Origin of the sequence: Bradyrhizobium neotropicale (genome assembly GCF_001641695.1) — a bacterium.
GTDB classification, from domain to species: Bacteria; Pseudomonadota; Alphaproteobacteria; order Rhizobiales; family Xanthobacteraceae; genus Bradyrhizobium; species Bradyrhizobium neotropicale.
In genome coordinates this window covers 1-52,150 of the sequence record NZ_LSEF01000022.1, presented here as the reverse complement: position 1 = coordinate 52,150, position 52,150 = coordinate 1, and the positions used below count along the sequence as shown (strand labels likewise).

At 62.6% G+C, this 52,150-nt stretch carries 47 protein-coding genes, 1 tRNA gene and 3 pseudogenes; 34 read left to right on the top strand and 17 right to left on the bottom strand.

Annotated elements, in window-relative coordinates; translation table 11 throughout:
• Nucleotides 1-84 precede the first annotated feature (84 nt).
• From AXW67_RS03040 to AXW67_RS43025, 10 genes are all read left to right on the top strand, one after another.
• Complete coding sequence (locus AXW67_RS03040; RefSeq protein WP_063676234.1) at nucleotides 85-1,437, top strand: IS1182 family transposase; 1,353 nt, start codon at nucleotides 85-87, stop codon at nucleotides 1,435-1,437.
• Between the two features lie 297 nt (nucleotides 1,438-1,734).
• Nucleotides 1,735-2,601: a L,D-transpeptidase gene (locus tag AXW67_RS03035; protein ID WP_063676531.1), complete on the top strand. Its 867-nt coding sequence runs from the start codon at nucleotides 1,735-1,737 to the stop codon at nucleotides 2,599-2,601.
• A 119-nt stretch (nucleotides 2,602-2,720) separates the two neighbouring features.
• On the top strand, nucleotides 2,721-3,890 hold the full coding sequence (locus AXW67_RS03030; protein WP_063676520.1) for a cytochrome P450: 1,170 nt from the start codon (nucleotides 2,721-2,723) through the stop codon (nucleotides 3,888-3,890).
• Nucleotides 3,891-4,310: 420 nt separating this feature from the next.
• Nucleotides 4,311-5,261 (top strand): sulfonate ABC transporter substrate-binding protein, encoded by a 951-nt coding sequence (locus tag AXW67_RS03025; RefSeq protein WP_063676518.1) that lies wholly within the window; start codon nucleotides 4,311-4,313, stop codon nucleotides 5,259-5,261.
• A gap of 38 nt (nucleotides 5,262-5,299) precedes the next feature.
• A complete protein-coding gene (locus AXW67_RS03020) occupies nucleotides 5,300-6,253 on the top strand; it encodes a sulfonate ABC transporter substrate-binding protein (protein ID WP_063676516.1) in 954 nt (317 codons plus the stop codon).
• Entirely contained in the window at nucleotides 6,250-7,425 is a 1,176-nt protein-coding gene (gene ssuD / locus AXW67_RS03015) for an FMNH2-dependent alkanesulfonate monooxygenase (protein ID WP_082907736.1), read from the top strand. Before AXW67_RS03020 ends, ssuD begins: the two co-directional genes overlap by 4 nt.
• Nucleotides 7,422-8,228 (top strand): aliphatic sulfonate ABC transporter permease SsuC, encoded by an 807-nt coding sequence (gene ssuC / locus AXW67_RS03010; RefSeq protein WP_063676514.1) that lies wholly within the window; start codon nucleotides 7,422-7,424, stop codon nucleotides 8,226-8,228. Before ssuD ends, ssuC begins: the two co-directional genes overlap by 4 nt.
• A 7-nt stretch (nucleotides 8,229-8,235) precedes the next feature.
• On the top strand, nucleotides 8,236-9,072 hold the full coding sequence (locus AXW67_RS03005) for an ATP-binding cassette domain-containing protein (protein WP_063676483.1): 837 nt from the start codon (nucleotides 8,236-8,238) through the stop codon (nucleotides 9,070-9,072).
• Between the two features lie 32 nt (nucleotides 9,073-9,104).
• Entirely contained in the window at nucleotides 9,105-9,686 is a 582-nt protein-coding gene (locus AXW67_RS03000; RefSeq protein ID WP_063676481.1) for a flavin reductase family protein, read from the top strand.
• Nucleotides 9,687-9,773: 87 nt separating this feature from the next.
• Nucleotides 9,774-9,929 carry a hypothetical protein gene (locus tag AXW67_RS43025; RefSeq protein ID WP_027553325.1) on the top strand — a complete coding sequence of 52 codons (156 nt, stop codon included), beginning with the start codon at nucleotides 9,774-9,776 and terminating at the stop codon, nucleotides 9,927-9,929.
• 102 nt (nucleotides 9,930-10,031) lie between these two features.
• Here AXW67_RS43025 and AXW67_RS02995 read toward each other — a convergent pair whose 3' ends face one another.
• The 9 genes from AXW67_RS02995 to AXW67_RS02955 all read right to left on the bottom strand — a co-directional run bounded on the left by AXW67_RS02995 (nucleotide 10,032) and on the right by AXW67_RS02955 (nucleotide 19,663).
• Entirely contained in the window at nucleotides 10,032-11,180 is a 1,149-nt protein-coding gene (locus AXW67_RS02995; RefSeq protein ID WP_063676478.1) for a M20 family metallopeptidase, read from the bottom strand.
• 174 nt (nucleotides 11,181-11,354) lie between these two features.
• Nucleotides 11,355-12,740, bottom strand: coding sequence for a sigma-54-dependent transcriptional regulator FlbD (flbD, locus tag AXW67_RS02990; protein ID WP_063676476.1), 1,386 nt, complete (start codon nucleotides 12,738-12,740; stop codon nucleotides 11,355-11,357).
• Nucleotides 12,741-12,848: 108 nt separating this feature from the next.
• On the bottom strand, nucleotides 12,849-13,196 hold the full coding sequence (fliN, locus tag AXW67_RS02985; protein WP_027553331.1) for a flagellar motor switch protein FliN: 348 nt from the start codon (nucleotides 13,194-13,196) through the stop codon (nucleotides 12,849-12,851).
• 3 nt (nucleotides 13,197-13,199) lie between these two features.
• Nucleotides 13,200-13,820, bottom strand: a complete 621-nt coding sequence (locus AXW67_RS02980) for a FliH/SctL family protein (protein WP_063676474.1) — start codon at nucleotides 13,818-13,820, stop codon at nucleotides 13,200-13,202.
• The gene (gene fliG / locus AXW67_RS02975; RefSeq protein WP_063676471.1) at nucleotides 13,820-14,914 is read right to left on the bottom strand and encodes a flagellar motor switch protein FliG; all 1,095 of its coding nucleotides are present in this window, start codon (nucleotides 14,912-14,914) and stop codon (nucleotides 13,820-13,822) included. The genes AXW67_RS02980 and fliG overlap by 1 nt, the downstream gene beginning before the upstream one ends.
• An 18-nt stretch (nucleotides 14,915-14,932) precedes the next feature.
• Complete coding sequence (gene fliF, locus AXW67_RS02970; protein WP_027553334.1) at nucleotides 14,933-16,549, bottom strand: flagellar basal-body MS-ring/collar protein FliF; 1,617 nt, start codon at nucleotides 16,547-16,549, stop codon at nucleotides 14,933-14,935.
• A gap of 181 nt (nucleotides 16,550-16,730) precedes the next feature.
• Nucleotides 16,731-17,006, bottom strand: a complete 276-nt coding sequence (gene sciP, locus AXW67_RS02965; RefSeq protein WP_002714638.1) for a CtrA inhibitor SciP — start codon at nucleotides 17,004-17,006, stop codon at nucleotides 16,731-16,733.
• A 341-nt stretch (nucleotides 17,007-17,347) separates the two neighbouring features.
• Nucleotides 17,348-18,049 (bottom strand): flagellar hook assembly protein FlgD, encoded by a 702-nt coding sequence (locus AXW67_RS02960; RefSeq protein WP_063676469.1) that lies wholly within the window; start codon nucleotides 18,047-18,049, stop codon nucleotides 17,348-17,350.
• A 12-nt stretch (nucleotides 18,050-18,061) separates the two neighbouring features.
• The gene (locus AXW67_RS02955) at nucleotides 18,062-19,663 is read right to left on the bottom strand and encodes a flagellar hook-length control protein FliK (protein ID WP_063676467.1); all 1,602 of its coding nucleotides are present in this window, start codon (nucleotides 19,661-19,663) and stop codon (nucleotides 18,062-18,064) included.
• Between the two features lie 348 nt (nucleotides 19,664-20,011).
• Between AXW67_RS02955 and mnmA the strand changes: the two genes are divergently transcribed.
• The 6 genes and pseudogenes from mnmA to AXW67_RS02935 all read left to right on the top strand — a co-directional run bounded on the left by mnmA (nucleotide 20,012) and on the right by AXW67_RS02935 (nucleotide 22,599).
• On the top strand, nucleotides 20,012-21,193 hold the full coding sequence (mnmA, locus tag AXW67_RS02950; protein WP_027553337.1) for a tRNA 2-thiouridine(34) synthase MnmA: 1,182 nt from the start codon (nucleotides 20,012-20,014) through the stop codon (nucleotides 21,191-21,193).
• Between the two features lie 18 nt (nucleotides 21,194-21,211).
• Nucleotides 21,212-21,433, top strand: a pseudogene (locus AXW67_RS43715) (class I SAM-dependent methyltransferase); the annotation flags it as partial.
• Between the two features lies 1 nt (nucleotide 21,434).
• Nucleotides 21,435-21,703 (top strand): annotated as a pseudogene (locus AXW67_RS43710) (class I SAM-dependent methyltransferase); the annotation flags it as partial.
• Nucleotide 21,704: 1 nt separating this feature from the next.
• A pseudogene (locus AXW67_RS43705) lies at nucleotides 21,705-21,840 on the top strand (SAM-dependent methyltransferase); the annotation flags it as partial.
• Nucleotides 21,841-21,886: 46 nt separating this feature from the next.
• The gene (locus tag AXW67_RS02940) at nucleotides 21,887-22,252 is read left to right on the top strand and encodes a hypothetical protein (RefSeq protein WP_063676465.1); all 366 of its coding nucleotides are present in this window, start codon (nucleotides 21,887-21,889) and stop codon (nucleotides 22,250-22,252) included.
• Between the two features lie 270 nt (nucleotides 22,253-22,522).
• A tRNA-Met gene (locus tag AXW67_RS02935) sits at nucleotides 22,523-22,599 on the top strand.
• Here AXW67_RS02935 and AXW67_RS40115 read toward each other — a convergent pair.
• From AXW67_RS40115 to AXW67_RS41545, 3 genes are all read right to left on the bottom strand, one after another.
• On the bottom strand, nucleotides 22,556-24,187 hold the full coding sequence (locus tag AXW67_RS40115; protein WP_082907737.1) for a recombinase family protein: 1,632 nt from the start codon (nucleotides 24,185-24,187) through the stop codon (nucleotides 22,556-22,558). The genes AXW67_RS02935 and AXW67_RS40115 overlap by 44 nt on opposite strands.
• On the bottom strand, nucleotides 24,126-24,389 hold the full coding sequence (locus AXW67_RS41550; protein ID WP_136623894.1) for a hypothetical protein: 264 nt from the start codon (nucleotides 24,387-24,389) through the stop codon (nucleotides 24,126-24,128). The genes AXW67_RS40115 and AXW67_RS41550 overlap by 62 nt, the downstream gene beginning before the upstream one ends.
• A 281-nt stretch (nucleotides 24,390-24,670) precedes the next feature.
• Nucleotides 24,671-24,892 carry a hypothetical protein gene (locus AXW67_RS41545; protein ID WP_145927382.1) on the bottom strand — a complete coding sequence of 74 codons (222 nt, stop codon included), beginning with the start codon at nucleotides 24,890-24,892 and terminating at the stop codon, nucleotides 24,671-24,673.
• Nucleotides 24,893-25,134: 242 nt separating this feature from the next.
• Here AXW67_RS41545 and AXW67_RS02910 point away from each other — a divergent pair, with 242 nt between their 5' ends.
• The gene (locus AXW67_RS02910) at nucleotides 25,135-26,541 is read left to right on the top strand and encodes an aspartate ammonia-lyase (protein ID WP_063676456.1); all 1,407 of its coding nucleotides are present in this window, start codon (nucleotides 25,135-25,137) and stop codon (nucleotides 26,539-26,541) included.
• A gap of 517 nt (nucleotides 26,542-27,058) precedes the next feature.
• Nucleotides 27,059-28,081 (top strand): LysR family transcriptional regulator, encoded by a 1,023-nt coding sequence (locus tag AXW67_RS02905; RefSeq protein ID WP_063676454.1) that lies wholly within the window; start codon nucleotides 27,059-27,061, stop codon nucleotides 28,079-28,081.
• Nucleotides 28,082-28,390: 309 nt separating this feature from the next.
• Here the strand turns inward: AXW67_RS02905 and AXW67_RS02900 are convergent, their stop codons facing one another.
• From AXW67_RS02900 to AXW67_RS02890, 4 genes are all read right to left on the bottom strand, one after another.
• Nucleotides 28,391-29,050, bottom strand: a complete 660-nt coding sequence (locus AXW67_RS02900; RefSeq protein ID WP_063676452.1) for a hypothetical protein — start codon at nucleotides 29,048-29,050, stop codon at nucleotides 28,391-28,393.
• Nucleotides 29,051-29,479, bottom strand: a complete 429-nt coding sequence (locus AXW67_RS41540) for a helix-turn-helix domain-containing protein (protein ID WP_136623896.1) — start codon at nucleotides 29,477-29,479, stop codon at nucleotides 29,051-29,053.
• A 13-nt stretch (nucleotides 29,480-29,492) separates the two neighbouring features.
• A complete protein-coding gene (locus AXW67_RS41535; protein ID WP_145927381.1) occupies nucleotides 29,493-29,981 on the bottom strand; it encodes a hypothetical protein in 489 nt (162 codons plus the stop codon).
• A 912-nt stretch (nucleotides 29,982-30,893) separates the two neighbouring features.
• Nucleotides 30,894-31,505 (bottom strand): MarR family winged helix-turn-helix transcriptional regulator, encoded by a 612-nt coding sequence (locus tag AXW67_RS02890; protein WP_063676448.1) that lies wholly within the window; start codon nucleotides 31,503-31,505, stop codon nucleotides 30,894-30,896.
• Nucleotides 31,506-31,650: 145 nt separating this feature from the next.
• On the opposite strand from AXW67_RS02890, the gene AXW67_RS02885 reads away from it, so the two are divergent.
• The 12 genes from AXW67_RS02885 to AXW67_RS02830 all read left to right on the top strand — a co-directional run bounded on the left by AXW67_RS02885 (nucleotide 31,651) and on the right by AXW67_RS02830 (nucleotide 44,682).
• A complete protein-coding gene (locus AXW67_RS02885; protein ID WP_063676446.1) occupies nucleotides 31,651-32,169 on the top strand; it encodes a flavin reductase family protein in 519 nt (172 codons plus the stop codon).
• A 21-nt stretch (nucleotides 32,170-32,190) separates the two neighbouring features.
• Entirely contained in the window at nucleotides 32,191-33,660 is a 1,470-nt protein-coding gene (locus AXW67_RS02880; protein ID WP_063676444.1) for a 4-hydroxyphenylacetate 3-hydroxylase family protein, read from the top strand.
• 17 nt (nucleotides 33,661-33,677) lie between these two features.
• The gene (locus AXW67_RS02875) at nucleotides 33,678-34,058 is read left to right on the top strand and encodes a hypothetical protein (RefSeq protein ID WP_063676442.1); all 381 of its coding nucleotides are present in this window, start codon (nucleotides 33,678-33,680) and stop codon (nucleotides 34,056-34,058) included.
• Between the two features lie 52 nt (nucleotides 34,059-34,110).
• Nucleotides 34,111-35,499 carry an ABC transporter substrate-binding protein gene (locus AXW67_RS02870; protein ID WP_245315392.1) on the top strand — a complete coding sequence of 463 codons (1,389 nt, stop codon included), beginning with the start codon at nucleotides 34,111-34,113 and terminating at the stop codon, nucleotides 35,497-35,499.
• A gap of 46 nt (nucleotides 35,500-35,545) precedes the next feature.
• The gene (locus tag AXW67_RS02865) at nucleotides 35,546-36,445 is read left to right on the top strand and encodes a branched-chain amino acid ABC transporter permease (protein ID WP_063676440.1); all 900 of its coding nucleotides are present in this window, start codon (nucleotides 35,546-35,548) and stop codon (nucleotides 36,443-36,445) included.
• A complete protein-coding gene (locus tag AXW67_RS02860; RefSeq protein WP_063676524.1) occupies nucleotides 36,445-37,368 on the top strand; it encodes a branched-chain amino acid ABC transporter permease in 924 nt (307 codons plus the stop codon). Before AXW67_RS02865 ends, AXW67_RS02860 begins: the two co-directional genes overlap by 1 nt.
• A complete protein-coding gene (locus AXW67_RS02855) occupies nucleotides 37,365-38,111 on the top strand; it encodes an ABC transporter ATP-binding protein (protein WP_063676439.1) in 747 nt (248 codons plus the stop codon). The genes AXW67_RS02860 and AXW67_RS02855 overlap by 4 nt, the downstream gene beginning before the upstream one ends.
• Nucleotides 38,111-38,803, top strand: coding sequence for an ABC transporter ATP-binding protein (locus AXW67_RS02850; protein ID WP_063676437.1), 693 nt, complete (start codon nucleotides 38,111-38,113; stop codon nucleotides 38,801-38,803). Before AXW67_RS02855 ends, AXW67_RS02850 begins: the two co-directional genes overlap by 1 nt.
• Nucleotides 38,787-39,470 carry a DUF2848 domain-containing protein gene (locus tag AXW67_RS02845; RefSeq protein WP_063676435.1) on the top strand — a complete coding sequence of 228 codons (684 nt, stop codon included), beginning with the start codon at nucleotides 38,787-38,789 and terminating at the stop codon, nucleotides 39,468-39,470. The genes AXW67_RS02850 and AXW67_RS02845 overlap by 17 nt, the downstream gene beginning before the upstream one ends.
• Nucleotides 39,471-39,503: 33 nt before the next feature.
• The gene (locus AXW67_RS02840) at nucleotides 39,504-40,850 is read left to right on the top strand and encodes an amidase family protein (RefSeq protein WP_063676433.1); all 1,347 of its coding nucleotides are present in this window, start codon (nucleotides 39,504-39,506) and stop codon (nucleotides 40,848-40,850) included.
• Between the two features lie 191 nt (nucleotides 40,851-41,041).
• Nucleotides 41,042-43,042: a methyl-accepting chemotaxis protein gene (locus AXW67_RS02835; protein ID WP_063676431.1), complete on the top strand. Its 2,001-nt coding sequence runs from the start codon at nucleotides 41,042-41,044 to the stop codon at nucleotides 43,040-43,042.
• 152 nt (nucleotides 43,043-43,194) lie between these two features.
• A complete protein-coding gene (locus tag AXW67_RS02830) occupies nucleotides 43,195-44,682 on the top strand; it encodes a lyase family protein (protein ID WP_063676430.1) in 1,488 nt (495 codons plus the stop codon).
• 1,557 nt (nucleotides 44,683-46,239) lie between these two features.
• Here the strand turns inward: AXW67_RS02830 and AXW67_RS02825 are convergent.
• The gene (locus AXW67_RS02825; protein ID WP_063676522.1) at nucleotides 46,240-47,640 is read right to left on the bottom strand and encodes a serine hydroxymethyltransferase; all 1,401 of its coding nucleotides are present in this window, start codon (nucleotides 47,638-47,640) and stop codon (nucleotides 46,240-46,242) included.
• 1,492 nt (nucleotides 47,641-49,132) lie between these two features.
• Between AXW67_RS02825 and AXW67_RS44970 the strand changes: the two genes are divergently transcribed.
• The 4 genes from AXW67_RS44970 to tnpC all read left to right on the top strand — a co-directional run bounded on the left by AXW67_RS44970 (nucleotide 49,133) and on the right by tnpC (nucleotide 52,140).
• The gene (locus tag AXW67_RS44970) at nucleotides 49,133-49,408 is read left to right on the top strand and encodes a winged helix-turn-helix domain-containing protein (protein WP_145927380.1); all 276 of its coding nucleotides are present in this window, start codon (nucleotides 49,133-49,135) and stop codon (nucleotides 49,406-49,408) included.
• Between the two features lie 288 nt (nucleotides 49,409-49,696).
• Nucleotides 49,697-50,098, top strand: coding sequence for an IS66-like element accessory protein TnpA (gene tnpA / locus AXW67_RS02815; RefSeq protein WP_063676427.1), 402 nt, complete (start codon nucleotides 49,697-49,699; stop codon nucleotides 50,096-50,098).
• On the top strand, nucleotides 50,095-50,442 hold the full coding sequence (gene tnpB / locus AXW67_RS02810; protein WP_063676425.1) for an IS66 family insertion sequence element accessory protein TnpB: 348 nt from the start codon (nucleotides 50,095-50,097) through the stop codon (nucleotides 50,440-50,442). Before tnpA ends, tnpB begins: the two co-directional genes overlap by 4 nt.
• Nucleotides 50,443-50,487: 45 nt before the next feature.
• Nucleotides 50,488-52,140, top strand: a complete 1,653-nt coding sequence (gene tnpC / locus AXW67_RS02805; RefSeq protein WP_063676418.1) for an IS66 family transposase — start codon at nucleotides 50,488-50,490, stop codon at nucleotides 52,138-52,140.
• Nucleotides 52,141-52,150 lie beyond the last annotated feature (10 nt).

Here is a 52,150-nt window from a genome sequence, read left to right as displayed (position 1 = left end):
CTGGCCGATTCTGTTGAAAAATGCGGTTGTTGCGACTCAGAGATACCAGTGATTCAGTCTGCTTAGTTGGCAGGACTGAAGATCATGATGGGGCATCGGCAAGTCGAACAGGCTGCGTTGTTCTATGAGTTCTCGCTCGAGAAGCATATTCCCGCCGACCACCTGCTACGGTCGATGGACAGGTTCGTCGATCTTCAAGAGATCCGGCGGGGCCTGGCGCCTTTCTACAGTAGCATCGGTCGGCCTTCGATCGATCCGGAGCTCATGATCCGGATGCTCCTGATCGGTTACTGCTGCGGCATCAGATCGGAGCGGCGCCTGTGCGATGAGGTCCACCTCAATTTGGCCTACCGGTGGTTCTGCCGGCTCGGTCTGGACGGTTCGGTGCCGGATCACTCGACTTTTTCCAAGAACAGGCATGGTCGCTTCCGGGAGAGCGATCTGTTCCGTCGAGTGTTCGAGAGCGTCTTGCGCCGCTGCATCGAGGAGCGACTTGTCGGTGGTGAAGGATTTGCAGTCGATGCGAGCTTGATCAAGGCCGATGCCAATCGGCAGAAGGGGATCGAAGGCGACAAGGGCCTTCCACCGGAGGCCGCCGGCCGAGCGATCGATGAATATCTGGCCGTCCTCGACGATGCCGCTTTCGGAGCAGCGACCGAGGTCACGCCGAAGTTCGTGTCGCCCTCCGACCCAGCGGCGCGCTGGATGGGAGCGCACGGCGGCCAAGCCTTCTTCGCCTACTCGACGAATTACCTGGTCGACGTCGAGAACGCGATCATCGTCGATGTCGAGGCAACCACGGCAATCCGACAGGCGGAGGTGTTGGCCGCCAAGCGCATGATTGAGCGCTCGCTCGACCGGTTCGATCTCTATCCGAGCCGGCTCCTCGGCGACAGCGGCTATGGCTCGGCCGAGATGCTCGGATGGTTGGTCTACGAGCACGGCATCGAGCCACACGTCACAGTGTTCGACAAGTCGGTCCGCACAGACGGGATATTCTCGCGCGAGGACTTCACCTATGACCACGCAGGTGACGTGTATCGCTGTCCTGGCGGCAAAGTACTCACCACGACCGGAGCGCTGGTGAACGATGGCGCCACGATGCTTTACATGGCCAGCAAGCGCGATTGCGATCGGTGCGCACTGAAGTCCCGGTGTTGCCCCAAGCAGCCCTCACGGAGGGTGCCGCGCTCAATCTATGAGGGCGCTCGCGACATGGCCCGCCAGATCGCAAGGTCGTGGGAAGGAGGCACCTCGCGTCGGCTCCGCAAAAAGATCGAGATGCTGTTCGCGCACCTCAAGCGCATTCTCAAGCTCGACCGTCTACGTTTACGAGGTCCAAACGGTGCTCGTGATGAGTTCACCCTCGCAGCCACCGCCCAGAACCTTCGCAAGATGGCCAAGCTGATCCCGATGCAATCCCTCAAACCCGCATAACGGCCGTTGGGTCCCATCGGCTCTGGTGCCAATACATCGGGACTACTGCCGCCTTTTTCAACAGAATCGGCCCGTTTCTGACCTTCGCGCTTAGTACGCCGAGATGTCCGTTTTCCGGAGATAAAAAGCGTTGTCCACGTCGCTACCCAAATATCAAGCGGTAGTCCCATTTTCATGTTGCCGAGCAAGAGTTCGGCGTTAACCATCGCTGACGGCTCCAGCCTGGGCGACATCGCTTCGAAGTTTCTTAAATTTTGCTGGGTACCTCTTCAGGGCATAGCGACCTGGGGAAAGAGTATGGGTAAGCGGGCCAAACGTGGAAAGGCGGAGACGCTCGCACTACCAATGGCCGCGAGAGTCGCACTTGGCGTCGTGGCTGTCGCCGCAGCGGGGTACGGTTCGCTGGATCACCCGGCGAGCGTGCAACCGGCACGGAAGCCGTCCGCACCCCAGGCCCAGGCGTCGTCAACGCCGGTTTACGTGGCAACTCCAGTTCGTGCAGCAGCACCGGCTCCTGCTCCGGCTGCGATCCCAGCCCCCGCGCCTCTGGTCGAACCACCAAAAGCCGCTGACGGTCCTGGAGCACTTGTCCGGCAGGTGGTTGACTATGCCAGCCACCAGGCGCCGGGCACCGTGATCATCGATACCAAGAACACATTCCTCTATTTGGTCCTGAACGACACGCAAGCGATGCGCTACGGCATCGGTGTCGGCCGCGAAGGTTTCACTTGGTCCGGTGAACAGACTGTGGCCCGCAAGACAGAATGGCCGGATTGGCGTCCGCCTGCAGAGATGGTTGTGCGTCAGCCTTATCTGCCGCGGTTCATGGCGGGCGGTCCGACCAACCCGCTCGGCGCCCGGGCGATGTATCTGGGCGAGACCGAATATAGAATTCACGGCACCAACAAGCCCGATACGATCGGGAAGCGGGTTTCGTCCGGCTGTATCCGGCTGACCAATGAGGACGTCGTGGACCTCTACGACCGGGTGAAGGTCGGGGCGAAGGTGATCGTGCTTCCGGCAACCGTTGCTCGTCGACCATCCCAGGGAGCGCCGTCCGACGCCGCTTTCCGGTCGCCGGACCCGACGTCGCCGGCGAACCGGCTCTCGGCAGCGAACGCGCAGATGCTGTCATCCGGACCGAGGATCGCCGAGGTCAAGTAACTCGGTGCTCCGTGCCTGGTCTGCGTCCCAATTCCGTCCGTCCCTATCGCTAGGGACAGACGCCGGCAGCAGAGTTCGCTAGTCTGGCGTGGAGCAAACGAGAACCCAGGGGAGCCGTCTTGAGCACCGCGCCGCGCATCGACATCGACCCGCCCTCGTTCTGGGCCGATCCCTATCCGATGCTCGCAAAAATGCGGAAGGAAGCGCCGATCGCCTTCGTGCCGCAGCTCGGCTCGACGCTTCTGGCGAGCCGCGACGATATCTCGATCTCCGAGAAGCAGATCGACGTGTTCTCCTCGCACCAGCCGCAGGGACTCATGAACAAGCTCATGGGCCACAATATGATGCGCAAGGACGGCGAGGCGCACCAGGTCGAACGGCGGGCGGCGTTTCCGACGGTGTCGCCGAGGACGGTGAAGGCGCACTGGACAGCGCAGTTCCAGGCCCATGCCGACCGCATCATCGACACGATCGAACCGAGCGCGCGGATCGATTTCATGCGTGACTTCGCGCTGCCCTTCTCGGGCGAATGCCTGAAGTCGATCACCGGTCTCACCAATATCGACTTCGGCGAGATGGATGCCTGGTCGCAAGCCATGATCGACGGCATCGCCAATTACGCGGGCGATCCTGCGGTCGAGGCGCGCTGCCATGCTGCGACTGCCGGCATCGATGCTGCCATCGACGACATGCTGCCGGTGATGCGCAAGAACCCCGACCAGAGCCTGCTTGGCGTCCTCCTCGCCTCCGGCATGCCGATGGAGAGCGTGCGTGCCAACGTCAAGCTCGCGATCTCGGGCGGCCAGAACGAGCCGCGCAAGGCCATTGCGGGCACGTTGTGGGCGCTTCTGACCCATCCCGAGCAGCTCGATCTCGTGCGCAAGGGCGAGGTGTCCTGGCTCCAGGCGTTCGAGGAATATGCGCGCTGGATCTCGCCGATCGGCATGTCGCCGCGGCGGATCGCAAAGCCATGGACCATCCGCGACGTCTCGTTCGAGCTCGATGAGCGCGTGTTCCTGATGTTCGGCTCGGCCAACCGCGACGAGAAGCATTTTGAGCGCGCCGACCAGTTCGACGTGCGACGCGATGTGAGCAAGAGCGTCGCCTTCGGCGCCGGCCCGCATTTCTGCGCCGGCGCCTGGGCCTCGCGCGCCATGATCGCCGAGGTCGCGCTGCCGACCGTGTTCGCGCGCGCCGGCCGGATCGAGATCGTCGACGACGAGCCGGTGCGGATCGGCGGCTGGGCTTTTCGCGGGCTGCTCAATCTGCCGGTGAGATGGCTGAGCTAGGTCCGGAAAGGGTCCTACCCATTCCACGCGCGGCCATGATGGCATCGTGCCCCTGTTTTGCCCGACGGGTCAAGCCGATTCGGAAAATAAGCAGGCCTTCGCGGTGGCCAGCGGCTACTTTGCATGGGGTTGTTTTCGATATTTTTGTCGTCGGGTGACGAGAGCCTCGGGCTGAGCCGGGCTCATCCTGATTTTCGGTGGGCTCATCACGCACTGTTGCGACGCGCGCGACCGTCACATTTGTGTGCAGAAAAAATCTCCCTGCATTCGCCTGACCGTTTGAAAGATTAATCATGCGCGTCGCACGCGCGACAGTGCGCGCATCGCTATTTTTCCAGGCGTCTCGACACCTCCGGCAGGCCGCACCATCATCCCTGCAACGGGAATGAATGGACGGTCGCATGCGGCCGGGAGCTTGGAATGCAACGTCGGGACTTCTTGAGACTCTCTGCCGGCGCGGCCGCGCTGACGGCGCTGTCGCCGCGCGGCTTCGCGCAAAGCGCCGTGAAGGAAATTCGTATCGGCTATCAGAAGAACGGCGTGCTGGTCATCACGCGCCAGCAGGCTGCGCTGGAAAAACATTTCGCCCCGCAGGGCATCGAGGTGAAATGGGTCGAATTCTCCTCGGGCCCGCCGATGATGGAGGCGATGAATGTCGGCAGCGTCGATTATGGCGCGGTCGGCGATTCTCCGCCGGTGTTCGCCCAGGCTGCGGGCGCCGCGATCGTCTACGCCGCGGGCCAGCCCATCACCAACGGCCAGGGCATTCTGGTCCCGAAGGATTCGTCGATCCGCTCGATCACTGAGCTGAAAGGCAAGCGCATCGGCTTCACCAAGGGCTCCAGCGCCCACAACATCGTTGTGCAGACGCTGGAGAAGGCCGGCCTCACCTATGCCGACATCGCTCCGGTTTATCTGACGCCGCCGGATGCAGGCCCTGCATTTGCCAATGGCAGCATCGAGGCCTGGGCGATCTGGGATCCCTATTTCGCGATCGGCGAGACCAAGCAGAACGGCCGCATCCTGATCAACGCGCGCGAGGTCACCAAGACGAATTCCTTCTACATCGCCAACCGCGATTTCGCGAAGAACCACGGGCCGATCCTGCAGCAGATCGTCGACGTGACCACTGCGACCGCAACATGGGCCGAACAGCACCGCGACGAGGTCGCAAAATCGCTGGCTGCGGTGACTGGCATTCCCCTGGATATCCAGACCATCGCGGCCAATCGCTCGGCCTTCGCGGTCGGTCCCGTCACCGACGACATCGTCGCGACGCAGCAGGGCGTCGCCGACCGCTTCTACAAGCTCGGCCTGATCCCGAAGCCGATCGTCATCCGCGACATCGTCTGGCGCAGCACGGCGACCTGATCGTGCCGACCAGCCTTCCCACTCATAGGGGTTTGAACATGAGGCGCATCATCCAGCGTCTGATCGCGGCCATCGTGCTGTCGATCGGCATCGTCGCGGCCGCGGTCGGGACGTCCTACGGCCAGGACAAGGTCGTCCGCATCGGCTACCAGAAATACGGCAAGCTGGTGCTGCTGAAGAGCAAGGGTACCCTGGAGCCGAAGCTCGCGGCCGACGGCTACAAGGTGGTGTGGACCGAATTCCCGTCAGGACCGCCGCTGCTCGAAGCGCTCAATGTCGGCGCGATCGATTTCGGTAACACCGGCGAAGCGCCGCCGATCTTCGCGCAGGCCGCCGGAGCGCCGATCCAGTATGTCGCCTACGAGCCGCCGGCGCCGAAGGGCGAGGCGATCCTGGTGCCGAAGGACAGTCCGCTGAAATCGGTGGCCGACCTCAAGGGCAAGAAGGTCGCGCTCAACAAGGGCTCCAACGTTCACTATCTCCTGGTTAAGGCGCTGGAGAAGGCCGGCGTCAAATATTCGGAGATCGAGCCGGTGTTCCTGGCGCCGGCCGATGCGCGCGCCGCCTTCGAGCGCGGCGCGGTCGATGCCTGGGTGATCTGGGATCCCTTCCAGGCGGCGGCGGAGGCCGCCACCGGCGCGCGCACGCTCGCCGATGGCAGCAATATCGTCTCGAACTACCAGTTCTATTTCTCCTCGAAGAAGTTTCTCGAGGCCAACCCGAAGATCGTCGACGCCGTGCTCGCCGAGTTGAGCGCGGTCGACGATTGGGCCAAGGGCGACATCCATGCGGTCGCCGAGCAGCTCGCGCCGTCGATCGGATTGTCGGTGCCCGTGGTCGAGGTGGCGCTCAGGCGTCAGGCCTACGGCATCAAGCCGATCACCGATGCGGTGATCGCCGATCAGCAGCAGGTTGCCGACGCGTTCCTCGCGCTCAACCTGATTCCGAAAGCAATCAAGATTTCCGACGTGGCGCGGAGGCCGGGAACATGAGCAAGGTCATGAGCAAGCAAGCGAACGCCAACATCCTCTGGTTCCTGCCGACCCACGGCGACGGCCGCTATCTCGGCACCGCCACCGGCGGCCGCGAGGTCAACTTCAACTATCTGCGCCAGATCGCGCAGGCCGCCGACCAGCTCGGCTATTTCGGCGTGCTGCTGCCGACCGGGCGAAGCTGCGAGGATTCCTGGATCGTCGCCTCCAGCGTCGCGCCCTTCACCGAGCGCCTGCGCTATCTCGTGGCGGTGAGGCCCGGCCTGCAATCGCCGAGCGTCGCAGCGCGTATGACGGCGACGCTCGATCGCATCACGAACGGCCGGCTCCTCATCAACGTCGTCACCGGCGGCGATCCCGTCGAGAACAAGGGCGACGGCATCTTCCTCGGCCATGACGAGCGCTACGAGGTCACCCGCGAGTTCCTGAACGTCTACAGCGACCTGCTCGCGGGCAAGACGGTAAATGTCGAAGGCAAGCACATCCGCATCGAGGACGGTAAGCTGCTGTTCCACCCCATGCAGTCGCCGCGGCCGCCGCTCTATTTCGGTGGCTCATCGGATGCCGGCATCGACGTCGCCGTCGATACCGTCGACAAGTATCTCACCTGGGGCGAGCCACCGGCGCAGGTTGCCGGGAAGATCGCGAAGGTGAGGGCGGTCGCAGCCGCGCGAGGCCGCAAGCTGTCCTTTGGTATCCGTCTTCACGTCATCGTTCGCGAGACTAATGAAGCGGCGTGGCGAGCCGCCAACGAGCTGATCAAGCATGTCAGCGACGAGACCATCGCGGCCGCACAGAAGAACTTTGCCCGCATGGACTCGGTCGGCCAGCAGCGCATGGCGCAGCTGCACGGCGGCAAGCGCGACAAGCTCGAGATCAGTCCCAACCTCTGGGCCGGTGTCGGTCTCGTGCGCGGCGGCGCCGGAACGGCCCTGGTCGGTGACGCCCAGACGGTCGCGGCGCGCATCCGGGAGTATCAGGACATCGGCATCGATACCTTCATCATGTCGGGCTACCCGCATCTCGAAGAAGCCTACCGTTTCGCCGAGCTGGTCTTCCCGCAGCTCTCGCTAGCGCATGGCAGCAACGTGACGCGGCTTCCCAACAACGGTCCGTTCGGCGAGACCGTCGGCAACGATTACCGCCCGCACCAACAGGCATCGCAATCATGAGCCTTATCGACAGCATCTCCCTTCCGCGCAGCGTCCGCCTGCCGCGCGTCGACGGCCTGATCCAGTGGATCGTGCCGCTCGCCATCATCGCGATCTGGCAGCTCGCGAGCGTTACCGGCTTCGTGCCGACGCGGGTGCTGCCGGCGCCGAGCGACGTGGTGCTCGCGGGGTGGAAGCTACTGCTTTCCGGCGAGCTCGTCCGCAACATCTGGGTCTCGTTCTGGCGCGCCTCGATCGGCTTCCTGATCGGCGGCAGCATCGGCTTCGCCTTCGGCCTTGCCAATGGCCTGTCGCAGCTCTCGGCAAAGCTCACCGACACCACGCTGCAGATGGTGCGCAACGTGCCGCATCTGGCGCTGATCCCGCTCGTCATCCTCTGGTTCGGCATCGACGAGAGCGCGAAGCTCTTTCTCGTGGCGCTCGGGGTGTTCTTCCCGATCTACCTCAATACGCTGCACGGCATCCGCACCGTCGATCCCCAGCTCATCGAGATGGGCCGCATTTACGGCATGACCGACGGCGAATTGTTCCGCCGGGTGATTTTCCCGGGCGCGCTGCCCTCGATCTTCGTCGGCATTCGCTTCGCGCTCGGCATCATGTGGCTGACGCTGATCGTCGCCGAGACCATCGCGGCCTCCTCGGGCCTCGGCTATATGGCGATGCAGGCGCGCGAGTTCATGCTGATCGATGTCGTCGTGCTCTCGATCCTCATCTACGCCCTGCTCGGCAAGCTCGCCGACAGCGCCTCCCGCGTGCTGGAGCGCCTGACGCTCGCATGGCACCCTGCCTTTCAGAAACGTTGAGAGTGACATGGAAACAGCTCTTCGCACTTCCCTTCCCGAAACCGAGCTCGCAAGCCGCGCCAATTTCGCGCCGCATGCCCGCGTTGTGCGCGAGGAGCGCCCGGTTCACACCAGCGGCCCGCCGCTCAGCATTCGGGGTCTGCGCAAGTCGTTCGGCGACAATGAAGTGCTGCGCGGCATCGACCTGCACATTCCCGCCGGCCAGTTCGTCGCAGTCGTGGGAAAGAGCGGCTGCGGCAAGAGCACGCTGCTGCGCCTCATCGCGGGCCTGGAAAGGATCGACGCCGGCAGCATCAGCTTCGGCGGCGAGATCCAGCCCGAGGACATTCGTGTGATGTTCCAGGAGCCGCGGCTGTTGCCCTGGGCGCGCGTGCTCGCCAATGTCGAGGTCGGCCTTGGCCGCGATCGCGCCTCCGGTGACGCGCACGCGCGTGCCGAGAAGGCGCTTGCCGAGGTCGGGCTTGCCGACAAGCGCGAGCAATGGCCCTCGGTGCTCTCGGGCGGACAGAAGCAGCGCGTGGCGCTGGCGAGGGCGCTGGTCTCGCGTCCGCGCGTGCTCGCTTTCGACGAGCCGCTCGGCGCGCTCGATGCGCTCACCCGCATCTCGATGCAGCGGCTTTTGGAGCGCGTCTGGCGCGATCAGGGCTTTACAGCGATCCTGGTCACCCACGACGTCGCCGAGGCGGTCGCCCTGGCGGACCGGGTGCTGGTGATCGAAGAGGGCCGCATTGCCCATGATGTCGTGGTTAACGCAGCCCGGCCGCGCCAGCGCGGCTCGGCCGAGCTTGCGGGCCTCGAAGGCTCGATCCTGAGCCACCTTTTGTCGGCGGACGATCGTACCTAAATGTAGGGAGACCCCGCTTCGGGGAGCATGCCATGAATGTAGTGCCCCGCGATCTCATGACCGAAACTGTCGTCTCGTCCGCCGATTTCCGCGGCGCCATGCGCCACCTCACCGGCGGCGTCAGCGTCATCACCGCCGGACGGGGCAAGGACATCACCGGCATGACGGTGACCTCGGTGACCTCGCTCACCGTCGATCCGCCGACGCTGCTCGTCAGCATCAATCGCGACGCCTCCTCGTTCCCGCTGATCCGGCGGCACGGCGCCTTCGGCGTCAACATCCTCAATGCCGACCAGCTCGACATCGCCGAGCGCTTTGCCGGCAAGGGTGGGCTGAAGGGGGCCGATCGTTTCGCCAGCGCCCAATGGGTGACGGGCGTCTCGGGCGTTCCGCTACTCGCCGACGCGCTGTCGGCCTTCGATTGCGAGGTCGAGGAGATTCTCGAACGGCACTCGCACGGCATCGTCATCGGGCGGGTGCGGCAGATCAGGAGCTCGACCCGCAGCGCCGCGCTGGCCTATTGGCACGGTCAATATGTGGCGGTCGATCAGGACGAAGACGCGGCAAAGCTCGCGGACGTCAGTGTTCCCTCGCGCAGCCGGCGCGGCATTTGATCGCCGGAGCAAGGCTGGCCTTTTCCCCGTCATCGCTCTAGAAGCGCTCCCTTGGGCCTTCCCGCCCGGAGGCATTGGAGCAAAACGATGAAGCGCGTGGCGACCTGGGCCTTCTACGCCGTCGGCGCGCTGGCGATCGCCTATCTCGCGCTCTACGCCTATGCAACCTTCCGCGGCGAGCCCATCATTCCCGGCGACCCCATCCACATCTTCCGCAAGCCGGACGCGCCGAACTATTCGTGAGATCTCGTAGGGTGGGCAAAGGCGCATTTGCGCCGTGCCCACCATCTCTCGGAGATTGCCATAGCTGTGGTGGGCACGCTTCGCTTTGCCCACCCTACGGGACTATCCCCGCAATATCGCCAGCGCGAGCGCCTGCGCGCGCGGGACGATGCTGTCGAGCTCGAGATATTCCTCGGGCGTGTGCGCAAGCCCGCCCACCGGTCCGAGGCCGCAGATGGTCGGCGTGCCGACCGCCGCCGTGAAGCCGGAATCGGCGCAGCCGCCAGAGAACTCGCCCTGCAGCGTGGTGAGGCCGACGTCTCTTGCCGCTGCCTGGTAGCCCTCGAACAGCGCCTTCGAGTTCTCGCTCTGCACGGCCGGCAGGAATTCGCCCCTGATCGTCAGCACGGCGCTCGTGCCGGGCACGTAGGGCGTCGCCATGATCCGCTCGATCTCGGCCATCACGCTGGCGCGATCCGCCGGGTTGATGTAGCGCAGGTCGATCTGGCCTTCCGCGTAAGGCGCCGTTGTGTTGACGGACTGGCCACCTGAGACCAGCCCGACATTGAGCGTGATACCCTTGGTGAGATCGGTCAGCGCGTGGATCTGCACGATCTTGTGCGCGAGCTCGCCGATCGCGCTGACGCCGGCGGCGAAATTGGCGCCGGAATGCGCGGCTTTGCCGGTGATGCCGAAATGCATGAAGATTCCGCCCTTACGGCTGGTCACGATGTTGCCGGTCGGGCGGCCCGGCTCGGAATTGTAGACCGCGCGCGCGGCGCGGCCCTCGCGCTCGATCACCGGGCGCGACGAGGGCGAGGCGATCTCCTCGTCCGAGGTGATCAGCACTTTGATCGGATGCGGATTGCCGCCGAATTTCTGGAAGGCTGCGGCGACGAACACGTTCATGACGAGGCCGCACTTCATGTCGGCGACGCCGGGCCCGTAGGCGCGCTTGTCCCGAATCGTGAATGGGCGCCGCCCGGCCTCGCCCTTGGAGAAGACCGTGTCGCGATGGCCCATCAACAGCACCGGCTTCTCGTTGCTGCCGGGCTTGGCGACCTCTGCATGGATCGCATCGCCAAACGTACCGTGGGCTTCCCGCCAGGCGGAAATGCCGTGCTCGGAAAAATGCCGCTCGAACCGCGCGCCGACCGCATCGACGCCTTCCTTGTCGTAGGATCCGGAATCGATATTCACGACCTCGCTGAGCAGATCGATCATCGCCTGCCGCTGCGACGCCAGCCATTCCGTGATTTGCGTTTCAGACATTGTCACCTCGCGTGGTTCTCGCTAGCGCTTATAGGGGTTTCCACGCGTGCGACCTAGTCGAAGAACGCGGCCCCGCCATGATGACGGAGCTCGTGTGTCGCCGGCCCCAAAAGAAATTGCCCGGGACTTCATCCCGGGCATTCACGGCTTTCGAATGTTGCGACTGGTCGCCGCCTACGCCCCCATCGCGGGCATGCGCGGATATTCGCCGGAGGTACCGGCGGGCGGGATCGGGATGCCGCCGTCGGCGTATTCGTTGAGCTTGTTGCGCAGCGTGCGGATGGAGATGCCGAGAATGTTGGCGGCGTGGGTGCGGTTGCCGAGGCAGTGCTTCAGCGTCTCCAGGATCAGGTCGCGCTCGACGTCGGCGACGGTGCGTCCCACCAGCGCCCGCGTCACCTGCTCGGCGGCCATGGTGGCATGCGCCACGGCCGGTGCGGTCCTGGCGACGTCGAGACGGTCGCCGTCCGGGGTGATGATAGCCTCGGGCCCGATCTCGTCGCCCTGCGCCATCAGCACCGCGCGGTGCATGGTGTTTTCGAGCTCGCGGACGTTGCCCTGCCAGCGGTTGGTGGAGAGCACGCGGCGCGCTTCCGCCGAGATCGGGCGCAGCGGCACGCCGTTGGCGTCGGCATACTTCTTCACGAAATGCTGGGCGAGCTCCAGAATGTCGGCGGGGCGCTCGCGCAGCGGCGGGATCTTCAGGTTCACGACGTTGAGGCGGAACAGGAGGTCCTCGCGGAAGGTGCCTTCGCGCACGGCTTCCGCCAGGTTGCGGTTCGAGGTCGCGATGATGCGGATGTCGACCGGCACCGGCCGGGTGCCGCCGACGCGGTCGATCACGCGCTCCTGGATGGCGCGCAGCAGCTTCGATTGCAGGCGCACGTCCATCTCGGAGATTTCGTCGAGCAGCAGCGTGCCGCCGGTCGCTTCCTCGAACTTGCCGATGCGGCGCGCGACAGCGCCGGTGAAGGCGCCCTTCTCGTGGCCGAACAGCTCGGACTCCAGCAGATGCTCGGGGATCGCGGCGCAGTTGATCGAGATGAACGGGCGCTTGGCGCGCGCCGAGCGCGCATGGACGTAGCGGGCCAGCACTTCCTTGCCGGTGCCGGATTCGCCGGTGATCATCACCGAGGCGTCCGAGCCGGCGATCTGCTGCGCCAGCTTGATCACCTTCGCCATGGCGTCGTCGCGATAGACCAGCTCCCGTGAATCGTTGGCGACGGCGGCGAGCACCGCGGCGATCAGCTCGGGCTCCGGCGGCAGCGGGATGTATTCCTTGGCGCCGGCATGGATCGCGGCGACCGCGGCGCGGGCATCGTTGGTGATGCCGCAGGCGACGATCGGGGCGTGGATGTGCTCTGCTTCCAGCCGCATCACGAGGTCGCGGATGTCGAGGGCGACATCGACCAGCAGGAGGTCGGCGCCCTTGCCGCCGCGCAGGACCCGCATCGCCTGCTCGTGATCCTCGGCGTGGGTCACGGTGGCGCCGTTCTCCATCGCGATCTTGGTGGCGGTGGTGAGCTGGCCCTTCAGTGTGCCAACGATGAGAAGCCGCATGTCAGTCTCCTGTCCGTCTGGTCGCGCTGCCGCGCGCTATTCCCTGGGATTGCGCCATGATCCGGAAAAGTGCGAAGCGGTTTTCCGACAAGATCATGCTCAGAATAATCAGCTGCGTTCGGTCTTGATGATTTCGGTCATGGTCACGCCGAGCTTGTCCTCGACCAGCACCACCTCGCCGCGCGCGACGAGCTTGTTGTTGACGTAGATGTCGATGGCCTCGCCGACGCGGCGGTCGAGCTCGAGCACGGTGCCGGGTCCGAGCTTCAGGAGCTCGCCGACATCCATCTTGGAGCGGCCGAGCACGGCCGAGACCTGCACCGGCACGTCGAACACGGCCTCGAGGTCGGCGGCGACGCGGGCCGCATATTCGTCCTCGTTGTAACCGACATCGGTGCCGGCGGGCGGCATCGGGCCGTTGAGGTCGGGCAGCGGGACCTGTGCGTCGTCGCTCATGATTTAGCTCCCCCTGCGGGACGCGATGTAGCGTCCGACCAGTTCGTCGACCTTCGCCGCGATGGCGCCGCGCTCCAGCACGACGCCGCCGTCAGCCCATTCGATCCGGCAGTCGCCGGTCGCAATTTCGGGCTCGGCCAGGATCACCAGCCGCCCCTCGAAGCCGCTCTGCTTGGCGAGCCGCTCGATCTTCTCGCGCGCGTTGTCGTAGAGCGCATCGTTGATGCGGACGACCAGATGCGGCGTCGCGACCAGATGCGAGAAACAATCCTTGACCAGCGCGATGATCTCGCCGAGCGGTTCGGCAGCGACCAGCTCGGCGCACAGCTTGCGCGCCACGGCGATCGCGACGTCCACCGCCTCGGTCTCCATCTTGGCCTCGATGTTGCCGATGCCTCCGGCGATGCCCCTGACCGCGATGTTGATCTCCTCCATGGCAAGGGCGACGCGGCGGTCGCTCTCCGCCTTGGCCTCGCGCTGGCCGGCGGCGAATCCGTCCTGATAGGCGCGCGCCTCGGCTTCCGCGACCTTTTGCGCGATCTCTGCGGCCGACGCGCCCTTCTCCCGCGTCCGCTCGGGCGCGGCGAAGTCGGTGTCGAACAGGAATTTTGCGGGTGCCGCCATCAGTACACCAGCTCGTCGTCGGCGCGGTTCTTGGTCAGCATGATCTCGCCCTTGGCGGCGAGATCCTTGGCGAGGTTGACCAGCAGCGCCTGCGCCTCGTCGACGTCGCGCAGGCGGACCGGGCCCATCGCCGCCATGTCGTCCTGGAGCATCTTGGCCGCGCGGGAGGACATGTTGCCGAAGAAGAAGTTGCGGACGTCCTCGTTGGCGCTCTTGAGCGCGACGCCGAGCTTGTCCTTGTCGACGTTGCGCATCAGGGTCTGGGCCGAGCCGGAATCGAGCTTGACGAGGTCGTCGAAGGTGAACATCAGCGCCTTGATGCGCTCGGCCGATTCCCGGTTCTCCTCTTCCAGCGAGGTGATGAAGCGGGTTTCGGTCTGGCGGTCGAAATTGTTGAAGATTTCGGCCATCACCTCGTGGGCGTCGCGGCGGCGGGTCTGCGACAGGTTGGACATGAATTCGGTGCGCAGCGTCTTCTCGACGCTCTCGATCACTTCTTTCTGCACCGCCTCCATCTTCAGCATGCGACCGACGACGTCGAGCGCGAGCTCCTCGGGAAGGATGCCGAGCACGCGTGCGGCGTGCTCCGGTTTCAGCTTCGACAGCACGACCGCGATGGTCTGCGGATATTCGTTCTTCAGGTAGTTGGCGAGAACCTCTTCCTGCACGTTGGAGAGCTTCTCCCACATGTTGCGGCCCGCGGGGCCGCGGATCTCGTCCATGATGCCGTTGACGCGCTCCGGCGGCAGGTATTGCTGCAGCAGCCGCTCGGTGGCGTCGAAATTACCCATCAACGCGCCCGAGGCCGACATGCGCGAGACGAATTCGAGCAGCATGTCCTCGACCGTATCGACCTCGACGGTGCCGAGCGTCGACATTTCCAGCGAGAGCTGCCGCACCTCCTCGTCGTCGAGCAGCGACCAGATCTTGCCGCCATACTGCTCGCCCAGCGCCAGCATGAGGATCGCGGCGCGCCGCGGTCCGGACAGCTGCTCGGTCTTGCCGCTGGCCGCGCGGCTGCCGGCGCGGGCACCCAGCGTCGAGATCACGCTGGTGATGTCGTTGGAGTTGGCGTTTTGCAGGGAGGCGGCCATGTCAGATCTCGTATCGAATCATTTCGCGGGTTCGGTCAGCCATTGGCGGATGATGGCCACGGTTTCATTTGGATTACGCTCGGCGAGCTCGCCGACGCGATGAACGGACTGGGCGTGGACCTGGCCCTGGATGGTGGCGACGTCGATCGCGCTCGCGGTGGCGCTGCCGCCCGGCAGCAGCGGCTGACCGCTCGCGGCCGGCGCGGCGTCGTCGGCAGGGCCGGCAAGCACGCCGCTGATGGCGGCGGCGACTTCGTCGGAGGCCAGGATGCGTTTGACCAGCGGGCGGATCACCATGAACATCACGACGAGGCCGAGCAGCATCATCACGCCGAGCTCGACGAAGTACATCACGTCGTCCTTGGTGAACTGCAGCATGCCGAGGAAGCCGCTGGGTTCGCCGATCGGGGCGGTGGAGGGAGCGTCGGCAAAGCGCAGGTTGACGACCTCGACCTGGTCGCCGCGCTTCTGGTCGAAGCCGATCGCCGAGCGCACCAGGGTGGCGATCCGGTCGAGCTGCTCCTTGGTGCGGTCCTGATAGGCCAGCTCGCCCTTCTCGTTCTTGGAGTAGATGCCGTCGACGAGAACCGCGACCGAGATGCGGTTGACCCGGCCGGCCTCGGTCACCTCGGTCTTGGTGGTGCGGGAGATCTCGTAATTGTTGGTCTCTTCGGTCTTCTTGCTCTGGTCCTTCGCCGCCACGCCGCTGTTCTGCTGGTTGCCCGGCAGCTCGTTGTTGACGGTGACCTGGCCGTTGTTGTCGGCGGTGAGGCTGGATTCCTCGCGGGTCTGGCTCGAGCGCAGCACGCGCCCTTCCGGATCGAACTTGTCCGAGGTCTGGGTGATCTTGTTGAAGTCGAAATCGGCGGAGAGCTGCACGCGGGCGCGGCCCGAGCCGACCACGGAGGACACGATGTCCTCGACCTGCTTGCGCATCCGCTTCTCGAAGGCGGCGCGGCGTTCGTCGCCGACGGCCTGATCCGCGTCGGTCGCGGCGCCGTCGGCCAGCAGCTGGCCGGATTCGTCGACGATCGATACCCGCTGCGGTTTCAGCCCGTTCACCGCGGAGGCGACGAGATGGCGGATGGCGCGGATCTGCTGCGCCTCGAGCGCGCCGCGCACCCGCAGCACGATCGAGGCGGACGGCTCCGGCGCTTCGCGCGAGAACAGCGGCCGCTCGGGCAGCACGAGATGGACGCGGGCGGCCTGGATGCGGTCGATGGCGCGGATGGTGCGGGCGAGCTCGCCTTCCAGCGCGCGCAGATGATTGATGTTCTGGACGAAGCTGGTGGTGCCGAGCGCGTCGGACTTGTCGAACACCTCGTAGCCGACTCCGCCACCCTTGGGGAGGCCGCCCTCGGCGAGCTTCATCCGCAGCCGCGTGACCTTGTCCTTCGGCACCATGATGATGGTGCCTTCATTGCGCAGCTCGAACTGGATGCCCTGGCGTTCCAGATCCTTGATGATGCTCGAGGAATCCTCGACGCTGAGGTCGGTGAACAGGGTCGTCATCTGCGGCGTGGTGACCCGCATGATGACGAACGCGAAAAAGCCGATGAGCGCGGCGGTGACCGCGATCATCGCCCCGAACCGGGCGGCGCCGATACCTTTCAGGAAGTCAACCAGACCTTGCAAGCAACCGCCCCAACAGATTCGACCCGCATTCCCGAGCGGTCGACTGGGCAATTATTGCCTAGGTGATGGTTTCGATATGGTTAACGAAGGTTAAGAGGTCGGACAAAAGTGGCGACATGAAAAAAATCGGCCTCGCGGGGCGAGACCGATTTTTGTCAAAAGCCGCAGATTTCCGGATCGCTTACTGGCGATATTGCTGGATGCGGGTGGTGCGAAGACCCGCCAGACCATGCTGGTCGATGGAAAACTGCCAGGAGAGGAATTCGTCGACCGTCAGGGTATAACGGCTGCAGGCCTCCTCGAGGGACAGAAGTCCGCCACGCACAGCGGCGACGACTTCAGCCTTGCGGCGGATGACCCAGCGTTTGGTGCCGGGTGCAGGCAGATCCGCGATCGTCAGCGGACTGCCGTCCGGCCCGATGACGTATTTTACCCTCGGGCGATGGGGTTCTGTCATGGCGTACTCACAAACTCTCAACCACTGAACTCACGCCAGTAACCCTACGCCCGGCGGCTTAAAAATCCGCTAAGCCTAAGGCTTCAATACAATTCTCGTTGAAACTGACGGGAACACGGCCGGCCCGGCGGGCGGGACGCGTGGTCCGGGCCGGCCGAGCGGGGCAGAAGGTAAATACTTTACTAACGAACGAAGCCTGCGCGAGACGCCGCAAGGCCCTCAACTGTCGTCCCGTGCGCGCGTTTGCGCGAACCCGGGAGCCATAAGCCATAACCACAGGGAGTGGTTCTTGCAAAGACTCGGGGTAACTGCCCCGCGCCACGACCAGTGGCGGCGTCGCCTTAGTTGCTGCTGCCGACGATGCTCTTGACCTGGCTGACCGTGTAGCTGTTGCCGTCGATCGTCAGCAGCGGTGGCGACTGGGTCAGGTCGACGGATGACACCGTGCCTTGGACCTGCGCGGCGATGCCGACATTGTTGTTCGCGACGTCCTTGCCCGTTGCCGTGATCGTGTACTTGCCGTCGGGCCACTGCGTGCCGTCATTGCCCTGACCATTCCATGTGAACGGAATGTCGCTGCCGGCGCCGGCGGTGTATTTGCCGGTGAAGACGGTCTGGCCGCTGGCGTTGGCGATCGAGATGTTGACGGTCGCGCTGGTCGGCACGTTGAGGTGCCAGGTTGCGGACGAACTCTTCATCGTCGCGGTCGTGCCGTCGACCACTGCGGTCTTGCCGACGAAGCCGAGCGCCTGGGTCGCCTGCGTGGTCTGCTGCAGGCTGACGAGCTGAGCGAGCGAGTCGTTGGTCTTGAGCTGCTGCTCGACGCCGGCGAACTGCACGAGCTGCTGGGTGAACTGGTTGGTGTCGAGCGGACTGAGCGGGTTCTGGTTCTGCAGCTGCGTGGTGAGCAGCGTCAGGAAGGTCTGGAAGTTGCCGGCCAGCGTCGATCCAGTCGTCGAGCTCAGGCTCGAATTCGACGAGGATTTCGGGATGTCGGTCGTCCCGGAGACGACCGAGGGCGCGGTGGCATTCGTGGTGGTCATGTCGAATACTCCTCACACTCTGATATCGACGCCGCTGCTCGAACCGAGCATGCGGCCGTAGCTGCGTCCCACGGGCGCAGCCGGCGCTGCGTCCTCGTCGCTGATGATCAGACGGCGGAGATTGCCGCCATTGTCGTTGTTCTGGCCGGAATTCTGCCCTGACGAATTCTGGTCGCGCAGGCTGAACGACAGGCCGTTGCTGCCGGTCTTGAGGCCCGCATCGTCGAGCGCGCGCTGCAATTGCGGCGCGTCCTGTTTCAGCATCGACAGCGTCTCCGGCTTCTCGACGGTGAGATGCGTGGTGACCTGGCCGTTGCGGTCGACATTGATGCGCACGTCGATGCGGCCGAGCTCGGCCGGATCGAGACTGATGTCGAAGCGCGTCTTGCCGGCGCGCGCGGCGGCGGCGATCTCGATCGGCACGCCGCTGATCGGCACGGCGGTGCTGGTCGCCGCAGTCGCGGTGAGCGTCGCGGTGGAGGCGGTTGCCGTCGAGGTCGTCGTGGTCAGCGGCGCCTGCACGGCGGAGGTGGCCTGCGCGCTGGTGTCGGCCGTGGTGACGGCGGCCTGTGCGCTCGCGTGGGCGTGAGTCGCCGGCGTGCCTGGCGTCGCATCAATCGTGCGATCGGAGGCGCCAGCTTTCGCATCGGTCGCGCCGCCATCGGCCTGCGGCTTGGCGGCTTGCGGGTGCGCGGCCGCGTTGGGGCTGGTGGTGGTCGCGGGATTCTGCCCGGTGCTGCTGCCGGTCTTGCCCGCGTCCTGGCCGATATTGGAGACGTCGGTCTGTCCTTGCGCGGTTGCGACGGCTTTGAACGAGGTCTTTGGCGTGCCCTGGTCGACGGCGGCGATCAGCGCGCCGTTGCTCTTGGCATCGGTCGCCGCTGCATCGGTCGCGCCGGTCGCCGCATCCGCAAGCGTCGTCGAGGTGTCCGAGCTGACGGTCGCACCCGCCGTCTTGGCGCTCTTGTCGGCGGGCGTTGCCGTATCGGCCTTGCCGCCGGCGATCTGCGCGGCGGTCGAGGCGCTGGCCGCGATGCCGGCGGCGGCGATCGTCAGCGGTGAAGAGGAATTGCTGGCGGCCTGATTTGCCGCGGCGTTCGGATCGGTCGGCACAACGGGGGCGGCGACGACGATCGCATTCGGATCGGGGATGGCGGTTTGCGTCGGGTCCGGCTGTGCGGCGGTCGCGGCATCGACGGCCGCGGCGGTATCGTCGCTCTTGTCGCCCTTGCTCCCCTCGGACTTGCCGGAGGCTTTGGTGGTGTCCGTCTTGTCCTTGGGCTTGTCGTTCGCCTTGGCCGCGGCGGAGGTACCGTCGCTCGCCGGCGGCGATGAATCGCCGGTGTCGCTCGCCTTGCTCTGCGAGGACTGGTCGGCGGAGGAGGTGTCGCGCGGGCCCTTGTCGGAGGCGGACGACGCCGAGTCGGACCGGCGCGGCGCGGTGTCCTGTGTCGATGGCGGCGCATTGTTGCTGATCGCCTGCGTGTTGCTGTCGACCAGCGCGCCGAAGGAGTCGTTCGAAGATGCGCTCTGTGAGCTCTGCGACCGGGCAGGCTTTTGCGGCGCACTCGGCACAGGCACGCTGGCAGCTACATCTGACGTCACACCAACCACAGGCGACCCCTTGCAAACATCTTCGGGCAAGGAGGGAGCAAGGAGCGGGCCAGCCCCGCGTCGTGAAGCTTTGTCCATATAAATCAATGCCTTGACGGAATTGCACCGATGCCATCATCCACCGCGCGACCCGCCATTTCTGCCTCCCCCAGGCAAGAATTGCCCCAAGCGGGTGGGTGCGTGATTGCTTCACCGGAATGCGGCCTATATTAAAGGGTAGCTCTCAGCCGCTTTCGACCGGGCAAGCCGTCCCCGGGGGAACCAGAGTTCCCCGGGACCGCGGGTGTCCCGGCCAAAGCCAACGGAACCTCGCGGAACGCCAGCCGCCGCACTTGCATTCAACAGGCCATGCTCAACAGTCTGGATCTCGAAGGCCGTCCGCAGGACACCAGGGTCGTCGTCGCCATGTCGGGCGGCGTCGATTCCTCGACCACGGCCGCGCTGTTGAAGGCGGAAGGCTACGACGTCGTCGGCATCACGCTGCAGCTCTACGACCATGGCGCGGCGACCCATCGCAAGGGCGCCTGCTGCGCCGGCCAGGATATTCACGACGCCCGCGACGTCGCCGCCAAGCTTGGCATTCCCCATTACGTGCTCGATTACGAGGACCGCTTTCGCGAGTCCGTCATCGACAATTTCGCCGATAGCTACGCGCTCGGCGAGACCCCGGTCCCGTGCATCGAGTGCAACCGCTCGGTCAAATTCCGCGATCTCCTGAAGACCGCGCGTGAGCTCGGCGCGACTGCGCTCGCCACCGGGCATTACGTCGCCTCGCGTCGCCTCGCCGACGGCTCCCGCGCGCTGACCTGCGCGGCCGATCCGGAGCGCGACCAGAGCTATTTCCTGTTCGCGACCACGCGCGAGCAGCTTGATTACTTGCGCTTTCCGCTCGGCAACATGGCCAAGGCGGAGACACGCGAACTCGCGCGCCGCTTTGGGCTGGCGGTTGCCGACAAGCACGACAGCCAGGACATCTGCTTCGTGCCGACCGGCCGCTACACCGACATCATCACCCGCCTGCGGCCGAACGCGATGGATCCCGGCGACATCGTCGATCTCGACGGCCGCGTGCTCGGCCAGCATCACGGCATCGCCAATTTCACCGTCGGCCAGCGCCGCGGCCTCGGCATCGCCTCCGGCGCTCCGCTGTTCGTGGTGCGGCTCGATGCAGCCAACCGCCGCGTCGTGGTCGGCCCGCGCGATGCGCTGAAGATGCACCGCATCGTGCTGCGCGACGTCAACTGGATCGGCGACGGCGATATCGACCGCGCCATCGGTGGCGGCCTCGAGATGTTCGTGCGCGTGCGCTCGACCCGCAGCCCGCAGCCGGCCTGGCTGCGCGGCGGCAACGGTCATTACGAGGTCGAGCTGGTTGCCGGCGAAGAGGGCGTATCGCCCGGTCAGGCCTGCGTTTTCTATGACGCGCCTTCGGGGCAGGCGCGCGTGCTCGGCGGCGGCTTCATTCAAAGCGCCGCCGCGAAGGTCGCGACAAGCACAGCGAGGCCGCTGGTGGAAGCGGTGCGCGGCTAAATCTTCAGGGCAGGGGGCATGGCAGCAGACATCTCGCGGGCCGGGGTCGAGAAGGCCTATGGCCGCTGGGCGCCGGTCTACGATCTCGTGTTCGGCAAGGTGTTCGACGCGGGACGGCAGTCGACCATCGCGGAGGCCGACCGGATCGGCGGCCGTATCCTCGACGTCGGCGTCGGCACCGGCCTGTCACTGTCCGACTACTCGCGCGCGACAAGAATCTGCGGCGTCGACATTTCCGAGNCGAGCCGATGCTGCGCAAGGCGCAGGCGCGCGTGCGCGCGCTCCAGCTCTCCAATGTCGAAGTGCTCTCGGTGATGGACGCCAAGAACCTCGCGTTCCCCGACGGCCTCTTTGACGCGGTGGTCGCGCAATATGTCATCACCGCCGTGCCCGATCCCGAAGGCACGCTCGACGAGTTCGTGCGCGTCTTGAAGCACGGCGGCGAGCTGATCCTCGTCAACCACATCGGCGCCGAGAGCGGCCCGCGAAAGCTGTTCGAGCTCGCCTTTGNGCTCGGCTGGCGCCCGGAATTCCCGTGGGACCGCCTCGTCAATTGGGCGGCAAGGCATGGCGGCGTCACCCTCACCGAGCGCCGGCCGATGCCGCCGATGGGGCACTTTTCGTTGATCCGCTACCGGAAAACGTGATCTTGCGAGCCGGGAACACCGGTCGTCGCTCGCGCGTTTCCGTTCCATGCGCACGACATCGAACCTCATCTTCGCAGGTCTGTTGATCGCCGCCTCAGGCGCGGCGATCGCACAGGCACCGCCCTCACCGACGACGCCGCCGCAGCAGACCGCGCCGCCGTCGCCGCAGCGCGCGAGCGACTGCATGCCTTCGGACCGACTGCAAAGCCCGGCCAAGCCCGACGACACCACCACAACCGGCCAGGCGCGGGAACCGCTCGGCGACAGGCTGGCCAAATCCGATGGCGTGATCTGCCCGCCCTCCGGCGTCGATCCCGAGATGCACGCCCCCGCACCCGAGAGCGGCGGCAACACCCCCGTCATCCCGCCTCCCGGCAGCCCCGGTGGCGACCCCAACGTGAGGCCGAAATAGGGCCGTTCCGACGCAGGAATCTCGTCATGCCCGGGCTTGTCCCGGGCATCTACGCTGTTGGACCCGCGAAATAACGGCGCGGATGGCGGCACAAGCCCGGCCAAGACGGACTCAGTGCCGAAAAGGCCAGTTTTCCCGCGGACTTGTCCCGCCGACGCCTTGGCGAAGGCGGAAGCTTAGCGAAGCCGGATTGCTTGACAGCCCGCAATCCCCTTCCTTATATGCCGCGCGTTCGCGAGATCGGCCGTTTCGGCCCCGCGAGCGACTAGTGGCGGGGTAGCTCAGCTGGTTAGAGCACGGGAATCATAATCCTGGGGTCGGGGGTTCGAGTCCCTCCCCCGCTACCACGTGTGACCCACTACTATGGTGGGCCTGCGGAAACAGTTGGCCGCCCACCAGAGCAGCTAGTTTTCCTTTCACTTCGACCTCGAAGCCTTCTCCAGGTCCTTTTGGGTGGACGGTGACGCTGTGCACGAGTGCCCGGAAATCGTCGATCAGAGAACCCCGGTCGTCCTCTGCGCCGACGTGGCTGGCAATCGTCTCGGCAAGCGTATTCACGGTTTGGACGTAGCGGTCCAAGGTCGCCGGATGGAGCGCGACGGGGACGGGCGCTTCCTCGAGTGCGGCCAGTTCAGCCTCGACGCATAACCGCTCTTCCATCAGCTCCGCGATCCGCTGCTTGGCATCATTCTCTGAAATCACGTACTTGATCACGAGATTGATGTTGCGCTGCCGCTCGCCCTCGATTCGGTCTCGTTTAGCCTCCAGTCGTGCGCGCACAGCGATCGCGTCACCGGCAAGCCGCTCTCGTTCCCTGTTGTATTTGCGCACATAGATTTCGATCAGGCGCGGATCCTTCAACTCCTTCGCCATGCCACTGAGCACAAGCCTTTCGACGTCACGCAGGTAGATAATCCTGCGATTTGAACAGCTGCCGCTCTCGCGAACCGCTGAACAGCGAATTCTGGTTTTTCCGGTCTTGTCACGGTCGTGCACCGACATCCCGGATCCGCAACAACCGCAGCGAAGGAGGCCGGAAAGAAGATGCGCCGCTCGTCGCTTCACATGGCTGGCCAAATGGCTCTTCTCGGCCTTCAGAGCATGAGCCTGCTCCCAGACAGACTGTTCGACGATACGTAGTTGAGGTGCCTCGATGCTTTGCCACTCATCACGAGGGTTCGGGCGAGACAGTCGTTTGCCGGTGTCGGGATCCTTCACCATGCGGACCTTGTTCCAGACGATCCGGCCGGCATAGAGCTCGTTGAAGATAAGCCCAGCAGCGCGTTTGGCGTTGCCATTGATCGTCGACCCATTCCATCGCCGCCCCCGCGGTGGGGGAACGTCTTCTCGGTTGAGATCGAGTGCGATTTCCCGGGGCGATCGTCCAGCGGCATATGCAGCGAAGATGCGTCGAATGATCGCAGCTTCGGTTTCGACGACTTCGAGTTCGCCGGGTTTGCCGGGCACCGCTCGATATCCGTAGGCGCGTCCGCCAGCATGTCGACCGTCGCGTATTACGCCCGCCATACCGCGACGGACCTTCTTGGCTCCATCTTCACGCTGCATTTGTCCAACGAGGCCGCGAATCCCAATCAAGATCGAGTCCGCGACGCCGTCATGGACGGCTTGGATTTCAATCCCCTGGAAAGATAACCTTTTGTGGATGCCGGCCAGGTCTTCCATGTCACGAGAAAGACGATCCAACGCTTCCACAATGACAACGGTGAAACGTTGTTGGCGCGCCGCATCCATAAGCTGCATCAAGCCATCGCGGCCGAATACAGAGGCCCCAGAACGAGCCTTATCCTCGAAAGTCGCAACGACGTTGAGTTGATGACGGGCCGCATAGGTCCTACACAGAGCAATCTGATCTTCAGTCGACTTTTCGTTTTGAAGCTCGGTCGAGAACCGAGCATAAACTGCTGCGGGCTTCATCTTGACCACCACCGCTGATGCATTTCTCGCTGGCGGCGTCAATATGAGTTTTCATCAGCCGCTCGGTCTCGAAGAGATGATCGCGCCTCGCATCGGCGATTGCAAGGGCTTCAACAAATTTGACAAAGGCAGGATCTATTTCACGTGGGTCTGCACGCCGAGGTGCATGATGAAAAACTTCCATCGTCTTCGCACGCTTCATAACAGAAAGATGCTGCATGCAGTGTAAGAGGGGAAAATCGATTTCATATCGATCGCAGAATTGGATATGATTGAAAGCAGAACGGATAGACTCGAGAGCGGAGAAATCTGGAGCGGGTTGTTGCTCTCGCAGAGATCAGTTCAGGAATCCATTGCGTTGCTGTGCAGAAAGACCCCGCAACTAGACCATTATGATCACCGGTAGTTTCGTTGTGTTTCTGGTGCAAAACTGGTGCGGTCCGTGGTCATTTGTCGAAGCCGTAGGCGGGCGACACGCGCGCATCAGCGCCGGGTGGCCAGCTCTGCTTGAGTCTGAGCGCGATGTGCTTCGCCGGGCTCATGACCTAGCTGATGTCCTCTGAGGCGGTGTGACCTTAATGTCCGCTTGGCGCGACCGGGTGCAACCTGAATGACGCGGACGTCGATGGTCTGCTCAAGCAGGCTCGGCGAGATCCTGGCGTTACTGTCCTTGCCGCCTTTGCCTTCATCGACGCGGATGATCATTCGTTCGCCTCGCGACAGGGCGAGACCTATCCGCTCCATGATCTCATCTGTGCGGTTCGCCGCATGCTGATCAGCCGGCTCACGGGATGTGCCGCAGGCTTCAAGATAAGCGTCGCTAATACTGTACTTGAATTTCGCTAATTGCTTGATGAATCCATTAATTTCTCCCTTTCGATCTGCTTACTCTGACGGCGCGAATTGAGTTCGCGCAGATCACCCAATAGCAAATCGAAAGCTGCGTCATGAGTCAGATGCGGATCGAGAAAGACAGCCTCGGCCAACGAGAGTTGCCTGCGGACGTGCTCTACGGCATCAATACTGTTCGGGCTTTGGAGAACTTTCCGCTCACTGGCCGCACGATCGCGACGCTTCCCGGATTTGTCGCAGCCATGGCGATGGTCAAGGAAGCAGCGGCGCGGGCCAATCGGGAAATCGGCGCGCTCTCGACGGACCGGGCGGAAGCCATCATCAAGGCTTGCCGGGAAATCCATGCCGGAAAGCACGATGCTCACCTTGTCGTCGACGTCCTCGAAGGGTCGGGTGGCACCTCATGCAACATGAACGTCAACGAGGTGGTCGCAAATTTGGCTGCGAGGCTGGCCGGCAAGCCGGCCGGTGACTACGCGTTCGTCCATCCGAACGAGCACGTCAATCTCGGTCAATCGACCAATGACGTGGTTCCGACGGCCATGAAGCTTGCTGTCTTCCGTGTGCTCGAGGGTGCCTCCCTTGCCTTGATGGGATTGGCCGACGGCTTCTCCGAAAAGAAGAAGGAGCATGCCGAAACACTGAGGCTTGGTCGGACCTGTTTGCAAGACGCTGTGCCAATGCTGCTCGGCCAGACCTTCGGGGGATATCAGGCTGTCATACAACGCCACGCGAAACATTTGGAGGATCTGTGCCGCCGATTGCTGACCGTCCCGCTCGGCGGCACTGCGGTTGGCACGGGACTGAATTCGAGGCCGGGCTACAAACAGGCGGTCTTCCGCCACCTGTCGGTTCTGGTCGGCCACGAGGTGAAACCGACCGCCGATGCGTTCGACGGAATGCAGAACCTCGACACGTGCGCCCGACTGTCAGCCGAGCTGCGAAATTCCGCAAATTCTCTCTGGAAGATCGCCAATGACCTCATTGTGCTCTCGTCGGGTCCAGGCGGCGGCGGTATCGGAGAAATCGCGTTGCCGGCCGTTCAGGTAGGGTCCTCGATCATGCCTGGCAAGGTCAATCCCGTTATCCCCATGGCTGTTTGCCAGGCAGCATTTGCCATCTGCGGGAACGATGCTGCGATCGCAATGGCCTGTCAGCAAGGATTGTTGGAGATCAATCATTACGAACTGCTGATTGCCGATCGCCTGATTGATTCGATCACACTCCTCCAGCGTTCGGCGACGATCTTCCTCGAACGCTGCGTGCGCTCGCTGACTGCAAATGAGGAGCGATCCTGGCAAAATCTGCTGGCGTCGAGCGCACTGGCGACCGCACTGGTGCCCGAGCTCGGGTATGCGCCCGTCGCCAGCACCGTGCGCGCCGCCCTCGATGAGCATCGACCCTTTCTCGATGTCGCCGTCGAACGCGGGCTGCTGCGTCGGGAAGACGTAAGTTCGGCCATGCGCCGCGCTGCCGTTGAACCGCCAGGCGCGTCGGGGTGATGCAAATTCTTTGTAAGAGACAAATCAAAAAATTCTGGAGGAAGCAATGAGTGAGGTCCAAGTGGGAATGGGGATCAGGTTTGAAGATGTTCCCCTGCGACGGTTCCATCTTCGCGCCGGATTTAGCGCCTGTGGCGGACAGTTTGCCGATGGTTTTGAACTCGGCATCATCGGTATCGCTGTTGCGATCGCGGCGACTCCGCTGCAAGTCGGGCTGGCCGTGCTGCAAGCCGCATTGGATCGGCGACGAGCACGTTCCTGCTGCCCATCATCGTCCAGGCTTACGGAATACAGGTTGCCCTCGGAGCCTGGGTAGTCGTCACCCTCCTCGGAGGCGTGATTTGTCAGCTATATGCTCCTGAGACCGGAAAGCTGTCCCTTGGCTCCATCGGCGACGACGAGCCCATGGCACGCGCCTTGCGCTCAAGGTACAGTGAACCGGCCACGCTCGACATCAACGAGCACGCAACGCGGTCGACCTGAAGTCGGCCCGTTTTGCGGATTCGGAGTAGGACCGATGCAAGCCAAGACACGGCATTTCGAGGGGGGCTCGTATTTCGGAGTGAACCTGAGAGACCTTCAGGTCTTTCATGTCCTTGCCGAGGCACGAAGCATGATTGTGGCCGCCGAGCGGATCGGCGTCACGCAATCGGCCGTATCGCAATCGGTTGCGCGGCTCGAAAGCTGGCTCAAGACCGAACTTGTGGATCGCTCGAGCCGCCCCATCCGGATTACCCATTCGGGTGATTTGCTGCGACAAGGCGTGTCCGAAATCCTGGAGAGCGTTCAGCGAACGGTCGAGGAGGTGCGGCTAGGGTCGAAAGGCAATATTCCGATCGTGCGGTTTGGGCTCGTTGACTCCTTCGCAACAACGGCGGGACCGGAGATCGTCAAAGGTCTTAGCGAACGGGTCGACCAGCTTCTCATTTGGTCTGGAATTTCGCCGGTACTCGCGAGCCAATTGCTCGACCGCTCTTTGGACATCATCGTCGCGAGCGATCCGATGGCAGAGCATCCGGAACTGGCCCGCCAGATCTTGTTCCGCGAGGCCCTGGTCGCAGCCGTTCCTCGTCATGCGGCTGGTCGTTTCCGTGAGATCTCGATCGAAGCCATGTGCGCCGAGTTGCCATTCGTACGCTTCACCAAACGGTCACAGCTAGGCAGGATGGTTGAATACTATCTCAGCCAACGCAGGCTGGCTCCACGGAAGAATCTCGAGTTCGACGCCAGCGAGGCCGTCCTGCGCATGGTCTCGAGCGGCATCGGTTGGACCATTACAACGCCGCTCTGTTTACTTCAGTCGCACTTGAAGGCGCTCGATATCGAAGTGCTTCCTCTGCCGCCGCTGTGTTTCCGCCGGATATGCGTTATCTATCGTCCAGGTGAATTGGTGCAGATCACGCAAAAGATCATCGAGCTTTGCCGCGATTGCGTGGAAACCTCGATACTCCCGAGCCTCAAACAACTCGCCCCCTGGCCGGACGTTGTGTCCAACGAGGTGCAGGCAGACGTTTCTCCATCCGCGGTGCGGCCTTCCTAGCAAAAGTCCAACACCAAAATGATCTGCGTCTGTTACTTCGGACGGAGCCTTCCGAGGGTGATGCGGACTAAACAGCCCTCGCCCGACAGGACAAGCTTTCGCGCACGTCGGAGACTTGCGAAACAAATCGACGGTGGATGGGCCGTTCGATGTCAGCGGCGCGAAAGCGCGATAGGGCTGACCATAGTCAGATCGAGTGTGGAGAGGCAATTCGAGGACCGTTGAGCAGCGAGCGGCAAAACGGGGCAGTTCTGGTGCGGTACCCAACCATCAGTAAAACGAAGACTTCGGCGCCCTGAAGGCATCTGTTCAACTCGTCCCAAAAATCTTCTCAAGCTGATTGAGAACGCGCATGTGGTCAGCCGTGCGAAGCGGCGCAGAGGAAAAGTATTGGTTGGTGCTGTAAGGCTCTCCAGCTCGCCGTTCGAATACAAACTCTGGGGGGCGCGGCACGGGCGTTGCGGCCGAATCATAGTGCAACTTGATCCCGCTCATTTGATAGAGCCCGACCGGCTGCCCATAACTCTTCAAAGACTGGCCTATAAGGGCGGCTACAGAGTCGATCTTCTGAAGGTGTTTCTCAAGATCTACGTTAGTCACGACCTCGAGCTGACTGATGAACGCCTTCACGCCGCTTTCCTTGATGGGAATGGCGTGCTCAGTCTTCGCCCATTCGAGAACTTCGCCCATAAATTCATCGCACGCACTGTTGTCAGCTAGCGCCTCGCACAGCATCCCATTCTCGTAGACCTGTAGCTTAGATATGACTAAACCTTTGTAGTATCCTTGCAGAAAGGTCACGCCCTTTGTGAAGTCCAACTCCGCTATGGTGGTCGGGACTTGGACGAACCCGTATTTGTCCTGCAAGCCTCTAATCAACGGGATGGGCGATCGTCGCACCGCTACCGGCTCCGCCGGTTCCGCAAAAAAGCGAATAGCTTGACTTACTAGAACCGCTTTGATCTGCATCTATTTCACACCGATAAGCTGCGAGCGATAACTCTGCGGTGCTTCAGGAGTGGCGCTTTTTTGCGTGCCTCCTAGCGCAGAAGGCGCTGATGTGTTCGAGGACGGGGCCGTGGATGCGATTTGCATGAGAGGGTTGTTGGTGCTCGCCGGCCCGCCAACAGCCGACGATGACGTTTGCCCGGCTACTCGGTGATTTCTCTTGGATTCTGACGGATCGAATATCTTCAGTTCGATGTCGTGGTCTAAGCCCCAAACCATGTCGGCAATGGTTTCGACGGTCATATTGGTCCGACCGGTAAGACGATGGTGCACGGCGGACCGATTGACGCCGAGCTTGTTAGCAAGGCTCGATTGATTGAGCTCGCCCGCTTCATGTTTTTTGGCATAAGCGTCCCGTAGCTGTCCTTCGATCATTCCGGAAAGCTTCAAGAAAATCTGCCGTCTAGGGCTTGGCTGGCGGCGGGAAGATGGCAAGGATATCTCCTAACAACACAGAATCTTCGAGCTTGTGCGTTTTGATGAAGGTCAGCACGTCTTCGCGCTTGGAGTCGTTCAGCGTTGAAATTCTCTTTGTGTCGGTTTCAAGCGCAAAGCCCACCGCCACAAACGCGCGCGCTCGCGGACACCATCCATAAATTCTCGCGCCGGGAACATGGATTTTCCAGACACCTTTTTTGTTGGGCAGCATGCGACGAAGGTCGCCTGCATTCGGTCGCTCAGAGCATCTGAAATCGCACAAGCCTTGCTCGATATGCTCTGCAATCGTCCTTCCACCTATTGTTAGCTTGTCATCATGAAGCGCATCCGTGGAGTCGAACGCGTCCCAGAATTTCGGCGCAACCCATAGTTGATTTACCGTCTGCCTAGGTTCCCAAGCGGGTAAATCATAGAGTTCCGCTATCGTTCCCAGAACATCGTCTATTGTTGCCATATAAGTCAACAACTCTAAACTTCAAATGAAGGCGACCATCAAACTTCTAAAGGTTGTGATGAAATAGCAGCACTACGTCTGGGAGGAAAGCGTCGCGGACCTCGTAGCGAGGACCGCTTTCGGCTGGTCTCGACCCGGCCGCGGGTCGCCGCCGCGCCTTTTCCGCCTACGCCGAGAGCTAAATGGCGCCAATCTTCACGCAGAGCGCATGGGCGACCATGAATATCGGAAGGGCGATGAGGAACCATACGAGGCTGTCTGCATCGCGCTCCGGCGCAAACTCGCGGTTTGCGTCTGTCTCGCGAGCGTAAGGGACTGCTGAGAAAGCTTGGCTAGGACGGGTACGCCTGGCTGCGCGCCGTAATAGCTGTTTGACGGTTGCTTCGCGCTTTAGCGTGATCTCAGCGCGTTCTTCTCGGTCAGGCATCCTACCGCTTCACCTTTAACCCGATCTCGACTAGCCGGCGAATGGCCTCCGGGCGGCCGGGCAGGTCGTTCTCTTGGCGGCGCCAGTCGTCAATCTGCTTTGCCAGGTCGTTCTGAATACGGACCCCCACGAGATCGCCAGTTTCGGTGGCGCGTGTCTTTCGTGCTTTCGTGTTAACATGAGTTGCTTTTATCATGTTTCCATGATAACACGGGAACAGGCCGAGGGAAAGATTGTAGCTTCCGCCTCGGCCCTGACCCAAGTCATACAGGACCGAAATCCAATGACCCAAGCTGATCGCGTGTATAGCACGCCACCCACAAGCTCGTTCGCAATTCCCGGCGACTGCGGCGCTGTTGAATTGTCCTCGCGGTCTCTGATTCCAGCCAGCCAGTCTGCCGCATGCCAGCCGGTCGGCGAGGACAACTGCTGGCTCAGAAGGTGACATCAGCGACAAGGCGAAAACGGCAGCCGTCCTCCTGGCGTTATCGGGTGTTGCGAAGCGTCGTGCGGCGCTTCTTACGGGATTCCGGCAAATTCGCTGCGGAGGCCTGCTGATCTTCCTGAAACTTGAGTGTCGCTCGAACATGTTCGGCGAGCTTCAATGCGCTGTCGGCATTGGATGCGAGGCGAGACAGAAGCTGGGATAACAGTTTAAACTCCTCGCGCGTCAGCATCCCAAACAATGCGTCGTTGACCGGTCGTTGCAGGGCGGCAAGACGGATCAATAGACTCACCCCGTGCTGGGTGAGGGTAAGTTGCACCCGCCGTCCGTCTTCCGGATGGGGGCTCTTCTCGAGGAGGCCGTCGGAAACCAGCTTGTTGATCTCGTTGGTGACGAAGGCACCGCTCAAGTACAGTCGTTCGGCGACCTGGTTCACTCCCATCGGTTCTTCCGCGGTTGAATTCTTGATCGCGATCAGGATCAGATACTGGGTCGGCGATAGGCCGACAAAGCCCGCGAATGTTTCACGGGCGGCTTCCAGGCTGCGGCCGAAGGCGAAATAGTCGTACAGGAGACCTCGAAGCGTACGGTCTCCCTCTTTATCGAGTAGCTCGGGTTTCGACGCCGTCGAGAGCGCATCGGTCACGGTCATTCTCCCCGCAAAATCATAGTCTTGCCAGCTTGCTTAAAAAGCACGCATGGGCGCGCCCAGCAAGTGGGCTTGACATCTCCAAATAGCTTTGTCAAAAAGCTAGCTGAGAATTATAAATCAGGACCGGGCGACGAGGCGGGTGTCCATGGAGGATCGTGCATTTAGGCGTGCGCTCGGAGAATTCGCCACCGGTGTTGCGGTGGTGACCGCGCGCGGCAAGGGCGAAGAGCTTATCGGCGTGACCATGAGTTCGTTCAACTCGGTCTCGCTCGACCCGCCGCTGGTCCTGTTCAGCGTCGACCGCAAGGCACGTAGCCTGCCCGCGATGCTCGAAGCCAGGGGCTTCGCCGTCAACATCCTGGCGCGCGACCAGGAGCAGATCTCCAACCAGTTCGCGCGCGCTCTCTCCAACAAGTGGGATCAGGTCAAGACGTCAGTCGGTCACGCCGAGGCACCGCTGATATCGGGGGCTTTGGCCCATTTCGAATGCGCGCCGTTCGGAAACTACGATGGCGGCGATCATGTGATCTTTGTGGTCCGCGTCGTCCGTCACGCTGCGCGTAGCGAGCCGGCCCCGCCATTGATCTTCTTTCGCGGTCGTTACCGCGACCTCGTCGACGAAACCGAGCGCGAGCCGACCTGGCCGCTTCCCATTCACTACTAGCTTCGAACCGGAGAAACCGCGATGCGTAGCGCAAAGGAATATTTGTCAGGCCTGAAGGACGGCCGGACCATCTACATCAACGGCGCCTCGGTGGGCGATGTTACGACCCACCATGCCTTCCGCAATCTCGCCGGCTCCATGGCGGGCTTGTTCGACTTTGCGAGCGCGCCGGAGAACGCGGATCTGATGACGTTCGATACGGGCGCCGGCCGCGCCAACCGCATCTGGCAGCTTCCGGCCTCCTATGCCGAGCTCGTGACGCGGCGAAAGGCGCTCGAGGCATGGGCGTCGCTGCATGCCGGATTCATGGGCCGCGCCCCGGATCACGTGGCATCCTGCATTTCCGGACTCTACATGGGGCTCGACGTCTTCAAGGACTATGATCCGGCCCGCGCCGGCGCGCTCGAGAGCTACTACCGCTACGCCCGCGACAAGGACCTTTATCTCACCTACGTCATCATCAATCCGCAGGCCGATCGTTCGAAGGGGGCGGCCGAGCAGGCGGATCCGTTCCTCACCGCCGGTGTCGTCGACCGCGATGCCGAAGGCATCACGATCCGCGGCGCCAAGATGCTCGCCACCGGCGGTGTGGTGGCCGACGAGGTCTTCGTCACGACCATCCAGCCGATGCGCCCGGGCGAAGAGCGCTATGCGATGTCCTTCGCGATCCCGATGAAGACGAAGGGTCTCAAGATGCTGTCGCGAAAGTCCTACGAGGACGCCGCCGGCGCGGTGTTCGACAATCCCTTGTCGAGCCGTTTCGACGAGAACGACTCGGTTCTCTACTTCGACGACGTGAAAGTGCCTTGGGATCGCGTCTTCATCGAGGGCAACGTCGAGATGTGCCAGAAGCAGTTTCACGCCACGCCCTGCCACGTCTATCAGAACTACCAGGCGATGGTTCGTCTCAGCGTGAAGCTCAAGTTCCTGACTGGCCTTGCGCATCGGACCGCCGAAATGAACGGCGTTACTCAATTCCCGCAGGTTCGCGAGATGCTCGGTCAGCTCGCAGCAGAGACCGGCATGGTCGATGCGCTGGTGGCGGCGATGGAGGCGAAGGGCACGCAGGTCGGCCCCTATTTCATCCCGGACCGGCACACGCTCTATTCCGCGCAGGTGCTGACGCAGCAGCTCTATGCCCACGTCATCAATACGCTGCGCGAACTCGCCGGCGGCGGCATGATCATGCTGCCTTCGTCGGTCGCCGACTTCGGCAACCCCGAGATCGCAGCGTTCATCGGCAAGACCCAGCAGTCTCCGAAGGCCAATTCGCATGACCGAGTGAAGTTCTACAAGCTCGCCTGGGATGCCGTCGGCTCCGAGTTCGGGTCTCGCCACCAGCAATACGAGATGTTCTACGCCGGTGCGACCTTCGTCACCAAGGGCCATTCCTATCGCACCTATGACTGGGCCGGCGCGGACCGCCTTGTCCAGACCATGCTCGATTCCTACGACCTCAACGGCGTCTCGACCGCCAGCAAAGCCGCCTGAACCAAGGGAGACAAAGCATGCCTGTCAACAAGAAGCACGACGAATTCTACACGCTCGACATGGCCAGCGGCTGGGAAGTGCCGGCGGGCTATCCGGCCGGCATCCAGCAGAAAATCATCGCGGGAGGACTGGACGAGGAGAACCGGCGCGGGACGCGGACCCGGCTGCTCCGCTTCGCGCCCGGCGTCCACACGACCGCGCCATTTTCGCACGAGTATTGGGAAGAGGTCTATCTCGTCTCAGGTGACCTCATCGTCGGCAACGATGCGAACGGCGAGGGTGGCAAGAGCTTTCCGCCGAATACCTATGCCTGCCGGCCGCCGCACGCACCGCACGGGCCTTTCAAGTCCGTGAAGGGCTGCCTGCTTCTGGAGATGCACTATTTCGATCCGGTGTGACGCCGGATCGTTGCTCCACAACTTCATTTGACTGCCTAGGGGAAGAGAAATCATGGCGTTCAAAGGTATTTCCATCGTCGTTGCGCGTTGCCTGTCGTCACTCGAACTGCTCTTCGGACTCCATCGCGGGTTGTCGCAGGCCAATCTCCGATTGGTGGCCGACGGTCTCGCCGGCGCTCTCGCCATCGGTGTCGCGGCCGCCACTCCCGCCGCTGCACAGGAAAAGCCGGGCTCGTTGGGGCTGGGCATCTTCACGTTTACGTCCGGTCCCGCCGCAGCCTACGGCATGCCCGGCAAGAATGCCGCGGACCTCATCATCGAGGAAATCAACGCAAAGGGCGGCATTGAAGGCGTGCCGGTCAGGGCGACTTACGTCGACGAAGCACAGGGTGCACAAGGCGTGATCGCGGAATATCGCCGGTTGGCGGCAGACGCGCAGAACCAGGTGATGGTCGCCGCCTTGTCCAGCGCGAATTGCCTCGCGCTCGCACCGCTCGCCGAGCAGCTCGAAGTGCCAACCGTGGGCTGGAACTGCGATACCCATCAGTTGCTGATCGACGGCAAGAGAAAATACGTCTTCCGTCCCAACGGCAACACGGTGCCCGAATTCATCGCCTATGCGATCTACCTGCTGGATCGCAAGCCGGATGTGAAAACGGTTGCGATCATCAATCCGGACTATGCATTCGGTCACGACGCTGCGAAAATCTTCACCGCGGCGCTCAAGGCCCTGAAACCGGACGTCGAGATCGTCGCTGAACTCTATCCGAAGCTCGGCTCGCCCAACTACCAGACTGAGATCTCGCGCCTCGCCACCGCGCGGCCGGATGTCGTATTCTCCAATCTCTGGGGCGCCGACCTCGAGAACTTCGTTCGTCAGGCCGCGCCGCGTGGAATCTTTACCTCCAGCCAGGTGATCCTCGCGCTGGGCGAGACGGTGCTCCAGCGTGTGCCGCTTCCCGACGGCGTCATCGTCGGGGTTCTGGGCGACGGCTGGTGGATGTCGCCGGACGCCAAGGCCAATCCAGAAACGGCGAAGTTTGCCGAAAGATACAAGGCGCGCTTCGGCGAGTACCCGGTGTTCCCGTCCATCAAGATGGCCAACACGCTGATCTACGTGAAAGCCGCCTACAAGGCCGCGATGCAGAAGAACGGCGGAAAATGGCCGACGCGCGCCGAGCTCGCGGATGCCATGAAGGGCAGCAAGGTCGCGACCCTGACCGGCACCGCACAGACGCGCGCCGACAATGACGGCCTTGTCGACCAGATCGTCGGCGTCACGGTGAAAACATCGGGGCAGCAGTTTCCCGTGATCGGCGACATGGTTCGCTACAAGGGCGAAAGCCTGATGCCGCAGGCCGGTCAGGATCCGTTCGCCTGGATTTCGACGCTCAAGCCCGAGTTCGCGAAGAGCCTGCCGAAGCCGGGAAGCTACAAATAGGCCGGGGTAACGTTCACCTGATTCCAATCACGCAGGGCCCAGGCCGATGTTGAATGCAATCATCCCCTTGCTGCTGGACAGTCTGGCCAGCGCCGCGTTGATCTTCTTCGCGGCGGTGGGCCTGACGCTGGTCTTCAGCGTGCTGCGCGTCCTCAACGTCGCGCATGGCAGCCTCTATTCGATCGGCGGTTATGTCGCCGCATCGATCTGCCTGTTCATTGCGAGCCGGCAGCTCAACCCGTATCTGTCGTTCGCGGCGCTGCTGTTCAGCGCCGTCTTCGTTGCGGCGATATTCGGCCCGCTGATCGAGCGCAGCCTGGTTCGCTGGACCTACGGCAAGTCGGAACCTGTCCAGATCCTGGTCACGTTCGGGCTATTCCTCATCCTGGAGGACCTGCAGCGCATGATCTTCGGCGTGCAGTCCTTCTACGAAGACGCGCCGATGCGGTTGCTCGGCACGTTGACCATCGGCGGTGTGGTCTATCTCAACTACCAGATCCTGCTGATCGGAATGGCGCTTCTGGTCGTCATCGGCCTGCGGCTCCTGATCAACCACACGCGGCTCGGGCGCCTGATCACGGCGGTGGTGACCGACCGTGAGATGGCGCAGTCGATCGGCATCGACACCAACCGGATCTTCATCCTGGCGTTCTCGCTCGGCGTGTTCTTGGCGGCCCTGGGAGGCGCGCTGGCGACGCCGACGTCGGGCATCGCGCCGGGGCTCGGCGCCGACACGATGGTGCTCGCCTTTGCGGTGGCGGCGATCGGCGGGCTCGGACAGATCGAGGGCGCCGCGGTGGCCTCGCTGATCGTCGGTGTGGCGCGCGTGCTCGCGATCTATCTGGTGCCCTCGCTGGATGCCGTTGCGCCATATGCGGCAATGCTTGTCGTGCTTCTGATCCGCCCCTACGGCCTGTTCGGGTCGATGACCGCGCGGAGGATATGATGCGAACGATCTTCGCCACTTTGGCGGTACTCATACTTGCCGTGCTGCCTGTCGCCGCCCCCTGGCTGCAATTCGTGCTGACGCTTGCGATCGCCAAGGGATTTGCGGCGCTCGGCGTTGCCGTGCTGCTCCGCGCCGGTCTGATCTCGATCGGTCATGCGATGTTCTTTGCCGCGAGTGCCTACGGGGTCGCGTTCCTGGCGCGCGCCGGCATCCATGATTTTGGCCTGCTCCTGATCCTTTCTGTGTTGGCCGGGGCACTCGTCGGCGCCGTCGCCGGATCGTTTCTCGTCCGCTATCGGGCGATCTTCTTCGCGATGTTGAATCTTGCGGTTTCCATGGTGTTCTACGCGCTGTGTGCGAAGCTCTACAGCGTCACCGGCGGCACCGACGGCATGCCTGTTCCGGTTCCGGCGGTCTTCGGTATCGTGTTCGCCGAGCCGGTATTCAAGAACGTCCTGTTCTATCTTAGCCTCGGACTGATGGTGCTCGTCGGTGTCTCCGTTCAGCGCTACCTGAACAGCCCGCTCGGTCATGCGCTCTCGGCTGTCCACACCAACGAGATCCGGCTCGAATATCTCGGCATTCCGGTCTGGGCGGTTCTGCTGATCGCGTACGTCATCTCGGCGGCCCTCGCGGGGCTTGGCGGCGCGATCGCCGGTTTTGCGATCGGCCGCGTGGTTCCCGATTTCGCGTTCTGGACCGCATCCGGCCACCTCGTGCTCATCGCCGTGCTCGGCGGCATCGGTGGCGTGCCGGGCGCGTTCATCGGTGCCTTGTTCCTGGAATTGCTGCACAGCGCAGCGGTGACCGTCACGGACTCCTGGAATCTGATCGTGGGCATAACGCTGATCGTCGTCATCATGTTCATGCCGCAGGGAGTCTATGGATTGTTCGCGCGCAGGGAGGTGTCGAGCCTATGACGCGTCCCATCCTGGAAGCCAAGGGTCTCCACGTCGCATTCAACGGGGTCAAGGCTGCCGACGACGTCAGTATCGCGATCCATGACGGCGAATTCCTTGCGATCATCGGTCCGAACGGATCAGGTAAGACGACGCTGCTCAACATCTGCACAGGTTACATTCGTCCGAGATCGGGCAGGGTGCTGCTCGACGGTCACGACATCACCCGCCTGTCGCCGCGCGCGATCGCGCGCCGAGGTGTCGCGCGCGCGTTCCAGATCCCGCAGCTCTTCTCCACCCAGCGCGTGATCGACAACATGATGTTGGCGCTGGCGGCAACCGATGGTCTGTGGAGCGCGGTCCGGCCGCTCGAATCGCCGGCGCGGCGCGACGAGGCAAAGGCCTTGCTCGATCTGGTCGGGCTCGCCGGTGATGCCGATCGGATCAGCAGCACGCTGCCGGAAGGTCATCGCAAGCTGCTGGATATCGCGGTGGCATTGGCGCTCAAGCCGCGGCTCCTGCTATTGGACGAGCCGACGAGTGGCGTCAGTGCCCTCGAACGCTTCCCGCTGATGGAGGCGCTGATGAGCGCGCTGCGCCAGCGTGGCATCACGGCGCTGTTCGTCGAGCACGATATGGACGTTGTCGCCCGTTATGCGAGCCGTGTGCTGGTGTGGAATGCCGGTAATATCATGGCCCAGGGGCGGCCCGATGAGGTGTTCAGCAACGCGCAAGTTCGCCAACGTGTCGTGGGAGTAGCCTGATGCTCAGTCTCGACAAGGTCAGCGTCTCGATCGAGGGCGCCCGCGTACTGCGCGGGGTCAGTTGCGAGATCATTGCGCGAAAGACGACGGTGTTGATCGGCCGCAACGGCGCCGGCAAGACCACGACGCTTCGTGCGATCATGGGTCTCATCGCGCATGACGAAGGCACGATCCGCCTCGATGCCGACGATCTCGGCAGCAGGCCCGCCTACACCCGCGCGCGGGCCGGCATCGGCTACGCGCCGGAGGACCGTCGGCTGATTCCGGAGTTGAGCGTCGAGGAGAACATCCGTCTTCCGGCGCTGGCTCTGAAGCTCGACCGTGCCGAAATCGCGCACAGGCTCGACGAGATCTATCAGCTATTGCCCGAGTTGCACGTGATGCGCTCCAGGCCCGCCGGCGGCCTTTCCGGAGGGCAGGGCAAGATGGTCGCGCTGGGCCGTGCGCTGACGGTGGCGCGCAAGGTCCTGCTGCTCGACGAACCCTTCCAGGGCCTGGCGCCGGCCCTCGCGCTGGACTATGCGCGCACGCTCGGCGAGTTGCGCAAGCACCGGCCAGAGCTCGCCATGCTGATTACCGAGTCTTCGCCGACGCTGCTCGACCGGATCGCCGACAGGACGCTTCAGATCGAGCGCGGTGAAGTCCTGGCCACATCGACCAAGGAGAGGGAATTTCATGTTGCTGCAATTTGACCGCCTCGCAAATGACCGGACAGACCGCGTCGGCGTCGAGATCCACTCTCTCATCATCGCAGGTTGGGCGGGCAGGGATGCCGCCGCCATCGAGCACCATATCGAGGAACTCGCCGCGCTCGGCATTTCACGTCCCTCGACGACGCCGCTCTACTACCGCGTCGCGGCCCAAACACTGACCCAGGAAAACCGCTTGACCGTGCTCGGCCCGGACAGTTCTGGTGAAGTCGAGCCGGTCATCATCGCCATGGCTGACGGGCTCTGGGTGGGCATCGGGTCAGACCATACTGACCGCAAGGCGGAAGCGTCGGGCATCGCTCTTTCGAAGCAGCTCTGCGGCAAGCCGGTCGGCTCGCAGCTCTGGTATTATGGCAGTGTCGAAGATCATTGGGATGAACTGGTTCTTCGCTCGTGGGCGACGATCGATGGCACGCGGGTTCTCTACCAGGAGAGCCCAGTGTCCTCGCTGCGGACGCCGCGGGATCTCATCCGGCGCCACACCGGCTCAAGCACGCTGCCGGCCGGCACGTTGATGTTTTGCGGCACGCCCGGTGCGATCGGCGGCATTCGGCCGGGGACGCGCTTTGAAATGGAGCTGAGTGATCCCGTGCTCGGCCGCAAGCTGACGCACAGCTACGACGTCGACGTGCTGCCAGTCGTTTCCTGATCCCGCCTCGCAAAAACGGTGTCCGTGACAGCAATGAACGGTCGACCCAGCCAATCTGCCGTTGCACGCCTTGAGACCGCGCTGGCACGGATCCGGTCGCCGGAAGCGGAGAACGTCTTCACGGCGGTATTCGCGGACAGCGCCCGGTGGGAGGCCGAGGCCGCAGATCGACGCGCCGCTGCAGGTAGTCCTCGCGGCGCGCTCGATGGCCGCATCGTTTCCGTGAAGGCGCTGTTCGACGTCGCGGGCACGGTCACGAGTTCCGGATCTGCGGTCCTGCGCCGCCTGCCGCCGGCCGTTGAAGATGCTGAAGTCGTGAAACGGTTGCGGGCCGCGGGCGCCGTCGTCATCGGCAAGACACAGATGACCGAGTTTGCCTTTTCTGCGCTCGGCACGAATCCGCATGATGGCACGCCGGGCAATCCACGAGACCGCCAGCGCGCCCCAGGTGGCTCATCATCGGGCGCCGTGGTGTCGGTGATCGACGGCATGTCGGACATCGCCATAGGCAGCGATACCGGCGGCTCCCTTCGAATCCCGGCCGCCCTGTCCGGCGCAGTCGGCTTCAAGCCAACCAGCGGATTCGTGCCGACCGCCGGCGCGTTCTCGCTGTCATCGAGCCTCGATACGATCGGTCCGATTGCCTTGAACGTTGCCGACTGCTTCATGGCCGATCAGGTGCTTTCGGGGGAGGCCGCGCCGTCGCGGCTGCGGAGTGCCTCTCCCGGCACGCTCCGCCTCATCGTTGCCCGCGGGCGCTTGTTCGATCGCTGCGAGCCCGAGGTGCTCAGTGCGTTCGAGACTGCCATGGAGCGGCTTCGGTCGGCTGGCTTGCAGATCGAGGACGGTTCGATCGAAGCTGCTCTCGATCGTGTCGCGGGGATCGACCGGATCGGCACGTTTCCCTCCATCGAGGTCGGCGCGACGCTGCGTGGTCTTGGGCTCTCGAGCCTGGATGGGGTCGATCCGAAAACCCGCGTTCGCATCGAAGCCGGCGCCGCTATCCTCGGCACCGACTATGTGCGCATGGTGCGTCTCCGGAAAGCGGCGATCCAATCCTTTGAACAGTCCTTTGGCAACAACGAGGTTTTCGTCCTGCCGACGACGCCGATCCGTGCGCCGCTTCTGTCGTCGGTCGAGGAGGACGCGACATTTCATGAGTTCAACGGGCTCGTGCTGCGCAATCCTCGCGTCGCCAACATGCTGGACTGCCCTTCTGTTTCGCTGCCGCTGCCGGCTGATGGTCTTCCCAAGGGGCTGATGCTTGTCGGCCGCAGAAATTCGGACAGGCGCTTGCTGGAGATTGCTGCATGCATCGAAGCAGTGCTGCGGCCGCGACCGTCGGGCTCGCCACTTGCTGTCGAAATCGCGTCGCCGTGAGCGCTTCGAAATGAGAAACGAGGCGCTTTGGATCGTGCTCCCTGCCATCGGGGTCATCATGTTCATGGGCACGTTGGTGTTGATGATCGGAAGGTAAGACGCGCTTGCGTCTACCTTCCAAGTCTGGGGCGCTGTTTCGATCTACGCCGATATTCGAAAGCCGGATCAATCAAACCGAGGGGCACGGGAAGATGGAACCTCCGATCGAACAGACCTTGATCGTGGACGCGGGACGGCGAGGGAGGAAAAGACGAAGCCGGTTCGTCTACAAAATCATGATCGCAGCGTCGCTGCTCACGGTCGCGGGGCTCGGTGCGCTTGCGTTTCTGAGCGCGTCGGTGGCCGAGAAGATGCTGGATCAAGATGCGCGATCCGAGAGCAGGCTGATAGGTCAAGGCGCGGCGGACAGGATCACGGCCTGGTTGGAAGCGCGCCGCTTTTTGCTTGAGGCTCTGGCGGATGAGATCGAGCTCACCGGAGTGGCGGGATCGGAGGCAGATCTCCGTCTGCTTCTCCGGTCGAAGACGCTCACGGACACGTTCTATCCCGTTCACTTCGGTCGACCCGATGGGATCCACATCAGAGAACCAAACCTGCAGATGGCTGCGGGCTATGATCCACGAACGCGTGGCTGGTACCAGGCGGCTGCCGCAGAAAAGCAAACCATCGTCACCAAGCCATTCGTGAGCGCGGCAGCAGACGGCGGCTTGAGCATCACCATCGCCCGCGCGATCCATGGCCGTGACGGTCTCGCTGGCGTGGCCGGTGGCAATGTTGAACTCACCGCGATCCGTGATTTTCTGAAGGGGTTGCCTCTCGAGGGAAAGGGATATGCCTTTCTGGTCGACTCCGAGGGCACGGTGCTGGTGCATCCCGAGCAGGAAAAAGTGCTCAAGCCGCTGGCTAGCGGATTCGATCTCCGCACTGCCGACGGAACGATCCGAGAGACTTCGGGGGCGGGCCAAGCCGGTCTCGTCGGCTTCTTCCCGATAAGCAGCGTTCCGTCTGCGAAGTGGTTCGTGGGCATTTCGCTTGATCGAACCAAGGTTTTGGAACCGATCTTCGCGTTTCGACGGATGCTCATTCTTGTCGTCGCGATTACCGTGCTGATGCTGGTTCTCTGCCTGGGTCTCCTTATTTCTCGCATGGTCGCGAAGCCGATCGCGGCGATAACCAACTCGATGCGGGAATTGGCAAAGGGCAATCTCAACGTCGAAGTGCCGGCTGAGGGGCGCTCCGACGAGATCGGCGAGATGGCTGAAGCTTTGGTCATATTCAAGCGGGGCATGGTCGAGAACGGCCGGCTCGCGGCGGAACAGGACAAATTGAAAGCTCGCGTCGAGCACGAGAAGGCATTGGCCATGGCTCAACTCGCGGACGCCTTCGAGGCTACAGTCGGAAGCGTGATCAATTCCGTTTCGGTGGAGGCCGGACAGATCGAAGCGCGTGCCCAGGAAATGGCTGCGGCAGCGAGCAAGACGGAAAGTCTAACGGGCGCCGTCACTGACGTGACCAAGGAAACGGCGGTCAATGTTCAATCGGTGGCCGCGGCGACCGAAGAGCTGTCCAGCGCCATCGGCGAGATCAGTCGGCAAGTGCATTTGTCCTCCAGCACCGCCGAACAAGCAGTATCGGTGGCAAACAGCGCGAACGAAAAAGTATCCGGCCTTTTATCGGCGGTGGCACGTATCGGTGCCGTCGTCGACTTGATCAGTTCGATTGCGCACCAGATGCTCGCTTTGAATGCGACGATCGAGTCGGCGCGTGCCGGAGAGCTTGGAAAGGGGTTCGCCGTCGTGGCAACCGAGGTCAAGGCGCTTGCCGGACAGACCGCCAAGGCCACGGAGGAGATTGCTGCGCACGTACACGACATTCAGTCCGTGACCGATGAGGCGGCCCAAGAACTCAGGAAAGTTTCGGAGATCATCGCCGCCATCAACAGCTATTCGGCCATGATTGCATCGGCCGTGGAGGAACAAGGTGCAGCCACCCAGGAAATCAGTCGCAACATTCAGCAGGCGGCTGCGGGCACGAACAGCGTTTCCTCCAATATCGCTGTCGTGAATGAGGCTGCCATAGGGGGCGATGCCGTCGCCAACGACGTGCTGCACGCGGCCCGTCAATTGGCCACACAAGCCAGTCTCCTCGGCCGTGAAGTCCGACGTTTCCTGGGGAACGTTCGCGCAAGCTGACATCCGGCCAACCTCGACATGCCGCTGTTGACAAGAACGTGGTGCAGCGAAGCCTCTGACTGGAATCCTGGAAGCGTCCATGGAATAACGACAAGACGGTCAAGCCGTCTGCGCGGACCGTCATGACAGCCGAAACTTTTGGAGAAAAATTCATGAATTGGCGTCATTTCGGGCGAGCCATTGCGGCCGTAATCCTGTTCAAGGTCTCGGCGGCCTATGCCCAACCAGTCCATGATGGCTTCTACTGGATCGGCGAGATGAACAAGGCCTCGGCGGTCATCGTCGTTGACACCAGGATTGTGGAACGGGATCTGGGTCGCAAGATTGCCGCAGCCGTCGCGAAGGTGATCCGCGATGGCGAGCAGCCAGGAGCATCCCGCCCTGATGACTACCTGCGCGTCGAACCCATGCTGATAGCGGCCGGAGGGACCGACGTCACGCGGCTGCACTCGGGCCGCAGTCGTCAAGACATGTATTCCACGTGGCAACGGCTGGTGCTGCGCGAAACATATCTTGAGAGTGCGGCGAGCCTGAACGACTACCGCGCAGCGCTGCTGAACCTTGCCCGGACCGCGCCAGACGCCATCATGCCGGCCTTCACAATGGGTGTACAGGCGCAGCCGATTACGCTCGGCCACTACGTCTCGGGCTATTTGGGAGCGCTCGAACGGCAGGCCCAGCGTGTCAAAGAAGGCTATGCACGTCTCAATCTCTCGCCGCTCGGAGCTGCCGCGGTCGGCACATCGAGTTTCCCCATCGATCGCAAGCAGCTCGCCACTCTCCTTGGCTTTGACGGTCCGATCGTGAACTCGTTCGATGCGAATCATGTCTCGCCATTCGACCTCGACGTCGAGGTCGCGGGACTGGCAACCGCCTCCGCGATAACCAGCGGCGCGCTGCTGGCGGACCTCCTGGACCAATATCGGCAGATCCGGCCGTGGTTCCTGCTGGCGGCCAGTGAGACGACCCCGAGCAGCATCATGCCGCAAAAGCGGAATCCATTCCCGATGTTGCTCGCCCGCGAGCAAGCCACTCGGACTTTGGGTCTGGCTCAAAGTGCGGTCATGCTGGCGCACAATATTGGGCCGGGCGTTATCGAATATCGCGGCGATGCTGCGAACAATGCTCTGCGGGAGGCCACCCAGCTACAGGCTGCCATGGCGAAGCTGGTTCGAACCCTGCGCTTCGATGCCTCCCGCGCGCTCGAGGAGGTGAATGGCGACTATGCCACCACGACCGAGCTGGCCGACGTGTTGCAGCGAGAGGCCAACGTCCCGTTCCGCGTCGGCCACCATTTCGCGTCCGAGCTCGTGAATTTCGGACGTGGTCACGGCCTTCGGGCGTCCGAATTGCCTTACGAAGACGCAAAGAGAATCTTTGCGCAATCGACCAAGGGCCTACTTGGTGAAGAGGCTGCCTTTCCGTTATCCGAAGCTCGTTTCCGAGAAATCTTGACGCCCGAGAACATGGTTCGCTCCAGCCGCGGCCTCGGCGGCCCTCAATCAGCAGAAGTCGCCCGTATGCTCGCCGCCCAAGAAGCACAACTCGTGGCGGACAAGGATTGGCTCGATGGTCGACGATCCGCCCTTGCAAAGGCATCCACAGAGCTGGATGCGGCATTCAATCGCCTCAAGGACTGACAGTTCCAGCCGCGCGTAGCCCATGGCATCAGTCCGCCTTAGGTTACTTTGCGCCAGTCCGTCGTCGCTTGCGCTGCGCTCTAGCTACGCCGGACACGCTTTACCCTTCGGTCTCCCGCGTGGCGGCGCCACGCGAAGCCCAAAGGGCGAAGAGTGGTGGGCCTTCTTGGATACGTATCGAACTTTATGCGTCGCACCGACGCCCGAAGTGCGTGAAATCTTTGAGCAGTTTAGAAGCGGCAATGCGATTTCGGATAAGCGGCAAACCAGGGCCAGGCCAGAAGCGTTGCATTTGGAAGCGCAATAGCGCCATGACCGGCGCTTTGCCTTGCGGTTTGATATGCGAGCTCGTGCAGGTGCTTCCGTGGGGCTGCGATGGTGCTGAACTCCTCGTGGAGGACAGCCTGCCTCTCTGGAAATATGATGGCCTCACGGCTACCGTCCCGGATGACGACGACCTTTGAAATGCGGAGATTGGCCCGACAATCGCACCCGTGTGACACAGGCTGTTGAGGCGGGGAAGCGAGCGTACACCTTCCGAAAGCCAATCGAAGGAGCGCGAGGTCTTGCGACACGATGCCGAGGACGATGCGAAAAGGCGGGAGTGGGGCCATGGTGGGCGTTTCATGGAGGGACGATGCCGCTCCTGGCGGGCGCGTCCGCCATGCGGACCGGGTTCTATGAGCTGCGCTCACCGAGTCCCCCCAAAGAAGCTGGGGCCTCGGCCCGTCTGGTCACGATCCCGTCGCGCAAGGGCTAAGGTGCTCCTCGCCGGGGGCACTCGCAGGAGGGGCTCGCCTTCGGCGATCGCTATTACTGCCCATCCTGACGGGTGCCCTTTTAACCGGTCGCGTTGCTGCACTCGTCCCGCATGCCCCTTCGGGTCGCTATGCTCACGCGGCCCGGTGCCATTCCAGGTGGGCGATGCGCCGTCGCGCACGCCGGATCGGGGCCTGTGGCCCCTAGGCCGTCAAGGCCAAGCCCCTCATCAAAGATGAGGGGCGGAAACCGGCGGCGGTGTAGTCGCTGCGCTCCGGCCCGCACCAACCCGCTCGTTTTCCGGCCTGTGACGGCCAACCCCCGCTCATTGGCGCTGGCCTAGTTCCGGTTGCATGCGCAACCGGAAAAGAAAGGACAACCCATGAAAACGGATGTCGATCAGCAGATCGCTTAGTGATCGTAACTGCGTAGCAAGACGCACTCTCACTTTGATTACCGCGCCGTACTGCGCTCAAGAGTGACGTGGGCCCCTGGCGTCAGCCATGGAAGAGCATGCCGATGGACGTACCTCGCGGCCCCTGCGCGGCAACAGCGTTCCCTATCAGGGCTTCAATGGGTTTTTGTTGTTGTGGTCTGCCGATATCGATCACGGCTACAGGCGTCTATCTGGGTAACGTGTATCGAGGCGCAGAAACTTGAAGCGCATGTTTGCAAAGGCGAGGGTGGTAAGCCTGTCATCTAGGTCAAGAGACCAGCGACGAGCCGAACGCGCCATTCCCTAGTGAAGGCGACACTGTCGTCAGTGTCGAGCAGATTCAAGACTTGCCAGCGCATCGCTCATGCCGAAACGTTCTCTGAGGCCAGGCCAGCTTCCGAACCTGCCCAGTCTCGCGTCCGGGAGGCGAAAACGTGGCCGGGCAGCGGAAATCTTTGGCAGAGCCCGAGAACCTCGCTCCCGATCCTGCGCCGCATTTCGATGGTGAGCTCCGAAGAGGACGACATAGCGTTGATAGCCGTCTCAATGAGCTGGGCGCAGTGAGCCATCTCGTTTGGCCCTAAACCGCGCTGTGCCAGCACGTTCGTCCCAAATCTGATGCCACTTGCGATCTTCGGTGGATTGCTGTCGCCCGGAATTGTGTTCCTGTTGGAGATGATGCCGCAGGATTCGAGGGCTCTTTCTACCGCAATGCCAGTCAGTCCGGTTGGTCGCAGGTCGAGCAGGACCATATGCGTGTCGGTACCGCCGGTCACCACCGAATATCCGCGTCGAGTCAGCTCTGATGCTAGCGCCTGGGCGTTCTCGACGGTGCGTGCGATGAGAGCGCGGAAATTCGCTGAGGCTGCGATATCCAGGGCGCGCGCCTTCGCCGCGATAGCGGCGAAATTCGGTGTTCCCTGGCATAGTGGAAACACCGCGCGTTGCAGCAACTGAGCGAGCGGCTCTTGCCCCGATGTCACCAGGTTTGCGGCGTCCCTACCAGCGAGAATTAGGCCGCCGCGTGGGCCGTTCAACTGCTTGTAGGTGCTGGTGGTCGTGACATGGGCGTAGTCGATCGGACTGGGGTGTTGTTTGGCCACGATCAGGCCCGCGATATGGGATACGTCGGCGAGCAACAGTGCGCCTACGGTATCGGCTATAGCGCGGAACCGCGCGAAGTCGATGCGTCTCGGATAGGCGCTGGCTCCGCAGACAATCAGCTTGGGACGATGTCTCTGTGCAAGCTGGCGGACCTGTTCGTAATCGATTAGCCCTTGGGCATTTAGCCCGTAGGCGATTGCCGTGAAATATTGACCAGTTATCGAGGCATTCGCTCCGTGCGAGAGGTGTCCACCGGCGCGGATATCCAGGCCGAGAATCTTATCGCCAGGCGACAGTAGCGACGCCATGACGGCAAGATTGGCTGAAGTTCCTGAGTGCGGCTGAACGTTTGCATATTGCGCGCCAAAGAGAGTCTTTGCCCGCGCGATGGCAAGACGCTCGATGTGATCGACAGTTTCGGAGCCGCCATGAAAGCGGCAGTCTGGGTACCCCTCGCTGGTGATATTCTCGAGCACCGAGCCTGTGCAGGCCATCACCGAAGGGTCCATCAGGCCTGCCGCGGCCACCAGCACCAAACTGTTATTTTGCCGGAAATATTCGTGGCGCAGCAAATTCGCCAATTCGCTGTCCTCAGAACGCAGTGTTGTGCTACAGCGCCTGTAGAAGTCGTCGAGGTCCTCAAGTGCTTCAGCACTCATCATTCGCTCCAACCTGGGTGGTTCGTCGGCAGTGTCTTTTGGGACGCACTCTTCTCATTCTCTAGTAGCGCGGTGGTCCAGTGTGTTGTCAGAATTGATTAACAGCCGTGACGGTTTTTCAGTTCTTATGGAGTGATCGGCCCAGATCACTTTGAGCTTCGGGCTTACGATACGCAATGACGCGTGTTCTCGTTAGAGCGATCACCAAGGGCAACCTCTTTTTCGGGGCGCCTAGAATTGCGAACCGGCGCGCTTGGCGATCGCGCTAGACAGTCCGTCGTGCGTACTTTCATGGAGAGTTCGCTGTTGGAGCAGATCTGAGCGTGCAGTACTTCAGTAGGTGAGGAAACAGCGCGCGGTTCCGAGACATTGATGAAAACAGTTTATGATTGGTCTTGCAGGCCGAGTCCTAGCCAATGTCCGGCGTCTTCCGTCTGCAATAGGTGACATCCTTCTGTCATCTTGATCAATTGCTAGGGCTGGTAGTTGACCGAGGTTCGATCGTCACTGCAATTCAAGGGGCCATCTCTGCCCCCAACAACCGCAACGCTATGATGCGGTCCGAACCTACCTTCAACACCGTCACCCATCATGGGTGTCGCTGGTTGCCCGTTGCGCAGCGTCTACTGCGGCGCGACCTTGTCGACGGCCACATAGGGTTCCCGCGGTGCGTTAATTGACCAGGCTCTCGGTCGACATCGACGGTATGACCGAGCCGTTTTTGTAGGTCGTTTGAAGCCTACCAGTCTTGGTAGTGTCAGAAGCAGACGTAGTCTGGTTTGTTTGATCGCATACTGGGCAGTGGGCTCTTTGAGAGGGCCGCTTTCTAGCCTACCCAACTCGATGCGCAAGGTCAGTGCTCCTCGAACGCGCCGCACCGAATCGATGCACAAGTCGAGCAGCCATGGCGCGCTTGGTCGTTCATCGAGGACGACCGCATGTTTGCTCGACACCCCGACGCCCGCTGGCGGCCCGTGGGTACTCGACCGCGCATTCAGCTACTTGCTGGATGTCTGTGATGAGTGCTCTGATCTCACATTTGACGTGGTTCGCACGGCGCGGCGGAGCCGCTGCACAGATTTGATGCAACGTTGGGCTTTGAATACGAGGTACGCAAGGCATGCAACCCAAATACGCGAATGCGGCACCCTTTCGCCTAATCAGCTAGCGGGGCCGACCTGCACCTTTGCAACAAGGGGTGGCCTCCGCTTGATAAACAAGCGATCTATTGGGCGAAAGATGTTTGGGCGTCGGATAGTCAAACAAACCAGTGAGAGCGCACTAAGTGGTCGACCGGAATGATGAGGGCTCCATACCTGTTCAGCAAAATGCCGCTCGACCGGCTTCTGCAGCCCCAAGGTCGCAGGAACGGCACGTTGACGTTCAAGTACAGAGCTGCGAATCCAATAAGCGCCCTCCTGAAAGCAAGGAAGACTCAGCTTCCCCGGACATAGCCAAGCCTCACTACAAGTTAGTGTTCCGCGACCTCGTCATGGATATTCGCGCACAACGCGTCACTCTGTGCGGTCAACCAATCAAGGTGAGACCGTTAGAATTCCGCCTGCTGCAACATTTCCTCGAGCACCCGGAGCAAGTGTTCTCTAGGGCCGAACTCCTGTCGACCATTTGGGGCCAGAACGTTCATGTCACCTCACGGACCGTTGACCTCCATATCGGCCGCCTACGCAAGGCCCTCAACGGATGCGGCCGGCGCAACTATATCCGCACGGTGCACTCCCGAGGTTACTCCCTCGATGCGCAGGAGTAACCGCCGACCGCCAGCTTCCGCTCATCCTCTGTCCTGGCGCAAATCCGATTGCCTGTTGCATCGGATGCTGGCGGCACTCTCGTAGCCCAAGGGAGTTAATAGTGTCGGCTTGCACGATATGGTTTCGCGAGTCCCGCTATAGCTCGACAATCTGGGTGGGGAGCGCTTCCACCCAAATTGCCGAGCGGCAGCCCGCTGGCCCGACTTGTTCTACTTTTCATAGATAGACCGTACTCGTCCGAGGACGGCCGTCTTGCGAGTTTATCCGGTCTGTAGCTGACTGTCGGTATGGATATTCTTACTGATAGTCGCCAAGTGCGTCGCCTTGAAATTGTGGAGACTGGTCGGCGTCGGCGCTGGTCGGCTGCCGAGAAGCTGCGGATTGTCGAGGAAAGTTTTTCGGGTCCGCGGCTGGTGTCGGCGACAGCACGGCATCATGGGCTTTCGAAACAGCTTCTGTTTTCGTGGCGCAAGGCCCATCGCGAAGGACAGCTTGGCGGCTGTCAGGTAGGTGGATTTGTGCCGGCCCGGATTGTGTCGGAGGTCCAGTCGACGACGGAGCGTGCGGCACCGGCGGCGACAGGCACTCTGGAAGTCGTGACCGCGAATGGCCGACGTGTGATCGTGGATCGCAACGTCGATGTCGCGGTCTTGCTACGGATCATGCGAGCGCTGGAGACACTACGGTGATCCCGATCCCGACGGGCGTGCGAGTGTGGCTGGCGACAGGCCATACCGACATGCGGTGTGGCTTTCCGAGCCTGGCTCTGCGCGTGCAGGAAGTGCTCAAGCGCGACGCCATGGGCGGCGGTCTTTTCTGCTTCAGGGGCAAACGCGGCGATCTTTTGAAGGTCATTTGGCACGATGGCCAGGGAGCATGCCTGTTTACCAAAAGACTCGAGAGAGGAAGGTTTATCTGGCCATCGGTTGCCGGTGAATCGGTAACGATCTCTCCGGCGCAGTTGAGCTATCTGTTGTCCGGGATCGATTGGCGCAACCCTCAAGAAACCCAGCGTCCGACGCGGGTCGGATAGCGTTTTACAGTTTGAATCTGCTGCTTGATCTGATTCAATGGCTTCATGATATCGAAGCCGGACGATCTTCCATCGGACCTTGTCAGTGCCCTGGCGGCGCTGCAGGCCGAGCGTGAGGCGCGGCTGCAAGCCGAGGCGGTTGCTGCCAGTGCGCGGGCGGAGCTGTCGGACAACGAGGCGCTGATCGCGCATCTGGAGCTGCGGATCGAGAAGCTCAAACGCGAACTGTACGGGCAGCGCTCCGAGCGCACGGCACGGCTGCTCGAGCAGCTGGAGTTGGAGCTCGAAGAACTCGTCACCACGGCGAGCGAGGATGAGCTTGCCGCGCAGGCCGCAGCGGCGAAGACGCAGAACGTCCGCCCCTTCATGCGCAAGCGGCCGGTGCGCAAACCATGGCCGGACGACATCGAACGCGAGCGCGTGGTCATTGAGGCTCCAACGACCTGTGCCTGCTGCGGTGGATCGCGGCTGGCGAAGATCGGTGAGGATGTGACCAAGACGTTGGAGGAGATCCCGCGCCGCTTCAAGCTGATCGAGACGGTACGCGAGAAGTTCACCTGCCGCGATTGCGAGAAGATCAGCCAGCCGCCCGCGCCGTTCCATGCCACGCCGCGCGGCTTCATCGGCCCACAATTGCTGGCGACGATCCTGTTCGACAAGTTCGGCATGCATATCCCGCTCAACCGCCAGAGTGCGCGCTTCAAGTGCGAGGGGATCGACCTGCCGTTGTCGACGCTGGCCGACCAGGTCGGCCACGGGACCTTCGCCGTCATGCCGCTCTTCCACTTGATCGAACGCCATGTGCTCGCTGCCGAGCGCCTTCATGGCGATGACACCACCATCCGTATCCTGGCGAAGGGCAAGTGCACGACCGGGCGGATCTGGACTTATGTGCGAGATGACCGGCCCTTCGCCGGGCCTGCGCCGCCGGCGGCGGTCTATTACGCCTCGAGCGACCGACGAGGCGAGCATCCCCAGAAGCATCTGGCCGCCTTCGCCGGTATCCTGCAAGCCGATTGCTACAGCGGCTTCGAGCCGCTGTTCGACCCGCGGAAGAAGGCGCTGCCGATTACGCCGGCGTTTTGCTTTGCCCATGCGCGGCGGGGCTTCTTCGAGCTGGCTGACATCGAGAAAAATGCTCGAGAAGGTAAGAAGGGCAAACCGGTCTCTCCGATCGCGCTGGAGGCTGTCAGACGACTCGATGCGTTGTTCGAGATCGAGCGCGCCATCAACGGCAGCGGCGCCGACGAGCGGCGCGCCATGCGCCAGGAAAAGAGCAATCCGCTTCTCGAGGACATGCACGCCTGGTTGCTGCGTGAGCGCGAAACCCTCTCGCGCTCCTCCGAGGTCCTGAAGCCGATCAACTACATGCTCCGGCGCTGGGACGACTTCGCCCGCTTCCTCGACGATGGCAGGATCTGCTTGACCAACAATTGTGCCGAGCGCGCATTGAGAGGCATCGCCTTGGGAAGGCGCAACTGGACCTTCGCCGGCAGCCAGCGTGGCGCTGACCGTGCCGCCATCATGCTGACGATGATCACGACCTGTCGCCTCAACGAAGTCGATCCCAAGGCCTGGCTCGCCGACGTCCTCGCCCGTATCGCCGATCTTCCCGCATCGCGTCTGCACGAACTGCTGCCCTGGGAATGGAAGCTCCTGCGCCAAGCCGACAAGCCCGCCGATCAGCAGGCCGCCTGACCTTCACGCA

Coding starts and splice junctions, on each gene's coding strand:
- AXW67_RS02900 (WP_063676452.1), bottom strand. CDS start 29,050: ATGCAGATCAAAGCGGTTCTAGTAAGTCAAGCTATTCGCTTTTTTGCG.
- AXW67_RS02980 (WP_063676474.1), bottom strand. CDS start 13,820: ATGGCGGCACCCGCAAAATTCCTGTTCGACACCGACTTCGCCGCGCCC.
- AXW67_RS03040 (WP_063676234.1), top strand. CDS start 85: ATGATGGGGCATCGGCAAGTCGAACAGGCTGCGTTGTTCTATGAGTTC.
- AXW67_RS03025 (WP_063676518.1), top strand. CDS start 4,311: ATGCAACGTCGGGACTTCTTGAGACTCTCTGCCGGCGCGGCCGCGCTG.
- flbD (WP_063676476.1), bottom strand. CDS start 12,740: ATGCGGCTTCTCATCGTTGGCACACTGAAGGGCCAGCTCACCACCGCC.
- AXW67_RS02835 (WP_063676431.1), top strand. CDS start 41,042: ATGGAACCTCCGATCGAACAGACCTTGATCGTGGACGCGGGACGGCGA.
- AXW67_RS40115 (WP_082907737.1), bottom strand. CDS start 24,187: ATGAAGCCCGCAGCAGTTTATGCTCGGTTCTCGACCGAGCTTCAAAAC.
- AXW67_RS02890 (WP_063676448.1), bottom strand. CDS start 31,505: ATGACCGTGACCGATGCGCTCTCGACGGCGTCGAAACCCGAGCTACTC.
- AXW67_RS02910 (WP_063676456.1), top strand. CDS start 25,135: ATGAGTCAGATGCGGATCGAGAAAGACAGCCTCGGCCAACGAGAGTTG.
- AXW67_RS03035 (WP_063676531.1), top strand. CDS start 1,735: ATGGGTAAGCGGGCCAAACGTGGAAAGGCGGAGACGCTCGCACTACCA.
- AXW67_RS02855 (WP_063676439.1), top strand. CDS start 37,365: ATGACGCGTCCCATCCTGGAAGCCAAGGGTCTCCACGTCGCATTCAAC.
- AXW67_RS02825 (WP_063676522.1), bottom strand. CDS start 47,640: ATGAGTGCTGAAGCACTTGAGGACCTCGACGACTTCTACAGGCGCTGT.
- AXW67_RS02905 (WP_063676454.1), top strand. CDS start 27,059: ATGCAAGCCAAGACACGGCATTTCGAGGGGGGCTCGTATTTCGGAGTG.
- AXW67_RS44970 (WP_145927380.1), top strand. CDS start 49,133: ATGGATATTCGCGCACAACGCGTCACTCTGTGCGGTCAACCAATCAAG.
- mnmA (WP_027553337.1), top strand. CDS start 20,012: ATGCTCAACAGTCTGGATCTCGAAGGCCGTCCGCAGGACACCAGGGTC.
- AXW67_RS41545 (WP_145927382.1), bottom strand. CDS start 24,892: ATGATCATCCGCGTCGATGAAGGCAAAGGCGGCAAGGACAGTAACGCC.
- AXW67_RS02870 (WP_245315392.1), top strand. CDS start 34,111: ATGGCGTTCAAAGGTATTTCCATCGTCGTTGCGCGTTGCCTGTCGTCA.
- AXW67_RS02865 (WP_063676440.1), top strand. CDS start 35,546: ATGTTGAATGCAATCATCCCCTTGCTGCTGGACAGTCTGGCCAGCGCC.
- AXW67_RS02995 (WP_063676478.1), bottom strand. CDS start 11,180: ATGTCTGAAACGCAAATCACGGAATGGCTGGCGTCGCAGCGGCAGGCG.
- AXW67_RS02940 (WP_063676465.1), top strand. CDS start 21,887: ATGCGCACGACATCGAACCTCATCTTCGCAGGTCTGTTGATCGCCGCC.
- AXW67_RS02960 (WP_063676469.1), bottom strand. CDS start 18,049: ATGACCACCACGAATGCCACCGCGCCCTCGGTCGTCTCCGGGACGACC.
- fliN (WP_027553331.1), bottom strand. CDS start 13,196: ATGAGCGACGACGCACAGGTCCCGCTGCCCGACCTCAACGGCCCGATG.
- ssuD (WP_082907736.1), top strand. CDS start 6,250: ATGAGCAAGGTCATGAGCAAGCAAGCGAACGCCAACATCCTCTGGTTC.
- AXW67_RS03020 (WP_063676516.1), top strand. CDS start 5,300: ATGAGGCGCATCATCCAGCGTCTGATCGCGGCCATCGTGCTGTCGATC.
- AXW67_RS43025 (WP_027553325.1), top strand. CDS start 9,774: ATGAAGCGCGTGGCGACCTGGGCCTTCTACGCCGTCGGCGCGCTGGCG.
- tnpC (WP_063676418.1), top strand. CDS start 50,488: ATGATATCGAAGCCGGACGATCTTCCATCGGACCTTGTCAGTGCCCTG.
- sciP (WP_002714638.1), bottom strand. CDS start 17,006: ATGACAGAACCCCATCGCCCGAGGGTAAAATACGTCATCGGGCCGGAC.
- AXW67_RS41535 (WP_145927381.1), bottom strand. CDS start 29,981: ATGGCAACAATAGACGATGTTCTGGGAACGATAGCGGAACTCTATGAT.
- tnpA (WP_063676427.1), top strand. CDS start 49,697: ATGGATATTCTTACTGATAGTCGCCAAGTGCGTCGCCTTGAAATTGTG.
- AXW67_RS03005 (WP_063676483.1), top strand. CDS start 8,236: ATGGAAACAGCTCTTCGCACTTCCCTTCCCGAAACCGAGCTCGCAAGC.
- AXW67_RS03000 (WP_063676481.1), top strand. CDS start 9,105: ATGAATGTAGTGCCCCGCGATCTCATGACCGAAACTGTCGTCTCGTCC.
- AXW67_RS02840 (WP_063676433.1), top strand. CDS start 39,504: ATGAACGGTCGACCCAGCCAATCTGCCGTTGCACGCCTTGAGACCGCG.
- AXW67_RS02875 (WP_063676442.1), top strand. CDS start 33,678: ATGCCTGTCAACAAGAAGCACGACGAATTCTACACGCTCGACATGGCC.
- AXW67_RS41550 (WP_136623894.1), bottom strand. CDS start 24,389: ATGAAGCGTGCGAAGACGATGGAAGTTTTTCATCATGCACCTCGGCGT.
- AXW67_RS02880 (WP_063676444.1), top strand. CDS start 32,191: ATGCGTAGCGCAAAGGAATATTTGTCAGGCCTGAAGGACGGCCGGACC.
- AXW67_RS02860 (WP_063676524.1), top strand. CDS start 36,445: ATGCGAACGATCTTCGCCACTTTGGCGGTACTCATACTTGCCGTGCTG.
- ssuC (WP_063676514.1), top strand. CDS start 7,422: ATGAGCCTTATCGACAGCATCTCCCTTCCGCGCAGCGTCCGCCTGCCG.
- AXW67_RS02845 (WP_063676435.1), top strand. CDS start 38,787: ATGTTGCTGCAATTTGACCGCCTCGCAAATGACCGGACAGACCGCGTC.
- AXW67_RS02830 (WP_063676430.1), top strand. CDS start 43,195: ATGAATTGGCGTCATTTCGGGCGAGCCATTGCGGCCGTAATCCTGTTC.
- fliG (WP_063676471.1), bottom strand. CDS start 14,914: ATGGCCGCCTCCCTGCAAAACGCCAACTCCAACGACATCACCAGCGTG.
- AXW67_RS02885 (WP_063676446.1), top strand. CDS start 31,651: ATGGAGGATCGTGCATTTAGGCGTGCGCTCGGAGAATTCGCCACCGGT.
- AXW67_RS02850 (WP_063676437.1), top strand. CDS start 38,111: ATGCTCAGTCTCGACAAGGTCAGCGTCTCGATCGAGGGCGCCCGCGTA.